Genomic DNA, 57,671 nt, shown 5'->3' with positions numbered 1-57,671 from the left:
TCCTATATCGAGAAAGATATTCCCATTAGATCCGGCTTTTGTGGCTGTAACTACAGAGAGTCATCTTACGAGTCAAATTTTTGATACGTTAGTCGTCTATAACGATGTTACTGAAAAAATGGAGCCTCACATTGCGCATACGTGGGAATTAAGTGAAGATGGACTTACGTGGACCTTTTATTTACGAAAGGATGTATATTTTCATAACGAAACAGTTTTAACTTCTAAAGATGTACAGTTTTCATTTGAAAGACTAAAGCAAGTTCAATCCCCTTTCGAATGGTTAACAGAAGAAATTGTTCAAATTGAAACACCATCACCACTGCAAATTCGATTCCATTTAGCGAAACCAAATTTATTTTTCTTACACTATGTAAGTTCAATGCAGCTCGCAATTTTACCGCGTGATACGAGTATTCAAAATCATCATTATATAGGTACTGGACCTTTCAAACTTGCTCATTACTCTGAAGATAATATCGTACTCGAAGCGTTCACCCATTATTTTAAAGAGCGCGCGTTATTAGACCGTATTGAATTTTGGGGTATTCCTGACCATGTGCAAATAGATGCTGATTATGAACTACCAAACGAAGAGGAAAATGAAAGGCATGATATACAAATAGAAGAAATAGGTTGTATTTATGCTAGCTTCAACTTTACAAAACCTGGTCCTCATCACGACATTTACTTTCGAAAAGCTTGGAGAGAACTATATGATGTTGAAATGATACTTCGTAACATAGAGGGGAGACGAACAATTGCTGCATCAAGCTTTTTCCCTGATAGAAGCCGCCTTGCAACAAGAAGATCCTACTCTTTAGAAAAGGCAAAAGAGTATTTGAAAAAGAGTACATATAATGGAGAAACGATACATATTTACTTCTTCGCATTTAAAGATAGTGCAAATGATGCATATTTCTTAAAAGAACGATGTGAAAGTTTAGGTATACAAGTAGAGCTTCACCCATTTCCCGTTTCAGATTATATGAATCGCTCTATTGATAAACATGCTGATATTATTTTCATGGGAGAAGTATTTGCTGCCAATCATGAAATTGCATTCTTAAATGTATTTAAAAATAAAAGTTGCTTCGTAAATCGGTTCATGGACCCGCACTACGAAAAACAAATTAACTGTTTACTAGATACATTTTTACTAGAAGAAAATAAAGAAAAGCGTTATGAACTCATGTATGAGATTGAAGAGTTTTTACAAGCAGAACACATCATTTTATTTAACTATCACGTTCTAAAAAGAAAAACATACCCTTCTTCTTTAAAAAACGTAACAATTGATTCATTTGGTTGGGCAAATTTTGCGAAGTTATGGATACAGCCATCCATGTCTTAAAATGTGATTCATTATAAAAGGAGAAGGTACTACATCCTTAGTAGTACCTTCTTCACATACTATTATTTAATTACTCCATCTAAGTGATCTTTCAAGTTCAATAAATACTTCTCTATATTCGGATTCTTCACCACATCATAACAAGCAAAACTCTTTAACGGACTCATACCGAGAAACTTCTGCACGCGATGTAAATGACTAAGCGCTGATTCTAAACTTTCTCCTTCAAAGAACTTTGTCTTATCTCCAAATGCTTTTTCAGGTGCATTCCAAGTTGTAGAGAACATATACTCTTTCTCTTTTAATAAACCACCTGTTCCATATTCATCTGCACCTTTAAAGAACAAACCGTATTCATATACTTCATCCATATACGTTTTAAATAAGCCTGGAACACTAAACCAGTAAATTGGTGTTTGATAAATCACAACATCAGCCCATAAAAACTTATCTTGTTCTTCTTTAATATTGTAACCATCTTGAATCGTTGTTGTTTTCACATGATGATTCTCGCCTAATACAGTAACCATATAATCTACTAACGTTTTATTTAATCGTCCTTCCTTTGTACCGTATTTTTCATGTCCATTTATAATAAATATATTTTTCATCGTTTTTCTCTCCCCTATATGATCTACTCTTCAGCTATTAAACCGAGTTGCTGCTGTAGTGTAAGATTATCTTCTAAATGCCAATCGTCTGTTATCTTTCCGTCTTTCACATGTAAAATATCAATTGCAAAAAAATTAATTTTCTTACCATTATGCGTTCCTGTAAAAGAAAGACGGGCCGTTACTTTATCACCAACAACTAATAAGTCTTCAATCTCGCAATGTATATCAGGCACAACTTTACGAAAATTTTGCGCTGCAAACTTTAATCCTTCAATGCCTTGTGGTCGCCCTTTCGGCAATGTATTATCGAAGAAATCTTTAGTAACAGTCTGCGGAATAAGTTCCTCCTTACCTGTATCCCAAAATGCATAAAAACGCTGCGCCGCATGAACCATTTCTGTCGCTTCTTTTTTACTTAGTGAGGGATCAATTGTCATTGCTTTTGGCTTTGGCATTTCTTTTAATAACTGAACTTCAGTTTTTTGTTCCACACCACATGCTACAAGCACAATACAAATAACAAACAAACTAAGAAATCCAAGTAACTTTTTTAACCCCATGGAAATTACCACCTCCTTATATAAATCCTTTTTGTTTCGTATTGCTATTGTATATGCACTAACTTCCTTTATGGAAGTAGTGATATTTTTTTCATATAGTTACCAAAAGTATAGTTTTGTGATACTATAAAGCAAATTCATCTAAAAAAATTTTATGGAGGCTAGTTCCATGAGCAATATAGATCCAGTTGAATTAACGAAAGGTTTACCTGGCATACCTTGTCCCATCGCTAAAACGCTTGATGTAATTAGTACAAAATGGACGTTTTTAATCATTCGTGATCTTCTTATCGAAGGAACATTACGCTTTAGTGATTTACAAAAATCAATGGATGGTATTAGTCCAAAAACATTATCGCTTCGACTAAAAGAATTAGAGTCTCAAGGCATTATAACGAGAAAAGTATATCCAGAAGTTCCGCCTCGTGTAGAGTACACATTAACGGATAAAGGAAAGCAATTAGAGGGGATTTTTATTGAATTAAAACGGTTTGGATTAAGTCTATAAAATGAAACTTTAATTGGGATTTTACAGGATAAAACAAAAACCCCTTACCGTCGTAAGGGGTTTTATTACTTCGCAAAACTCTCAGCCAACTGTTTCTCTCTCCACATAAATGTAATGCCGAGACCAACTATTAAAACAACTCCTGAAAATGCATATGGATAATGAATATTCATATCAAATAATATTCCGCCCATCGCTGGCCCTGCGATATTTCCTAAACTCGTATAAGTCGAGTTCATACCAGCAACGAATCCCTGCTCTTTTCCAGCTGCTTTTGATAAAAACGTCGTTAAAGCTGGACGAAGTAAATCAAATGCTAAGAAAATGAAGCAAGTAACGAGAAGTACAATCCAATAATTAAAGACTACAGTTGAGACGAATGCTAATACTGCACCTACAATTAAACATATTTGGATTAATACTTTCTCACCGAACATGTCTACCAATTTGCCAAACATAAATACTTGTACAACTACCCCAAAGATTGAACTAATTGTAATAATTGCTGCAATATCTTTCGGCGAGAAACCAAATTTATGATCAGAGAATAAGCTAAACACCGTTTCATACGCTGATAATCCAAATGCGAGTACAAATACGATAATAAATGCAATTGCATACATTGGATGTAATGATTTCTTTAAATCCCCAATAAAACTTGATTCTTTCGTATTAGAAGAAATCTCTGCAAGCTCTTCTTTTGTTAACGGTTCTTTTAAAATAAAGATTGAAATCACACATGCTATAAAGGCAATTGCTGCTGCAACGAAAAACGGCACACGTATACCGTATTCTGCAATAAATCCGCCGATTCCAGGACCTATAATGAATCCAGTACTAATAGCCGCAGATAAGTATCCCATCGCCTTTGGACGTTCCTGAATAGATGTAATATCCGCAACATATGCCGTAACACCAGGCATAATAAAAGCAGCACTAATTCCGCCTAACACCCTTGCTACATAAAGCATCCATACATCTTTTCCTAATCCAAAAAGAAGTTCTGAAACACCAAAAATAAATAATCCAATGATGATCATTTTCTTCCTACCGTAAAGGTCAACCCATCGGCCTGTAATAGGTGAAGTAATGAGCTGAGCCATTGCAAACACTGCAACGAGATATCCCATCGTCTTCCCTGTTAAATGCATGTCATTCATAAAGGACGGCATAACCGGAATGATTAATCCAATCCCTAAAAAAGCGATAAATATATTACTCAAAAGAATGACCAATACCATCTTTTGTTCTTTTATCGGTTTCTTCACTTTTAACACCTCTTCCCGTAAGCTCCTCCCCAAAAATAATGCCCAAGAAGCTTTTTCTTTATCCTGCTATTTGTGGGCTAGTAATGAGTGAAGATGCCTCCACTCATTAGAATTTCACTCTATCCTTCCACACATACATAAATATCAGATGAATGACTATCATTCAGTTTTCCTCAAAAATGAACCTACCTTTTCAGACAGGTTCATCTCACTATTTCTTTATATGTAGTGCATGTGTTAAAAAATCTAGTACTTCTGCCTTTTGCAAATCCACTTGCTCATCATCTTTATGATCATATAAATACACTTGTTCCGCTGCTGATTCAACTAGAGCGATAAATAACTTCGCTGTTCGCTCTGCGTGAACCGAATCACGAATTTCACCGGCTTCTTTTGCCTCATTTAAAAATTCACTTAGCCACATATAAAGAGGCTCATACACAGCTTCCCATTCTTTTATATGTTCTGTAGATGCAAGACCAGCATACATTAAAGCTTGTATTTCACGATATTCAGCTATAAAGTGAAACACCGCATCTATTACTTGCGTCACTTTACTTGAGAAAGGCGCATCGTTTTGCACTTTTTCTTTCACTGCAAGTATCATCTTTTCAACCATCACTTCTGCTATTGCAGGCATAACAGATAACTTAGAAGGAAAATATAAATAGAAAGTTCCTTGCGCAATGCCAGCTAATTTCACGATATCAGAAATCTTCGTTTTTTCGACGCCCTTTTCCTGAAACACTTCAATAGCTGCATAGACAATTTTCTCTTTTTTATTCATCATCTAAACCCTTTCACACGCATATTGAATGACTGTCACTCATTTTATAAGATAATCGATTGTACTGTCAATGATAGTGAACTCTAAGAGGAAATCATTTTTTTATAATAAAATCTCCTAATAAACAATTAGGAGATAAAAATACAATATATCTTTAAGAAAGTGCCTTTAATCCTGTCACTCCACATACAATAAGAAACACACTAATGATACGCGCTTTACTTTTCGACTCACCAAACAAGAACATGTTTAACAAAACTGCACCTGCTGTTCCGATACCAATCCAAACCGCATACGCGACACTTACTTGTAAAAATAAGAAGGAAGTATACAAAAATGCGAAGGATGTAGCAAACCCACCTATATAAATCGCACCATTGGCTAATGTCTTATCTTTACTATACATTTTAAGTCCTATCACACCGACTATTTCACTAATTGCAGCACAAAATACGAAAAACCAACCCATTTTTAAGCAACTCCTTCCACAGTTTCTTCTTTATTGTCAGCTAACTTTAAACCGATAACGCCGGCTACTACCATAAGAATGAAGAATAGTTTGCCTGCGCTGAAACTTCCACCGAAAAGAAATACATCCATTAAGAAAGTACCTACCGTACCAGCTCCAGCGAAAATAGCATATACAGTTCCTGTTGCAAGATGTTCACACGCTTTAGAAAGGAAGTGAAAATCAACAGCGATAACTCCTAAAATAATAATCCAATGCCACCAAGTATTAGCCGTATTAAAACCAAACACCCAAAAAATTTCAAAGATACATGTTAATATGACATATAACCAAGCTCTATTTTTCATACCTCTCACCTCTTATGACTGACTATCAGTCATTTTTTGTTTTAAAAAAATATACTCTTTCATCAATATTATATAAAAACAACTATCATCCTCATTTACCATTGTATTTGTTCCATTTCTAAGCTAAATGCATCCTGCCACATAAAAAATGACTGAATGTCATTCATATGTATTGTACATGAACATTTTAAAAATTGTCAATGCCGAAAGTTTATTTAAAATTTCTTTCATCCGATTTGTATATTTCCTAATAATCTGTCAATACTGCTAGTAACATAATATTTTCTCCACTCCCCCTTGGAGAGATCCCTTGAATGGAGCAGTTAGCTTTTGCTAGCTGCTCTTTTTTATTTGCCAACACACTATGAGATCAAATCCATGTTTATCCTATAACTAAGGAGCGGATTTTGTTTTCTATTTATTTTCCAAAGAGGCCTTGTATGCAATAATTTTATTCTCAAGCATCTTCTCTGTAACCTCTAAGTTTTCTCTTTGAATCTGAATAGATTTCCTATGATCTTCTAGGAGCTGTAAACGAGCTTCTGTTGTATGCGCCCCTTCTGTATATAATCTAGCGTATTCTCTTATTTTCGCTATTGGCATTTGCGTTTGTTTTAATTTCATTACAAACTGCAACCACTTTATATGTGACTCTTCGTAAAGTCGATTTCCATTTGTATCACGATTTGCAATTAATATATTTTCCTTTTCATAATAACGTAGTGTATGTGTGCTCACGCCTAATAATTTTGCTACCTCACTAATTGTGTACATACTAAAACTCCCTCCACATGCTTACCCTCATATATTTTATGACCGTATCAAATTTATAAAAAACATTTGACTTAGAGTATACTCTAACAAATACAATCTAACCATAAATGAATTTGAATTTAGGGGGATTTTATATGAAATATACGGTTATTACTGGTGCAAGTTCCGGAATTGGTTATGAAGCAGCTTTAGCATTTGCATCTCGCGGGAAAAATTTAGTACTTGTAGCTCGAAGACAAGAAGAATTAGATGGATTAAAATTGAAAATTAACGAAATGCATCCAGAGTTGGATGTTGTCATTCGACGAACTGATTTATCTGTTACTGAAGATGTTTATAAACTTTATGAAAGCCTACAAGCTTTTCAAATTGAAACGTGGATTAATAACGCAGGTTTTGGTAATTTCGCCTCAATTGCCGAACAAAATTTAAATAAAATCGAGACGATGTTGCATGTCAATATAGAAGCACTAACAATACTCTCTTCTCTTTTCGTTCGAGATTATTCAATGGTTGATGGAACACAGCTTATTAACGTTTCATCGGGCGGCGGATACACGATTGTTGCTGATGCTGTTACGTATTGCGCTACGAAATTCTATGTAAGTGCATTTACAGAAGGGCTGTCTCACGAACTGAAAGAACAAGGCGCAAAACTGCAAACAAAAGTTTTAGCTCCTGCTGCAACTGAAACAGAATTTGCGAAACGTTCATTTGATATTGATGAATTCCAATACGATAATGTTGTACCAAAATTCCACACTGCAAAACAAATGGCACAATTTATGCTCGATCTTTATGATAATGATAAAGTTGTAGGAATTGTCGACGGTTTAACGTATAACTATGAACTTAAAGATCCACTTTATAATTTTGCCGTGAGACAAAAGAATTCAAATTCTTAATAACTTGTCCATTTCTTATGGAAATATATATTCCCACTATATATGTAAATAATAGTGGGAACTTTTTCCCTATAAATTTTTCATCCAACATACCGCACCATCGCCACTTCATCACAATAATCCACCTTTGGACAATGTCTACAATCAATCCATACTTTCTCTGGCAACGCTTCTTTATTTATAAAATCAAATCCACACTTTTGAAAAAATACTGTTTCATATGTTAAGGAAATTACTCTTCTTACATTTATTTTCGTAGCTTCCTCCATTACATGATTTACGAGCATACGCCCTATCCCTTTCCCTGCATATGTATGCGAAACTACTAACGATCGTATTTCTGCAAGATCTTCTCCTAATACATGCAATCCAGCAACTCCAACAATTCTCTCGTCTTCTTTCATAACATATAAACATTGCAAATATTGATAAAGAGACAAAAGAGAACGTGGTAAAACAACTCCCTCTTTTGCATAAACCTCAATAAGACTATAAATTTCTTTCACATCACTCGTCACCGCATTACAGATTTTCATATTACATCCCCTTGCCCTCGATATTAATATTTATAACTTTAAATGAATTTTAATTCATAATTTTATATAATAATACAGCTCTCTTTTCTCCTCGTCAATCACTTTATACAACCAAAAAACCAAGCAATCTAATCGATGCTCGGTTCCTCATCTCGTATCGGCAATACTGTTGAATATTTAATTTCACGAAGTGCCAAACTCGTCTGTATACGTGTAATACCAAGCTTATTCAGCTTTCTAATAAACTGCTCTAGTTCTTTACGATCACGATTTGCAACCTTTAATAAATAATCGTACTCTCCTGTTAAACAGTGACATTCTAACACTTCCGGCATTGATTCTAATTCTTTCTCCAACACTTCCAACTTGTCAAATTGATGAATATTCGTACTCATAAAAATAAAGCATAATAAATCAAACCCAAGCTTTTCTTGATTTAAAATCGCAACTTGCTTATCGATGAAACCTTCCCCATCTAACCTTTTTATTCTTGCATGCATCGCAGCCGGTGATAAATTAACGCGACGTGCCAGCTCTGCATTACTTACTTGTGAATCCTTCTGCAATATATCTAAAATTTGTACATCCAAATCATCCAACACTTTAATAACAGACGACTCCATTACAATTCCTCCTTTTTTCTTACCGATGATTATTCGAAAAAACAACTTATAATTTATATAAAACTGAATATTTTTCTGTAAATATCATTTTAAACTAAATATTTTATCGAGTTTTCACCATTATACAAAAGAATATATTACATAATAAAGAAAAATGCTAAAATTATTTACAATTAGTATTGATTACAAAAAAGGGGATTTTATCATGCCTTATTTTTACGTCTTTTTACTATTACTAACGAGCTTATTATGGGGAGGAAATTTCGTCGTTGGAAAATCACTCGTCGATCATGCATCACCGATGACACTGACAAGTTTAAGGTGGCTGATTGCGATTGTTTGTTTATTACCAATGGTATGGTTTAAAGAAAAGAAAATCCTTCCACCACGTACCGCAATACTTCCGTTAATATTGATGGGAATTTCAGGAGTCGCTCTTTTTAACATCTTTCAATTTTTAGCATTAGAAAAAACATCCGCTACGAATGTAGGTCTTATCTCTACATTGAATGCAATTTCAATCGCATTATTTTCAGTATTATTTCTAAAAGAAAAAGTAAATACACTTCAAATCCTATCCATGATTCTTTCATTCTTCGGGGTCATCCTCGTCCTATTAAAAGGTGATTTCTCGCTTTTATTTTCACTATATTTTAATAGCGGTGATTTATGGATGATTGCAGCAGTTTGTATTTGGGGAATCTATTCTGTTTGTAGTAAATGGGCAACAAAAACAACTACACCACTTATGGCAACGTTGTACTCTGGTATTTTCGGCGTTATTTTATTACTACCGTTTAACATAGGTAGCTTCACTGTTTCAAATATAAATACTTCTTTCATCACATCACTTTTATATACTGGGCTTATTTCGACAGTTCTTTGTATGGTATTTTGGAATATTGGTGTACAAAAATTAGGCGCAACTACATCAGGTATTTTTCTAAACTTCAATCCAATTTTCACAGCCATTTTAGCATTCATATTCCTCGGAGAAGAATTAACGTGGATACAAATTTTAGGGACAATTGTCGTTGTAACAGGATGTTATTTATTTTCTCATTTCAAAACTGTTGCCGTTCAGCCAACTAGACCTTTAATGCGAAAACATTCTTAATGAAAAAACATCGTCATCTGGGTTGGCGATGTTTTTATTTTCTCTTCATTTCTTTTATATACTGCTTTTCCTCTTCTGGCGATAAACGTTCCGTCGCCTTGCCAGTATCTCCACCTTGAAGGCTCCATAAAAAGTTATGCTCCTCAACAGTTTGAGAAAAATCTCCTTTTTCCCATCTATTTATAATAGAAAATAACTTCATTTTATATTGAAAACCTGTACTATTTTCAATATCTCTTTTTACATTAGAAATTTCCTTTTTTGTCATCTCTACAAATCCCCATTTTTCAGAGGATTTTACCTTTTGGTGCACCATTTTATGCATAGTAGAAATAATTTCACCTTCACTAATTTGCGGAGCTTCTTCTGCAGCTTTTTTCTCTTTTTCGTTTGTCGCTCGCTCGGTTTGAATATTTTTATTTTCTTTTTCTACATATGCAAGCAATTTCATTCCGCCAACTATAGACGAGAAAATTACTATAATTGTAATGCATATACCTACGATCCATTTAAAAAGCATTAGCTCTTCATTGCTTCCCTAACAATATAACTATCTACATACTGCTTAAACTTCACGATTTTTCCGTTCTCCAGTTGCCATACATGGACAAATTCTGCTTCAAATGATTTTCCCGTTTCTTTATAAACTCCTGAATACATACCTTCAGCAATAATTACATCTTTTCCGCTTACTTCATGATATGTATTTACACTTGCTTTATAATCATCCCATTCTGATCCTAAACGGCTAAATACATTTTCCATTATAGCTTCTACGCCTTTATATGTTCCGCCGTACGGAAAACCTTCTGCCTCTGTCCATTCCACTTTTTCAGAGAGGGCTTCTGCTAAATGCTTTGCATTTGAAGAAGCTGATCCTTCATACGTGCTTTTAATAATTTCTAAATTTGATTTAGGCATATTACTTCCTCCCGTTTATTTATTTTTACACAAGATGTAACTTTTATAGTTACATCTTGTGTAAAAAAATATTTAAATTGTTTTACTCTTAATCCATTAGTTGTAATCATTATAGTTACAACATCTCTTCAAGTCAACATTTATAAATAAAATTTACTTCGTTTTCATTACTTTCTCTTTTAAGAAACGATCTACATATCCTTCTGCTTTTACTACGAATAAATACGCACCCATTGATAATAATGCAAGATCTAATTCATATCCTGGATTCTTTCCATCTCCTAATAAACCTGCTGCTCCATTTACCTTTACGATAGCCCCAGCTAAAATAAGAGCGAATAACAATCCTACATATCGTACACCTAAACCGATAATTAATAATATACCACCAACTAATTCAACTGTTGCTACGCCGTATGCAAGGCCACCTGGTAAACCGATGCTTGTAAACCATCCTGCTACATTATCGATACCTGATTGAAACTTTGCTAAACCATGTGCAAAGAACGTAACTCCTAACACGATACGAATAATTAAATTCCCAATATATTGATTCATTTTGAACTCTCCTCTTTGTTTTGTTATGGTGAACTTTTATTTACAAGTCAAAACAATACGGTATTTTATTTCATTCGTCAAATACTTTTTTAAAGAAAACAAAAAACATTATCCGTTTTACGGATAATGTTTTCTTACAAAATAGCGCTAATTCAAGCTTTTATTCTATCGCATAAAAAAGTTGAAACATTTTTCCAGCGCCAATATAAGGCAGTAAAGACACGTCCTCTTCCACAACCATTCCAATAACGTTCACTTTCTCATCTACAGGTAAATCATATATGGCAACTTGCATCTCCCCTGCATATCTACCGTACAATTCATTATCAATTGTAATACTCCCTTTCTTTCTTACAATTGTATGCATCGGCTTTATCACCACTCTATTTCCTTCCCTTGATTCTACAGATCGAATAACATCACGAGCCGGATCTAGTCTATTTGTATGCACTTGCTCTACCACTTTTAATACTTCTTTATCAGTTATAAATGATTTGTAACGCAATGGAATAATCCCTCTACTTGCACTAGCTACTTCTTGCATACTTTCTAAACTTGCGCTTATATCTCCAATCAATACTTTATCAACACCACAATCTTGAACAAGTTCTAAGTACGCTTCAAGCGGGCGCATATTGCGATGTTTTTCTAACGTTGGTAACCCTTCATATAACGGACCACGTTTTTCCGCATCTCCTGGAATAAATGCCATTGTCTTTATTCCGCACTTCTGTAAATATTGATTTTGTTTTTGTAAGAAAGACTTTGCTAGTCCTGTCTCTGGGCGCGGGTAAAAATTATGCCATGCTTCTACATTCTCTACTCTTATATGTTCTGCAAGTAATTCTTTCCAAAATGACTTTGTAATCGTACTCGCATTTAAAGCTACTTTCATCTTATGAGATACGCTTGTAATTTCTTTTGGCGCAATGCCGTAATCCATTCTTAAACCGGTAATGCCCCAGTCCAATAGCTCTTCCACATTTTCATATGTTAGCCCTAAATGGTGTAACGATTTTGGAGAAACATCAACCATTAGCTCCATCTCATGTGCAAGAGCTTTTTTCCCTAATATTTGAATTAACTCTTTATACGTATTTGGATCATCTTCTGGAATGTGCAGTGATGTAAAAATAGATGTAAACCCATTTTCCTTCGCTACTTTTAGCCACTCTTCTTGTTTCTCTACTCGTTCTTTTGAAAGATAAATGGAAACTCCGATCATATAAATCTCCCTCTCTATTAATAGAAAAAGAGAAAGGAATCCCTTTCTCTATATGTTTTCTGCCATTTCTTCTTTAAATCCGAAGAAGTACGTAAAGATAAATCCGAAAGCATATGCAATTACTAAACCTAAGAAATATAGTAAATATTTATTGTCAGCAATTAACGGAATTAAAGATAGCCCTGATACGCCAATTCCAAGAGAAGCTGTTTGCATAACTGCTTGGAATGCACCACCGACAGCCGCTCCTAAACAAGCAGTAATAAACGGTTTCCCAAGTGGTAATGTAACCCCGTATAATAACGGCTCACCAATTCCTAAAAAGCCAACTGGCAATCCACCTTTAATTACATTTCGAAGTCGTTTGTTTTTTGTTTTCACATAAATCGCAATTGCTGCGCCCACTTGGCCAGCACCAGCCATTGCGAGTACTGGTAATAAAGGTGTTACGTGTGTTTGATTAATGAATTCCATATGAATTGGTGTTAAACCGTGATGCAATCCGACCATAACGAGAGGTAAAAATGTTCCCGCAAGTACTGCGCCAGCAAATGCTCCGCCAATATTTAAAATAGCATTAATTCCGCTCGTAATACCATCTGATAAGAAACCTGCTAATGGCTGAATGGCTAACATCGTTACGATACTTACAACTAATACAGTAATGAGTGGTGTCACGATAATATCAACTGCATTCGGCACTGCTTTTCGAACTTGTCTTTCCACTACAACCATAAGCCATGCTGCAAAAATAACTGCGAATAATCCGCCCCGTCCGGGCACTAATGCTTCACCAAACAATTTTACGTTTGCCATCGCCGGGTTGAAAATTAAAATGCCAGCAATTGCCCCAAGAACCGGTGTCCCGCCGAACTCTTTCGCTGTATTCCAACCAACTAAAATTCCTAAGAATGTAAAGATACCGCCGCCAATGAGTAGTAACATTTGTAACCACGTTGCATTTGGATCAGCACCAGCGTTTTTCGCAAAGTTAGCAACCCCGTTTATAATTCCTGACGCAACAAGTCCTGGAATTAACGGAATGAAAATACTTCCTATTTTTCGTAAAAAGTTTTTCACCGGTGTATTATTTTTCTTCTTAATCTCTGATTTCATCTCTTGCCCAATATCTTCAAGGTGATGATCTGCTACCTCACCAATTCGTAGTCCTGTTAAGCCTTCCATTTCAGCTGCTACTTTATTTACTGTTCCTGGACCAACGACAACTTGAAGCGTCTCATCTTCTATAACACCCATAACACCTTCAACCTTTTTCAAAAGGTCCGTGTTTACTTTACTTTCATCATGAAGCGTTAATCGTAGTCTCGTCATACAATGAGCAATACTACGAATATTTTTTATTCCTCCAAGTTGCTCCGAAATTTCCTTGGCCATTCTCTCTTCTTTCTTCATAATAGAATCCCCCTCCCTATTATTTTATAGTGCTTTCTTCACAAACCCTTTAGCGTATTTTAGTTTCTCCAGTGCTTCCCCATATTCACACTGCAACAACACCATAACAATGGCAGCTTTTACGTTACGTTCTGCCTTTTCATAATACTCTGCCGCTACTTCATAACTAGCGCCTGTTGCTTCCACAATAATTCGTTTTGACCGTTCTACTAACTTTTCATTTGTGGATTGAACATCTACCATTAAGTTTTTATATACTTTTCCTACACCAATCATCGAAGCTGTTGAAATCATATTCAACACTAATTTTTGTGCTGTACCAGCTTTTAAACGCGTTGATCCTGTTAATATTTCTGCACCTGTCTCTACTTCCACATTTAACTTTGCATATTTACTTATTTCAGCATTTTTATTACAAGAAATACTCGCTGTACTCGCTCCTACACTCTGTGCGTATTTCAAGCCGCCAATTACGTAAGGAGTTCTGCCACTTGCAGCAATTCCAATCACTGTATCTTTCTCATTTAATCCAATACTTTTTAAATCTTCTTCTGCTAACTCTTCGCGATCTTCGGCACCTTCCACCGCTTTAGTAAACGCTTTCAATCCACCTGCTATAAATCCTTGCACCATTTTATCATCCGTGCCAAATGTCGGCGGACATTCCACTGCATCTAGAATACCTAAACGACCACTCGTACCAGCACCAATGTAAATTAAACGTCCCTCTTCTTCAAAAGATTTAATAACAGTCTGTACAACCTTTTCAATTTGTTCTATCTCTTTTTCAACTGCTAACGCAACAGTTCGATCTTCTTCATTCATACTTTGTAACACTTCTTTTATGCTCATCTCATCCAAATTCATTGTTTTCTCATTACGATGTTCTGTCGATAAATTTTCTAACATATTGCCACCCTCTTTGAAATTATATTTCACACTTTTATTATAACTTCAAGAAACTAAAAATCAATTACTCTTTCTTATTTTATGAAATAAAATTTCACGACATGACATATTTTTGTCAAAGATCATAAAGTGAAACTTTAATCAGTGTGGGTTTTGTTCATCCCCACTGATTATTAGCCCGCACCAATCGGGCATTAACGGGCAGTTGATCCCCACCTAACTTTCTTTGCTTCCGCTGAATTTTGAAGTGAGGGTCTTACTGCACGGCAAATAGGGGGATAAAAAAAGATGAGTCTCCTCATCTTTTCTTCTACTTTAACTTCCGTAACCGCAACGCTTCTTCTCGTGTCTCCATAAATTGATTCAATACTTTATTACCAATTCGATTGAAAGTAATCACATATAAAGCATCGATCATATTCAATTGCGTCATTCTCGAAGCAATACTCGCAATACGATGATCTTGTTCTACATCTGGCATACAAAGGCGAATATCCGCTTCTTTATATAACGGTGATGATTGATCTAGTTTCGTAATTCCAATAACAGTTGCACCTTGTCTCTTTGCATACTGCGCCATTTCAAGCACATCTTTCGTTCGACCAGATGTTGAAATCGCAACAAATATATCGCCTTCTTTTAAATTCGTCACAAGCGGCAACATCATATGAAAATCGGATAGCATCATCGCTGTAAATCCGAGCCTTGTAAATTTATAAGCTCCGTCCATCGCCGGAGTAGCTGATCCGCCTACTCCATAAAAGATAATTTTATCGGCATTTACAATACGATCTGCAGCTTTTTCAAGTTCTTTTTTATCTATCGCCGTCACGCTCGCCTCAATTGCAGCTTTATTCACATAAGTAACTTTATTAAATAAATCATACGGTCCATCTTCTGTATTCATCACTGAAAAATCGTTAATATTATAATCAGCAATCGTTAATTCACGAACGAGTGCTATCTTAAATGCTTTAAAACTTCCGATTCCAATCGATTTACAAAAGCGAACGACACTCGCTTCACTTGCGCCTGCATTCGTTGACACTTCTTTCGTCGTTAAATTCGGTACAATCTCTGCATTCTCCATTATGTACATGGCAACCTTCTTCTCAGCTGGTGAAAATTGATCCATATTACTTTCAATTTTAAATAGTAATGTTGAAGCTTTCACTATTTAACCTCCACTTCTTACGGTTGCGTTCACTTATTTTCTCTTGCTTCAAGAAGGTAATAACCATCATCGCCAGGAGGATGAAACACATTTACAATGCGATTCCCTTTTTGATAAACAGTTCTTTCCCCTTCTGTCCACTTCTTTTCCCAACCGTTCATCCAAATCGCAACATCAGGTAAAAAAGCAGTATATTTCAGCTTCTGACCGTACTCACCATCTGCTTCTTCCGAAAAAATAGAAACCGGAAAATCTTTCACTTTTGATTCTTTCCATGCAGTAAATGGTATACATACTGCAATAAGTACGATTACACCGATAACCTTCTCCTTCGTAATCTTCACACTTCCCTCTCCTTGTCATATCACATACATAGATTTTACCATAATTACAAACCCTTCATGCTATATGATCGTTGCTTTTAGGAATAAAAAAAGAGCTTACCTACATCAGATAAGCTCTTCCTCTCTATACAAAATATTTCTTCAAAAGTGGCGGTGTAATAATCGTCGTCAATATAACAACAATAACAATCGCTGTGAAATTTTCTTTCGCTAATAAATTCGCCGTAAGTCCATTTGCAGCGATGATAAGCGCTACTTCACCACGTGATACCATCCCCGCGCCAATACTAATAGAAGATTGGAGGTTAAACCCTGTCAGCCTTGCTCCTAAACCTGATCCGATTAACTTTGTGAAAATCGCAATGAGAGTCATAATAATAATGAACCAAAGCTGGCTTCCAATGCCTTGAAATGTAATTTCCATTCCGATACTTACGAAGAATACTGGAACAAATATTGCATAAGCGATCGGTTCAATTTTATGTTCCACTTCATGCTTATACTCTGTTTGAGAAATAGCAATTCCCGCCGCAAACGCTCCAATAATACCTGCAATTCCCATCATTTCACTGTAATAAGAAAAAGAAAAGCAAATAATAAGAGCCGCGCTAATTAACGCTTCTGTTACACGAAGCGGGACAAGCATTTTCATAATCCAAGGAACGACTTTCCAAGCAATAAAAACAATACTTACAAAGAAAATAATTTTCTTTACAATGACAAGTGTTATATTCACATCTTGTGTTCCTAAAAAACTCATTACAAATGCTAATAAAATAACGACAATGACATCATCAAATACGGCAGCACCTAAAATTGTTGTACTTTCTCTCGTATTCATTTTTCCTAGATCACGTAGCGTCTGCACCGTAATACTAACCGATGTCGCGCAAAGTAATAACCCTAAAAAAATGGCATGGGATTGTATTAATCCAAACAGCAATCCTGTTACATAACCACCGATGAAAGGAAAAATAATTCCACCAGCCGCTACTGCAAATGAAGATTTCAAATTCCGATTTAACTCTTCTAAATCCGTTTCAAGTCCCGCCATAAACATAAGTAACAAAACACCAATCTCACTCAGTTCATCAATCAGTTCAGAACTATTAATAATACCGAGTACAGCCGGACCAATAATAATACCAACAATTAACTTACCAAGTACAGAAGGCTGACCAAGTCTCACACTAATATCACCAGCTAATTTCGTACAAAGTAAAATGACGACAAGTTCAAAATAAAATAACATAGCATCTGCTCCTACTTTAACTTTAATCAGTGGGGCGTTAACCCCGTCCATTTCTGCAAGTAGTTTCCCCTATTGATCCGCATTTTATTTGTCATATTTTTATTTGACAAAATATTCTGAATTATATTAAGATTAATCCAGCAATTTTAAAAAACTACATACCATAACTGCACCTCCACTTACTTACTCTTTTTTAATGGGCTCATACTATAGTCGCAGTTATGGAAATGAAAAAACGGGGGGAGAGAGTCCAAAGTGAAGTCATTATTACGAAAAAAAGCGCTTAGTACTGAGTCACCAAAGCAACTAGATAGAACATTAACTGCACTCGATTTAACGTTTTTAGGAATCGGCGCCGTAATTGGGACAGGGATCTTTGTATTAACAGGTATTGTTGCAGCAAAACATTCTGGTCCTGGTATTATGCTATCATTCCTTATTGCTGCATTTACTTGTGCTTGTGTAGCCTTTTGTTATGCTGAATTTGCTTCTTCTATTCCTGTCTCAGGAAGTGTGTATACTTACGCATACATGACAGTCGGAGAAGTCGTCGCCTTCATCGTCGGATGGTGTTTAATGCTCGAATATTTACTTGCCGTTGCAGCAGTAGCTGTCGGTTGGTCTGGTTATTTACAATCATTACTACAAGGTTTCAATATACACCTGCCCGCCATAATCGCCTCGGCCCCTGGCGTAGGAAAAGGTGGCCTCATCGATTTACCCGCTGTTTGTATTTTACTAATCATTACCGGTCTTTTAAGCTTCGGTATACGCGAAAGCGCTCGCATTAATAATATTATGGTTCTTATCAAGCTAGCAGTTATTATCGCTTTTATCGTAGCAGGCGCAAAATATGTAAAACCTGAAAACTGGACACCGTTCATTCCATTCGGATACGACGGTATTATTACTGGCGCTGCCACTGTGTTTTTTGCCTTTTTAGGTTTTGATGCAATCGCAACCGCTGCGGAAGAAACGAAAAAACCACAGCGTGATTTACCAATTGGTATTATTGGTTCCCTTCTTATTTGTACTATTTTATATATGATTGTATCTTTCGTTTTAACAGGTATGGTTCCTTATACACAATTAGACGTTTCTGATCCAGTTGCATTTGCATTGCACTTCGTTGGTGAAGATGCAATAGCAGGACTACTCGCTGTTGGAGCGATGACTGGAATGACGACCGTCCTCCTAGTCGTGATGTATGGACAAGTTCGCGTTTCGTATGCGATGAGCCGTGACGGTCTACTTCCAAAAGCGTTAGCACGTGTAAATAAAAGAGTAAAAATCCCTTTATTAAATACATGGATTACTGGCGTCGTTGCCGCTTTATTAGCAGGCCTTTTAGACTTACATTTGCTAGCGAATTTAGTAAACATCGGCACATTAACAGCCTTTACATTCGTTTGCTGCGCAGTACTTATTTTACGAAAAACACACCCTGACTTAAAACGTGGATTCCGTACACCTTTCGTACCTGTATTACCAGTTGTCGCGATTCTTTGCTGCTTATATTTAATGATCAATTTGTCTAAAACAACATGGATTAGCTTTGCAGTTTGGCTTATAGTCGGCTTATGCTTCTATTTCTTCTACTCTAGGAAACATAGTCATTTAGCTACCGAAAAAACAGATGATGAACAGAAAAAAGCATAACAAAATAGCTCGCCGATAAAACGGCGAGCTATCTTTCTGTACTATTATATTTTTTCGTTAACGATTGTAAAATGAAAAATATGCCGATGCAAGCTGTAAACCATGCCCAATTTCCTATTGGTGTCGAATATTTGACCATTCCAATACCCACAAGCACTAAGAAAATAGTCACCTGATATATGAGCTTCCACTTTTGCATATATTCCCTCCTTTACTTCGTCCCCTTCTTTTTCTTCTTCCAGGCATTCAAACTATCAAAGAAGAAGTTAATAAATAACGTTCCTAATCCAGCTAATAAAAACGTCATTAAGAATAAAACCCAAATACTTTTATCTTTTAATAAATAATATCCTACAAGGAGCACAACCGCGATCCATACATATTCAAGAATTCTTTTTAGCTTTTTCTGTTCCAAATTATTCGCTCCTTCTTTCTATGCTACTTTTAGTATAACAAAAAAGAAGCCTATCATGATAAGCTTCTTTTCTTCTCTCTTATTTGTTCATACTTTTTTCAACAAGTGAAATCGCATACTCTAATGTACGATTCATCGTTTCTACCTGTGCATCTTTTACTTGCATATCTTGTAATACAGCTTCTGCAACTGTAATTTTTTGTTGCAATGATTTCACTGAACCATCTGTTACATTTACAGCTTGCGCTTTCTTCACTACTGCTTTTGCAGATTCAATATTGATCTGTAATTTTTCTTTCGTTGTTTTTGGTTGTTCTTCTGCCACTTTTGATTGTACGAATGTTACATTAGCTGATTTTAATTCGTTATATGTTTGAATAATTTGTTCCCCAGTACTTCCTACATTTTCAAATGCTTGCTTTGCAATGTTATAGCTTTTCTCTAATTCTTGAAAGGCTTCCTTTGAATATTGACCTGGCTTATCACCAAATTCATACGTACTAACTAACACTTCTTTTACTTTTCCAAGCTCTTCAAATAACGCATTTACTTGCTCTAACTTCGTACGGTTAGAAAACTCATTGTATGATGCTAATACTTCTGAAGAACTTAAAGCTTTACTATATAATTTTGCTAACGCGATTTGTCCATTTAACGGAATACCACCATTTCCGTTACTATCAGGATCCGCTCCAAATGCAAATGGTACGTTCGGGTTATAAACTTTCCCTTGAGCTGACTGACTGTTTACTTTTTTACCATCTACGTAAATTGCCACTTCGCTTCCGTTATATGTTCCTGTTAAATGATACGTTTTGTTCGCTTCTAATTGAACGCCAACACGTTTGTAGCTACCGCCAATGTGAGCCCATAATTCAACATATCCACTTCCTGTAGACTCAAAACCAATTCCGCCGCTCTCTGTATTTTGCAAAATACCTTGTCCGCGAATTTCATTCATTGAAAATACAGTTTCTAACGTAAACGTATTTGCTATTTTCTCTTTTTGTGCTGCTGAAAATGGAAGGTATCCAAATGTATTTGCTTTTCCGTTTAACTTCATAGCATTCTTCTTCAATGCTTTATCATATTCAATAACCACATTGCCCTTCACATCACCTTTTGTACCAAATGGTGAATTGTCTTTAAATGTACCATCTCCAAAGTTTACATCAAAAACATCCGCTTTCGGTACTTTCACATTCGGGTCAATATTATCTTTTTTTGTAGTAATTTCTGCTGTTAACGGCTGAGCGGTTTCATTGCCGAATGAATCAATGGCAACTATTTCAAGTGTATATGTTTTCCCACCATCTAACCCAGCAAGCGTTAACGTAAGATCTTTTGGCACTGGATCACGATAAAATTCTGAGAATGCTAATAACTTGTTTTTAATCTCTCCCGTTTGTTTATCCTTCGCTTGTACGCGATACGAATGAACAAGAAGGTTGTCCAATGCTTGCGGGAATGTTACTGTTGCCGCATTTTCTGTTACATTTGATACAGCAAGCTTTGCATCTTTAGCAAAGTAAGGCTTTTCTTTATCACGATCTTCTACATGTGTAAATGTTTCTTTCTTTGCTGGTAATTTAATTTTCCAAGGCTCGCCTGTCCAAGAATTCGTATGGAAATCACGGCGATTAATCGTCACTTCTTCTTCATCTACTTCTACTAATAAACCTTGGCTTAACATACTAGCTCCTGGCGGGATATTCCCTTGTACTTTACCACCTTCAACTTCCATATAACTTACTGAAGATGTACCAACTGATGTAAAGTCTTTTTGATGTATCGATCTCGGATCATCTAACGGATAATGTGAATGACCTGAAAACGTAATAACTTGTGGATATTCTTTTAACACTGCATTAATTTTTGCGCTATCTTGTGTTCCCCATTCCTGACTACCGTACACTGTATCTTTAATATGTTGATGTAAAAATACAAAAATCGGTTTTTCTGGATCATCTTTTTGTGCTTTTGCCATTTCTTCTTTTAACCAATTAATTTGCTTGTCCGAATAATAACCATGTGTTGTTCCATTCTCTGGAGACATAACAAGGAAGTGATAACCTTTTACCACTTTATGATAATAAATTGATTCCATACCTGTTTTTTCTAAGAAACGCTTCTGTGCACCCTCTACGGATAAACCGTTCCAATAATCATGGTTACCGAGAGAATTCATTCGCACGGCATCTTTATTTGCATTTTCATTATACACTTGCATGAAACGATCATATTGCTGCACTGATCCTGTATCTGTGAAATCGCCTACAATAACAAACGCATCTTGCTTTGGTGCTAATGTATTAAACTGTTCAATCGCTCTTTTCCAGCGAAACGTATCATCCGTTCCACTATTTTTAATATGCACATCACTTACAACTGGAAAAACTATCTTCTTCTCACTTGATGCCTTTTCTTGCTTTTTCTCTTCCGCCTTGACTGATGTACTCCACGGAAATGATACGAATGCTAATACAAAAACCATTAATAATCCAATAAGGCCTTTTACTTTTCTTAAAGCATTTCTGTCCACGTGAATCCTCCTCATAATAATTGATTCATTACAAGGGCTATTTTATCTAATATATGTTAATGTCGTTTAAATAACAAATGAACTTTATTAGATTTTTGTAAATATACAGTTAATTAGAAATTAAGTCCAACATTCCTCGTACTATGGTATACAACCACCTTTTGTCTAAAAGAGTCTAATCATTCTTTTCCTATGACCATTTACATATAATCTTTTCTATAACACTAATGATAAGTTAAGGTTTAAGCCTATTAGACAATCTTAATTTTTAATATTTCCTTCTTTTTTTAACACACCGGCCATGCTTCTACATTTAATAATAGTAAAAGATAACTTAAAAGGAGGGGTTGTATTGAAGAACAAAAAAAATATTGGCTGTTTCGCTCCTTTATCTATCATTTGCCCAAATCCCTGTCCACCGCCCTCTCCTCCAAATCCAAATTACGAACTAGTAACAAATGAATTTGCTGGAAATTTCCTTATAACGAATAACATTATTTCCTCTGCCAAACATAAATCACAGCCAATAATACTGTGGCAAAGTGATGCAATACTACTTATATCAGGTACCGTCTCGGTTTATAATAGTACTAGCAGCACAGAAGCGGTTACAATTCAAATCGTTGGAACAGTAACTAATATTTTCACTGTTTTTCCTGGTAATACAATATCTTACACAGGAAAAGACTTACAATCTGTCAGTATTATTAATATAGAAAGTAGTCCTTCATTATATTTAGAAGGTAAGTACTGTTGCGAATTTACACGTCGCTTCTAAAATACCAATTTCATAAAAAAAGCATACCATTTACGGTATGCTTTTTTTATGAAATCGGATAACGTACAGTAATACAAAACTCTCCTTGATTAACAGTTGTTCCTGTCGTAGTAATTCGAACAGTCGTAAAATATCGTACAGTGAAAGTACCACTACTTTGCGGCTGTACAGTAATTGTATCAATTACTGTAGCACCAACTAAAAAATCAACTGTAATCGGGTTCGCACCTACATCATATTTCACGTAACCTGAACCATATACTTCTTGCGTGATATTATTTGTATATACAATTTGAGTACCAGCACCTGTAATAGACCAGTCTGTACATACTTGGTCTTGCACAAGTGTTTTATTAGAACAACAAGACAAACTGGAACTTCTCATTCCCATTTCGATCCTCTCCTATTCTGCTATGAAAGTGGATAACGTGTTGTAATACAAAATTCTCCCTGATACGTTCCAGCAGGTGTTGCAGGTAACACGACTTGTATAATATCGAAACGACGATACGTAAACCCGATACTCGTTCCTGGATTTAATGTTTGTGTATCTATTACAGTACCAGCTGAATCAAGCACCTCTACAGTAATTGGGCCTGGTCCAACATCATATTTAACAAAACCAGTACCAACTACGTTTTGGTTAATATTATTTGTATAAAGAACATTATCGATTGCTGTCGCAACTACAGTAGCAGACCACGGACTACACACTTTATCTTGTACATAATTTTTATCTGGACAACAAGTTAATGCAGCCCCTGAGCACTCACAAGACATAGTTGTTTTCCCCTCTCTCTTTTTTTATTCCCTATATGTGTATGTCCTTCAGAGTCTTTTGCCTGTACGATTCATCTATTTTCAAAAAATATTCAAATGACTAGATAGATTCCGTTCTGTTTCTTTTTTTCATAAATTTATAGATTAATATACCACCTACAATAATAACTACGACTAGTAATATCGGTAGCATATATTGTCCAACAACATCCGCCGCTTTTGCCCAATGCGGACCTAATTTCATTCCAAAATAGACATATAAAGTCGTTAACGGGAACATTGCTACAAATGTATATATGCTAAACTTCCATATGTTCATTTTTGCCATGCCACATGGAACAGAGATAAGTGTTCGAACTCCTGGTACAAAGCGTCCCACAAATGCTACAACTGGTCCATATTTCTCAAAGAAGTCATCTGCTTTTTGAATTTGTTCTTCTTTAATAAAGAAGTATTTTCCGTATTTTATTAATAGCGGACGACCACCATAATAACCAAGTGCGTATAACGTTAACGGTCCTGTCGTTCCGCCAAGTGTTCCAGCTAATACAGCTAGCCAAAAATTCATATCTCCCTCGTATACCCAATACCCAACCATAGGCAAAACGACTTCTGCCGGAATAAATTCGAAAGTTAAAGCCAATACAACTCCAAAATAAGAAAACTGCTTTAAAAACTCGATTATATCTAAAATCATTTGCTCCATATTTTAACTCCTATCCTACGTTTACGTTATGCTTTTCTTGTAATTGAACTGGCGCCATTTTTACAATTCGGTTCAAAATGAATAACACAATTCCAATATCATCTAAAATACCGATAAACGGTAGGAAGTCTGGAATTAAATCAAGCGGCATCGCAACATAACCAACTAAAAAAGCAACAGATAAAATTTTCTTCTTTATTGAAACCTCTTTTGAAGTAAAAAAGTCAAATAGGAATGGAACAAATCGGCGAACATGAAATACAACTCTTAATCTACTAATAAGTTTTTTCATTTTTATATCTCCTCTCTTTGTATACGAAAAGGACCCTACCAAATATGGTAAGGGTCCTCAAAAAGACAGAAAGGGGCCTTTACCATTGCTGGTAAAGGTCTCACTAACAACGAAACGTTGCCAATAAAGCCGAGGGTTTCTCCCTGTAATGACGACTTTACTGTAATAAGTTACTCCCCTTTATACACAATTTTATACACTCACATTAAAATATTTCAGAGGGCTTGTCAATATATTTTATATCCCAATCCCTTTCGTAAAAAACAAAAAACGTATAGGAAATTTCTTACTATCTCATAATATACATAATCATTTTTGAACGAAAGGAGATGTTTCATTTGCATACTGTATGGAAAGGTGCACTTTCACTTGGACTATTAAATATAGGCATCAAACTATATAGTGCCGTAGAAGAAAACGACATAAAATTTTTAAGTCTCCATAAAGAATGCTTAACACCTATTAAATATAAAAAGTTCGCTCCCGATTGTACGGATGAAGAAATTGATGATAACGATATTGTAAAAGCCTATGAATACGCACCTCATAAATATATTATTATGGATGAAAAAGAATTAGCTGAATTACAACAAGCTCATGAACCACGATCCATTCGTATTATATCTTTTGTCCAAAATAACGAAATTGATTCTGTTCTCTATGATCGCTCTTATTTTATAGGACCTACCCCAGGACATGAAAAATCATATTTATTATTAAAAGAAGCTCTTGAACGTACGAATAAACTTGGTCTTATCCATATTTCCATTAGAAAAAAACAACATTTAGCTATTATCCGCAACTTTGAAGATGGTCTTATGTTGCAAACTATTCACTACCCTAATGAAATTCGCGCTATAACAAATACACCTAACTTACCAAGTAACGAAAATTATCCGATTCAAAAACAAGAACTCACAGCAGCAATCAATTTAATCCACCATCTTACAAATCCTTTTGAACAAGAGATGTATACAGATGAGTATAAAGAAGCCCTTACCGAACTAATCGAAAACAAAATTGAACAACAGGAAAAAACCGAAACAATCTCTCCAGCTCCGAACATCATTAATATTATGGAGACATTACAAGCAAGCATTGAACAAGCAAAAATAAAAAGAGAAAATAAAACAGAAAAAGAGGCCAAATAAAATTGACCTCTTTTTCTTTAAAGCGGATTACATTTCGGCATTTCAAGTCCAGACGATTGAGCTAGTTTTAATAAGTAATAACATTCTTCTCTTGCCATATGATCTGCCATTCTAGCTGATAGTGCACTTAATACTTCATGAGATAACTCGAGCTCTTCCACTTCATGTAAAAAATGCGAAAATAATTTCAATTCAAGTGAAACATCTTTCGTAAACTTCTTTAATGCAGGAAAATGATGCAGCTCTGTCCGTAAATACCCTGTCATTTCAACTGCCTTTAAGTAAAATTGTTCAAAATGCTTCGTAAATTCTTCGCTTTTCTCTTTTAATCTTTTTTCAACAAGATCTAATCCACCAGAAATAGAGCCTGCATGACCAGCCGCATCCGTTAACCAAACGAGATGATAATGTAATTCATGAAAAACAGGCGGAACTTCCCCTTTCTTCAAAAACTCTAAAACTGTTATATACTCTTCCACTTCGTTTACCATATGATTAATAAAAGTTGGCGTAAAATGAATAGTAATTTTCCCTTCCAGCTGTTTCTGTATAATATTTAATTTAAACGCCCGAATCTCCTTAGCGGCTTGTTCTGCCTCTTTTGAAAATGCCATCAGATTCACATTCCGAACTTTATTTAACAAATTCGTAAATGTTTCAACAAAGTAAGTAGCTTTTTTTATATCCTCTTTTTCCTTCGGGGCTAATGCATCCAGTAAAAATTGTGAATGATCAGTAAGTACCTTTAACCAAAATTGATGCTCAAACAACGCACTTTCTTCATAATTTCTCTCCACTAAATCCCCTCCGTCTATTCATCCTTCTCTATCACTTGAAGTTTATATCCATCCGGGTCTTGTACCACAATACTCTTCTCACTTTTGTTTTCTGTATATGCGATTTTATAAAATACTAACCTCTTCTTTACATTCTCTATGTTAGAAATTGAAAACGTTAGAACATCAACTGAGTCCGTAACACTCTTCTCACGCCCGCCCAAACTGCGATTCATCACAAAACTAATTCTCGTTGAATCAGTATCATACCAAACCCCTGCAATATCTAATTGCGGCCTTTCTGAACTAGGTGTTATCCCTAAAATCCCTTCATAAAAATACAGAGTTTCCTTTAAGTTCTTTACTTCCAATACAATGAATTGTTTCACAGTCTCCACATTCATTCCCCCCGTACCTATTACTTTTTTATATGTGTCATAAATGCTCATTATGTCTGAATACAATACGTAGTAATGAACATGTAAGGAGGTTTATTCGTGAATAAATATATGAGATCATTCGTGCCCTATCATAGCCCTCTCGATCCTTGTCCTCCTATCGGAAAAAAATATTATTCTACTCCTCCTAATTTATTTTTAGGCTTTCAACCGCCAAACTTGCCGCAATTCACACCAAAAGAAGCACTACAAAAAGGGACTTTATGGCCTGTTTTTTATGACTATTATGAAAATCCTTATAAAAAAGGGCGGTGACTACTGACGTGAATCAATCGCTACCAGAAGAATACTATCAGCTTTTACTGGAGCTTCAAGAATTAGACTTTGTACTAGTTGAACTCACTCTTTATTTAGATACACATCCAGATGACACCGCTGCGATTAATCAATTTAATGACTTTTCCTATAAACGGAGAGTATTAAAACAAAAGATGGAAGAAAAATACGGACCACTCCAACAGTTTGGAAACAGCTATTCTAATGCCCCTTGGGAATGGAGCAAAGGTCCTTGGCCATGGCAAATATAAAGGAGAGAAACTATGTGGATTTATGAAAAGAAATTACAATACCCAGTTAAAGTGGGAACTTGCAATCCCGCACTTGCAAAATTATTAATCGAGCAATACGGTGGTGCAGATGGAGAATTAGCTGCTGCACTACGTTACTTAAATCAACGTTATACAATTCCAGATAAAGTCATTGGCCTACTTACTGATATTGGTACAGAAGAATTTGCTCACCTTGAAATGATTGCTACGATGGTTTATAAGCTGACGAAAGATGCGACCCCTGAACAAATGAAAGCTGCTGGTCTTGACCCTCATTACGCTGATCATGACAGTGCTCTTCATTACCATAACGCTGCTGGTGTTCCATTTACTGCAACCTATATACAGGCTAAAGGTGATCCAATTGCCGATCTATACGAGGATATTGCAGCTGAAGAAAAAGCACGCGCAACATATCAATGGCTCATTAACTTATCAGATGATCCAGATATAAATGACAGCCTACGCTTCTTACGTGAACGAGAAATTGTCCATTCACAACGTTTCCGAGAAGCAGTTGAAATTTTAAAAGAAGAACGCGATAAAAAAATATTTTTTTAAAACACGTATCCTAGCGATATGTGTTTTTTTATGTTAAAAGTTAAATCCTTCCTATTAAACATATAAATAGTATATTTATTCGATTTAATGCATTATTTTTTAATATTTTCAAAATTCCCTATTGCTTTCTAGTCATCAGACCTTTAAAATAATAACAGTTACTCGACAAATTATTTGAATTTTCGACAAAAACACTCATTAGGAGGATTTTCTTTATATGCATACAACTTTAAAACCAGCGCAAATACTTTCGATTAGTTTATTACTATTCGCAGTTTTCTTCGGTGCTGGTAATATGATTTTCCCGCCCCTTCTCGGTCTTTCTTCCGGAGAAAATATGTGGGTTTCCATTACAGGGTTTATTATTACAGACGTCGGTTTATCTTTACTTGCTATCGTTGCTGTTGCCCTTGCTGGTGGTAGTTTTAACACTTTAGCGAGCCGTGTTCATCCAAAATTCGCAGCAGTATTCGCTATCATTATTTATCTTTCAATCGGCCCACTATTTGTTATTCCACGAACTGGATCTGTATCTTATGAAATCGGGATTGCACCACTTTTCCCAGATCAATGGTATTCTATGTTAGTTTTTAGTGCGATTTTCTTTACAGTCGTTTACTTCTTATCATTAAATCCATCCAAGCTAGTAGATCATATCGGTAAAATATTAACGCCAATTTTACTTGTAATTATTGCAATTATGGCAACAAAAGCGATTCTTTCACCAGGAACGTTTGCAGAGCCTATCGGTGACTATAAAGACATCCCGTTTTTCAAAGGATTTCTTGAAGGATTTTTAACGTTAGATGCAATTGGCGCTCTCGTACTATCAACAATTGTTGTAAATGCAATTCGTCAAAACGGTATACAAGAGAAGAAATCTATCGCGAAATATACAATCATTTGCGGAAGTATCGCTGCTCTATTCTTAACAATTGTTTACTTCTTACTCGGTTATATCGGAGCTTCAAACGGAAACTTAGGGCAATTCGAAAACGGTGGTCAACTATTAGCTACTGTTATGTATCAATTCTTTGGGACAAGCGGTAATATTTTATTAAGTATCGCCATTATCTTCGCTTGTTTAACAACGGCAATTGGCGTTGTAAGTGCATTTGCAAATTACTTCACAACAGTGCTAACAAATGTTTCATACAAAAAGCTTGTGCTATACGTTTGTATCTTTAGTTTCGTTATTTCAAACTTAGGATTAAGCTTATTAATTAAAATCACACTACCTGTATTAATTATTTTGTACCCAATTACAATCATTTTAATTTTCGTATCATTTATCGATAAATATACGAAACGTAAACCTTCTGTCTACATCGGAGCGATGATCGCAGCATTTATTATTAGCTGTATTCACGCACTTGATAATGTGGAAATGATACCAGATTTTATCGCTAATATCGTACACACCATTCCTTTTTATAACTTAGGAATTGGCTGGATCATTCCAGCAATAATCGGTGGTATAATTGGATACTTTATTCCGCAAACAGAAGCTGCAGGTGAAGTTTCTACAAAATAAAGAAAAGAAGCAAGCATGAAATCCATGCTTGCTTCTTCTTTCTCTTCACATCGTATGCTTAAAAGTAAATAACTCTTCTTTTGACTGCAAAGCAGATTGTTCCTCTTCTACATGTTTCCTCTTTCTCTCTCCTCCTAACCTTACTTTCAACATCGCCTCTTCTATACTTTTCACAATCATATTTCCTGAAAAAATAGTTAGGCCGAAAAATGTAATTGGTACGAGAGGAATCCATGGATGCACTGTTAATGACCTAAAGTATACTCCAATTAAACCTGACCATTCATGCGTGTAAGACTCTACTTCTTCTACCGGTCCGAAAAACTTAACAGTTCCGCCAAAGAATACTTCCAGTAACCCTAAGTGCAGTAAAATAGTAAGAGTCTGCGTAAACTGTTGAAGAAATACGAGTATAAAAGTCATATAGAGATGCGGAAAAAGATGTTTTATAACAATACGTCTTCTCGAGCCGCCTAATATGCGCGCGGCATCAACAAATTCTTCTGTTTGTAATTTACGAACTTCCTTCGCAACATACAGTGCAATAACTGGCATTACAAGCATTACAAGTAATACAACTTGAAACGAAGCTCTTTCAAAAAAGCTTGTTGTTTCCTCTCCGCTTCCAAATAGATTTGCAAATTGAAGAAAAAAATACGCAATCATAACTGTCGGAATAACTGTGAAACTATCAAAAAAAGCCTCAATCTTTGAAAAACCTCTTCTTACATATGTTCCAAGTACAACACCAAAGAACACACCTATTACCATTCTAAGTGCCGCAATTAAAATAGATATACCAATCGTCCACTTCGCGCCTTCAATAACTAAATGTAAAAGGTCGTATCCTTTCCGATCTGTCCCGAGTAAAAATTGGAATGAAGGTGAAAACGGTGGCACTTGTGGATTTTCATCCGCATCATATTGCAATGTAACTTGTCTAATGTGTCCATCATTCCATAACGTATTTCCGATGCTCAAAAGAACTAATATGAGAAGAAATCCAATGCTTATCCAAAATCTTTTATCGCGTTTTATATACATCCACATATTATAATCTCTCCTTCATCGCAGCTGGAATGAAATAATGAAACAGCTTGAATAAAATAAATATCGGGATATATATAAGCAGCATACTAACGATGAAAACCTCAACTCTAATACCCTCATACGATTTCAAAAACATAAAAATACCACCCGTATTAAAAATCCATTCTATAATATATAAATTAGATAACATAAAAAAGATATTCGTTTTCGCAAAGAATAGTGTACTAAGCAACACATTTCGTAAAATATGACGATTTAAAATATGAAAACGCCCTAAACCCTTCGCCTTAGCAAATAGTACATAATCTTTTTCTAGTTCATTTTCAAAACGAAGCACTACTATTTTTACAAACATAATCGTAGTCGGGATGCTCAAACACAATATTGGCAACCCTCTAATCGACTCGCCTCCAATTGACGCAATTTGAAAAGGTAAAAAACCTGTTTGTTTAAAAAACCATACAACTAAAATTTGTGATACTAAAATAAGAAGAATATCTGGAATGGATTCTAGGAAGATAAGAAATGATTTAATTCGATGTTGTATACGCGTTGAACTACTCATAATGACATAAACAATGCAAAATGCTATAAATAATGAAATGAAAAAAGCAGCCAAAAAAATAATAATCGTTTCTTTATAATGGACGAACAACTGTGGAAATAAAAATTTACCTTTCACATATTGCAAATTGGAAATATCCATTAAGTTCACAAACACTTCTTTTAAACTCTGTATGTACTTTGATACATCCACCTTAAATCCATAAAATAATTTCGGCAAAGCCCCTAAAATAATAATCCCCAAAATCGAAATAAGAAATTGAATCGTCACTTCCATTCCATTTAGAAAAACTTTTTTGACCACGTTTTCCCTTCTCTCTATATATAATTTATCCTCTAATTTTATTCTTAATTTTCTGAATTGTAAATATTTTAAAGACAAAAAATCACTAGGCTATGATCCTAGTGATTCTTTATGCGCATGCCTTTCTCTTTTCGCAAACGGCATATACAAAATGAAACATCCAATAAGCGCAGCTATTTCTAATGAAATAATATAGTAAGGATGCGGCCCTAACATATCGAGTAATGAAGCTGTTTCTGGCTTATGAGCTAAAAACATATAATTACCACCTGTTTTGTAATTCACAAACGAAACAAGCGGAATCAATATGTTTAAAAATATCATCGTACGCTTAATAGATTGCAAGGTCGGTCTATAGCCTTCCACCCAAGTCATAAAGAGTGGTGCCCAAATGAGCAATACATGCGCGATAAAATATTCAATGAAACGAAAATGCGGAAAAGCATATTGCAAATTTGGTGTTAAAATGGCTTGTGATGCACCAATAATTCCCGTAAAAAATACAATCTCATATATTCGATAACTTTTCGTTACAATCATAATCGACGCTAACAACAAACTAATTGTACATAATTCAAACGGTAATGAAGTAGCTAACTCAAAAATCCCTGCTTTCCATTCCCACATATGAAGCCCAATTTCACTACCTATAAATAAAAATGTAATCGCATATCGAACCGTTATATTCCACTCATTTTGACGTAATACATCTTGGTATTGATACAGAAAAAATATCCCCACCAACATAATAAATAATATAAGGGCGTGTTGCCTTGAGTATGGAATAAATGGTTTTAATGGGTGCGCGCTAAAATAAGCTTCCATCTTCCTTCCTCCTTTCCTCCATACAATATTATTGTAAGAAAGAAACGACGAGTCAATTCATTTGCTTACACTAGGACAACCTCTACCTTACATTTGCATATTCATACCTTACAAAACTGTAAGGTTATTGTAAGCTAAAACGATTTGTCAGATTCTTCACCTCTTCTATACTTAATGTAGATACTAAAACGAACGAAAAGGTGATAAATAGATGAAGAAGAAAAATAAAGTGTTAATTACTAGTGTAGTAGCAATCGGAATTGCAGCTGGATCATACTTTGCATTTGCTGGTGGCGGTTCAGAAGTAGCAATGGCATATAGCGGATATAAAGTAACTGAAAAACAAATCCAAAACGCGCAAAAATTTGGTGGCGAAGTTATTCCAAATGGAATTGAAACTATTTCATTCGATCCAACAAAAGGAACATATGAATTAGCTGTTAAAAAAGGCGATGAAGTGAAAAAGGGTCAGCTTCTATTTAAGTACACTGATCCGACTGCGAAACAAGGTGTAACAGAAGCAGAAATGCAAAAGAAAATCGCACAAAAAGAAGTAACGTTGTTCCAAAAACAAATTGATGCGGCGAAACAAAAATTACAAAAAGATAAAAATGCAGGCCTTCCTGCTGAAGCATTAAAAGCATCAGAAGTTGAAGTTGGGCAATTAGAATCACAACTTGAAATGAAAAAGTTTGAAGTTGAAAAAGCTGATGAAATGATTAAAGCAGCAAAAGAGAAAGTAAACACTCTTTCTGTAACAAGTCCTGCTGATGGCGTAATTGATGATATCGTAAAAACTGCTGACGAAAAAACAGGTATGAGCGGAATTACTCTTCGTCACGCTGGTCAATTTAAAGTAAAAGGTCAACTTTCTGAATATGAGCTTGCTAGTATGAAAGTTGGGCAAGAAGTAACTGTTTCATCAAAAACTGTCGCTGGTAAGACTTGGACAGGAAAAGTAACAGAAATCGGTTCTACACCATTAAAGAGCATGGATGAAAATAAAACTGTTTCTAACTATCAATTCACTGTCACATTAGATAATAGTGACGAATTACAAAACGGCTTCCACGTTTACGTAACAAGTAAATCTGGCGAAGCAACTGGTACAATTGTTCCGAAAAGCAGTATCGTGAAAAAAGGTGATAAAAATGTTGTCTTCGTTGTAAAAGACGGTAAGGCGAAAGAACAAGCAGTTACTGTTGAATTCGAGACTGATAGCGAAGCAAAAGTTTCTGGAGTGAAAAAAGGAGAGGAAATTATCTCTAAACCTGAAAAAGACTTAAAAGATGGTATGGAGGTTGTCGCCCAGTGATTAACTTAAAAGGCATCACGAAATCCTTCCAAAATGGTGCAGAATCCGTTCAAATATTACACGGAATTGACGTAACACTGAACCAAGGAGAATTCACTTCTATTATGGGACCTTCTGGTTCTGGTAAATCAACATTAATGAACATTATCGGTTGCTTAGATAAACCGACGACAGGTACGTACGAACTAGCCGGTCAAAATATTTCAAACATGACTGAAACAGAACTTGCACACGTACGTAATAAAGAGATCGGATTCGTATTCCAAAACTTCATGTTATTACCGAGACTTACAGCGCTTCAAAATGTAGAACTACCTCTTATTTACGCTGGAGTCGATAAAAAAGAAAGACGCGAGCGCTCATTAGCTGCTTTAACAAAAGTCGGTTTAGCTGATCGCGCTACTCACTTACCGAACGAATTATCAGGTGGACAAAAGCAGCGTGTCGCTGTTGCACGTGCAATCGTAAATAACCCAAAGTTCATTTTAGCCGATGAACCGACGGGGGCACTTGATACGAAAACGAGTACACAAATTATGGACCTCTTTTACGAATTAAATAAACAAGGCTCAACAATTATTATGATTACCCATGACCGTGAAATCGGGGAAGCTGCAGCACGTCAAATTGTAATTCGTGACGGAAATATCGTCCAAGATTGGAGAGGTTAATTTTGAATACGAGTGAAAATATACGCATGGCCCTTTCCTCTATCTTTGCTCATAAAATGCGTTCTATTTTAACGATGTTAGGTATTATTATCGGTATTAGTGCCATTATTACTATCATTTCAATGGGTGATGGTACAAACGCAAAGTTTAAAAAAGAATTAGGCCAAGGAAAAGATAACGAAGTAACGATTTACTACAACAATCCTGATTACGGAACAGATAGTGCCAAAATCACACCTGATATGCTAAACCGCCTTCAAACTGTTCCTGGCGTTAAAGATGTGTATCCAGACGTAAGTATGAAAGTAAAAGCATCTGCTGGTTCAAAAGATGTAAATCTTGATTTAAAAGGTGGAACAGGCGCCTTTATGACAGATTCGAAAATAAAATTAGTTCACGGTCGTGAATTAAATGACAGTGAACTAAACCAAGCAATCCCTGCTGTTATATTAAATGAAGAAGCTTTCAACAAATTATTTAGTAGTGGTTGGGAATCAAATCAATACACAGATATAAAAGGAAAGCCGTATAAAATAGTTGGTGTATACGAAACGAAAAACGACTTTGGAATGCCTATGCCTGAAGGTTATACATCACTTGAAAATGCGCCTGTCATTTCAGGAGTAAATGAGTATGACTCTGTAAGATTAACAATGACCTCTCCGACAGAACGTAAAAGTGTAGAAAAACAAGCCGTTTCTGTCTTAAACGAAATGAAAGCTCCTAAATTTGAGCACAAATTCGAAGCACAAGATTTAGGTGAATTTACGAAACAACTAGACGAATCAATTGGTATGATGAAAATGGTATTTGGTGGTATTGCTGCTATCTCCTTACTTGTTGGTGGTATCGGTGTAATGAACATCATGCTCGTATCTGTAACAGAACGTACACGTGAGATTGGTATTCGTAAAGCACTTGGTGCAACACGTGGTAAAGTATTAACACAATTCTTAATCGAATCTTGTATTTTAACAGGACTTGGTGGTTTCATCGGATTCATGCTCGGTATTTTCTTCGCTTGGATCGTCTCAATCTTTGCTGGATGGCCACTCGTTGTCTCAAAAGAACTTGGACTTCTTGCAGTAGGTATCTCAATGTTAATCGGTATTATATTCGGTTTACTACCAGCTAACAAAGCTGCCAAACTGGATCCAATTGAATGTTTACGATATGAATAAACAAAAACGTAGGAGTTTACACTCCTGCGTTTTTTATTTATCTACTAAATTGAGTTTCTTCTATTATATATGTTTCACGTTACAACTATCATTCTCATACTCTTCATTATTTATAGGTAATAAGGCTATTATCTAATTCTATTATTGCAAAAATACTATGTAACAGACGAAAATCAAGGCGTAATTTTTTCCATACTTCGACTGATTTTGTAACAATTATATCGATATTTTATTAAATTTCACCTCATTTATATATTTTCACGCCTAAAAAGATTATCGTTTTATAACTAAATTTCCATTCAAACAGTAAAATATGCTACTTTCGTAACGCTATAGATATCACCTAGAAATATTACTGTAACATTATTAACGTTACAGTAATTGAAATACTACTCATTTTGTGTTTCATATGCCCTGATACGCCAAAAAACAACAAGGAAGCGCTATCAGGATATTTATGGAATTGTTACAGAATATTAATGCCCCGTTACGAAAGCTTTGTAATTTTATGTTTTTCGCAAATAAGAAAATAATGGTTGCTATAATGAGGTCAACGAAAACAAATGCAATGGAGGCTATTATGAAAAAATTTATGGGTATAGCAACAGCAGCGGTTTTTGGTCTTGGGATTTTCACAACATCTGCTAAAGCAGAAACAATCGTAACGACTGACGTACTAAACGTACGAGAAAACCCAACTACTGAATCAAAAGTTGTAGGAAAATTATTAGATGGATATAAAGTAAATGTTTTACATACAGAAAATGGTTGGTCAAAAGTTCAATTGAATAGCGGTAAAGAAGCTTTCATAAGCGCTGACTATACAAAAGACACTTACTACGTAACAGCAAACGTATTAAACGTACGTGCTGGAGCAAACACAGACTCAGAGATTCTTGGTAAGTTGAAAAAAGATGATGTAATTGAAACAACACACCAAGTACAGAATGATTGGATTCAATTTGAATATAACGGAAAAACAGCTTATGTTCATGTTCCTTACTTAACAGGTAAAGCACCAGTTAAAGTTCAACCAGTAGCTAAAGTTGAAAAAACGACTACAGTTCAAGATACAGCTAAAGTTCGTGAAGCGGCTAAAGCTCAGGAAGTAGCTGAAACTCAAGCAAAAGCTAAAGCTCAAGAAGCAACTAAAGCTCGCGAAGCAGCTGAAGCTCAAGCAGAAGTTAAAGCTCAAGAAGCGGCTAAAGCTCGTGAAACTGCTAAGGCTCAAGAAGCAGCTAAAGCTCAGGCAGATGCTGAAGCTCAAGCAGAAGTTAAAGCTCAAGAGGCGGCTAAAGCTCGTGAAGCAGCTAAAGCTCAGGCAGATGCTGAAGCTCAAGCAGCGGCTAAGGCTCAAGAAGCAGCCAAAGCTCGTGAAGCGGCTAAAGCTCAAGAAGCAGCTGAAGCTCGTGAAGCGGCTAAAGCTCAAGAAGCAGCTAAAGCTCGTGAAGCGGCTAAAGCTCAAAAACCAGCTACACAACAACCTGTTGCAAAAGAAACTGAAACAAGTGCACCATCATCTTCTCGTGAGTTACGTGTTGTAGCAACAGCTTACACAGCAGATCCACTTGAAAATGGTTATAAAGCAGGCGACCAAGTAAAATCAGCTTTAGGTCATAACTTAACAGCTAATCCAAACATGAAACTTATTGCAGTTGATCCAAGTGTAATTCCATTAGGTTCAAAAGTATGGGTTGAAGGTTACGGAGTAGCAATCGCTGGTGATACTGGTGGAGCTATTAAAGGTAATAAAATCGACGTTTTAATGCCAGATAAAGGTACATCAAGTAGCTGGGGACGTAAAACAGTTACAGTTAAAGTATTAAACTAGTTAGTAAAAAAGAGTCAGTCTCATCGTTGAGGCTGGCTCTTTTTTTATGATTCTTACATTCTTTCTTTCTCTTGAAAGTAAGTAATATTGTCTCGAAGCCACTTCCTCTCCGACATAAACAAGTTTCCACGTTTTTTATACACTTTATCAAATATCTTTAAAACTTCTTCATGATTAGCAAACTTATGTAAGAAACGAAGAGCAATGATAATCTCTGCTTCATCCGTAGGCTCTGCTTCATTTTTCCGTCTTCTAGCAACAATTTTATTCACACGTTCGCAAATTGGTCTCATTGCCATTTCGTCGCCATACGTATAAATAGCTCGAACAGCTTCATATTTCACCATCACATTTCTATCCTGTAAAGCTTCAATATAAACTATTTGTAAGTCCGATCCCCCTATTTTTGCTAACACCTCAATAACAGTTGAACGAACATAGGCACTATTACTATATAAAAGCTTTGTTAACGGCAGAATCGATTGCTTCGTTCCAATCTCAAACAATGTATAACAAATATGTGTAATCTCATCTTTATTTTCTTGAGTATCCAGCAACTTTAGTAAAGCACTCTCCGCTTCTAATGATTTACATAACTTTAAGGAAGAAATAGCCCAATAACGAACACTATCGTTTTTATGGTAAATATACGGAATAATTTTATTTGTATCACTTACTTCTGGCAATGTATAAATATTACTAAGCAGTTCACTTAACAAAGTCGGGTTTTGTTCACATTCCAAACAATCTATAAGATAATCAGCAATACTGATCTCTTTCGTATTAATAGCAAGTTTCGTCATTACATAATACATATCTTTCTTCATAGATATTTTTTTTGCTTTGGTTACCTTCTGCTGTAAATAAGGAAACGTTAATAGGTCATCTAGCTCTTTTGCTTCATCATAAGCACGATGTCTAACCTCTGTATCCTCATCAGCCATCCGCCTTAATAAACTATCTATATACCCTTCCATCTCCTTCTCTCCCGTCCAAATTAAATCTATCTCTTTGCATTCTATATATGATAGACTTTCATTTCAACAGAAAAAAGAGGATGCCACAGCATCCTCTCCTTCTCTTCTCTATTCCACACAAGTAAACTGCGTCCAAGCTCCTACATAATCTAGTAAGAATAACTCCTCTTCCGCAATTGTACCGACAATATTTTTCCGTTCATCTATCGGCATTTCTTTCAGAATGATTTGCAGTTCACCTTTATACTTTCCGAATGAGTTATTACCAATTACAACTTGCCCTCTTTCCTGTAGCACACTTTCGCGCACTGGGAAGTCATAATCTTTGTACTTTTTACGTACTTCTGTAGAACGTACCATATACTCTGTTATGTCGCCGCGCCTTACGTGTAATTCTTGCAGCGTAGCTCTCTTCTCTACTTCAGTCGCTTCGTCTACAAAGTGCACTTTTAGCTGTAACATGTAGCGATTTAAGTTTCCTAGTTTTTCTAACTCTTCCTCACTCGCATAAGCATTTCCGATAATGACATCATCGATTAGCCCTGTTGCCCATAAATGCTTCGCTTGTACTTCAATTGGTAAATTACGATGCTCTTCTAACGTACATAATCCGTCGTTAATATCCCATGGACCGATGTTTGCAGCATGTGATGTAATAAAAGCTGCACTGCGAATACCATGCTTTTTAAAGCGTTCACTACAGCGAATGAAATAATCGTACGGAAGACCAGTGAATTTTTGCGGATAAAAATTATGACAACCAATTAAAGCTGATTTATTCGCTTGATGCGAAAGAATATTTTCTAAGTACGCAATATCGTTACTTACATTTAACTCAATTTTTAAATCGTACGGATTATTCGTCATTTTCGCTTCAGTTAACCCATCGAAGCCTACATCTAAACGAATACCGTCTGCGCCTAACTCTGCAAAAAATGATAAATCGCTATAACTAATACCAAGCTGATCAAACACAGCCGGAGCTACATCTAAAATAACTTCCATATTGTTATCTTTTGCGTGATTGATAATCTCTTTAAATTCAGCTACAATTTCTTCTTTCGGACGATTCACAGATAACAAACAAGTAAATATTCTTGAAAAACCGTGTCGTGCCGCTGCGGAAATATAAGCCATATCTTTTTCTTTCGTTGAATGTTCTGGATAAAGTGAAATTCCTAATTTACGCTCCATGCTTTTGCATCTCCTTCACACGTTGTATTAATGCCATGCTCGTAAATCTATATTTTGCAGATAAACATGTTGCACATAAAATTGTCGGTACAATAATTACGTACGGTGATTGCACTCTTAACATTACATATGCACCCATTGAACAACCGATAAACAAAACTGATACTAGTAGTAACACTAATAAAGATTTACTTTGTACCCATTTCGAATAATGAGCAATACACTGTCCGACCACGAATGTAATTAAGATGATAATTGCTCCGAGCATTCTGTTTTCTCCTCTCCTGCTAATTGTTGTTTCTCATACATTTTGAAGAATGGATAGTAAATAACGAACGAGATAACAAAGTTAACAAGTACAAGTACACCAGCCATAATTGTCCAGTCCGTACTAATCACCGCTGCAATTGGTGCTAACATCGTAAATGGCAGTTTCGCCATCATAAGTGGAATCATACCTGAAACAACTGCGAAATATGATACCGTCGTTGTCACTAACGGTGTAATAACGAATGGAATAATTAAGATTGGGTTCATTACAATTGGTGCACCGAAAATAATTGGTTCGTTAATATTGAATAAGCCTGGCACGAATGATAATCTACCTAACTCTTTTAAGAACTTAGATTTAGAGAACATAAACATAATAACTAAAGCTAACGTTGATCCTGATCCACCAATCCATACGAACCATTGAATGAACTGCTCTGTAAATAAGTTTGGTAACTGATGTGCATTTCCTGTAGCCGTGAATACTTCCATATTTTCAAGAATTGCTGAATCCCACATCGGACGAATAATTGGTCCTAAAATCGCTGGTCCATGTATACCGAATGACCAGAAAAACACGATTAAGAATACTGTTAATAAACCACCGAATAAATTATTTCCTACTAATACTGATTTTAATGGTGCGATTAAATATGTGATCGTTGTATTCACATCAAATTTCAAACCGTAGCGAATGCCCCAGAATAAAAGAATAACTGCTAATGTTGGAATTAATGCTGCAAACGAATTTGAAACTGCTGGTGGTACACTATCTGGTAATTTAATCGAGATATTATGCTTAATCATAAAATGATAAATTTCTACTGCAATTAATGCTGTAACAATTGCGCCAAATAAAGACGTTGCACTTAATGTTCCTACTGAAATATATCTACCTGCATCAATAACACCTGGTACAGCTTTCGTAATTTGAATTGGTTCAACTGATGCTAGTAAAAAGGCGAGTACAGATAATAACCCTGCACTTAACTGATTGAGCTGATAAAAGTTCGCGAGCGAAGCCCCTACACCAAACGCTGCGTATAATGCCATTAGTCCTACTGTAAATCGAAATGGAATATCTAAAATATGGCGAAACGGTGCAATCCATTCCATATATGCATCAATTGGTAAATTTAAAAAGATAACGAAAAATGATCCGACGATCGTTAACGGTAATGTAGAAATAACCCCATTTCGAATTGCTAATAAATGTCGTTGTCCTGCAATCTTTTGCGTTGTTGGCATAATCTTTTGTTCCATAAAACTCATAAACCCATTCATCAATAGCCCTCCTCTTTCTCTCTACTATAAAAGAATGAAATAAACTTTATAACATTATAATGTTTATATTTAAAAAGATATAATTATGCTAAAACTAATTGTTCTGCTTGTTTCAGTACTTTTAAACCGTCACACATGCCATAATCTCTTTGTTCTATTATTGCAACCGGTATATCGTATGACTTCGCAAGAAACTGTACCGCTGGAAACAAATACTTCACTTGTGGTCCGATTAAAACAACATCAGCATTTTTTATTTCCAGTTTCACAAGTTCTGAATCAACCGCCTTAATTTTATAATTCTTCCCCTGTTTCTTTGCCTCTTCTTGCATTTTTCTTACGACCATACTCGTTGACATACCTGCTGCACAACATAATAAAATGTACATCTTATACTGTCACTTTCTCTTCTACTCGTTTATGAAGAGCAATAAATTCTTCAGCCAGTTCTTTCACTGTAATTGCATTCATTAAATGATCTTGTGCGTGCACTAACAGTAAACTAATTTCTGCATGATTTCCTCTTGCCTCTTCTTGAATTAAATCCGTTTGAATACGGTGCGCTGATGAAATTTCCTCACTAGCAAGTTTCATCTTTTCACCGGCATTCCCGAAATCTCCTTGTCTTGCAAAAGCAATTGCTTCAAGCGCCGCGCTTCTCGCATTACCACCATGTAAAATTAACGCAAATGGAGTTTGCATATCAGCCATTTTAAATTCCCCCAAGCTATATGTTTTCTATATTTTTATCTTATTATGAAAACGCATACAATTAAACATAAAAAACTTCCGTTATGTAACGGAAGTTTTTATATACTTTTTCAAAATGATAATAAAATTTCTTGAAAATCTTCAATTACCTCAGTCTGAGTAAGTTTCTCTATCGTAGTTTGACTAGACATAATATCATATAAAAAATCATAAAGCCTTTGCAAATCTTCATTATTATTGCGCTTTACACTAAATAAAATAATTACTTGTACTTTTTTATCTCCCCAATCAACAGCCTTTTCAAGTGTGCAAAACATCAAAAAAGTTTCCTCACTTAATAACTGCATCGGATGCGGAATCGCAACTGAATTCCCAACCGCTGTCGGAGACGTATTTTCTCTCTCCATAACAGAAGCATAAAAGTTTTTTGGTACATAGCGTTTCTCAGCAGCTTTTTCACATAAAAACTGAATAACATCCTCTTTCGTAGAAGCATTATGATTTAAAAAGATTAAATCTTCCTTAATATAAGGCTGCACACTAGTATTCACATGCGTAAACAATCGCTGACCAATCGATTTAATCTCTTTATCATCAAATATTGAATTCACTTTTATAACTGGAACAGGCAAGCCACTCGGTATATGAATCGTACTAATAATACAATCTATTTTTTCTTTATAAAGATCTTCTACTTTCAATTGATAATAGCCTGTAATACCTACAATCTCTAATTTATCTCGGAACTGTGATAAAATTTTATATTTTAATAGTTGTGCACTTCCTTGACCAGTCGCACAAACTAATAAGCATCTTTTCTTTTGATTTTGCTCCTGCAAACGGCTCATCGCTCCGCCGAAGTGAATTGCAATATAACCAATTTCACTTTCAGGGATCGATTCACCCGTATATTCACCAATGATATCTCCAACGAGAACAGCAATTTCAAAAGCATACGGATAATTCTTTTTCACTTCTGCCAAAAGAGGATTTCTCGTATTTAGCTTATACTTCAAACGATTTAATAACGTTTTTAAATGAATACCAAATCCAAATAATAATTCTTCATCATAATAAAAAATAAGATTCCGTTCTTCCGCTACTTTAAAAAGAATATGTTGCATAAATGCATATATATCTTTCCCTAATAGCTCTTCTACATTTTCATAGCGATCTCTCGTTGTAACAGCAGTACTTAATAAATGCATCGTCACATATAATACTTCTTCTTCTGGAAATGAAAATTTCAACTCTTTCTCTAAATCTCCTAAAATCTGCTTCGCAATTGTATATTCTTTCTTTAGTATAAGTTCTGATTGCTCCGCATGCAGTCCTTTTATATAATGTTGACTTTGACAACGCTTTAATGCGATTGCAATATGAATGACTAAATTATCAATTTCTATATCAGATAAATATATTGTTCCGCCTTCAATATACTTTAATATAATTGAACGAATGAGTGATATATGAGGTAGCGATAAATATGTCTCCGTCTGCTCAAATTGCTCATGAAACGGAGTATGGTCATAACGCGGTAAACCATATTGTGATAAACAAGAACGAATATTAAATTCCTCTCCAACAATACGTATACCATAATACGGTCTCTTCTCAATTTGTAATTCATAGCAACCACATATATCTGTAACATCTTTCATAATTAAATTGACCGTTGATTTGCTCACATACATCTCTTCCGCTAATTCTGAAAGCTTCACATATCCCTCTATCATTAAAACACGCTGCAGAATGTACGCTATTCTTTCTTCATAAGAAGTTGGGATCTTTTCCATCTGTTTTTGAAATAGACTCACACAAAAGTCTTCAAATCTCTTCTTTTGTATAATTTCTAATTCGTACCCATTCCCTCTTTGCGATTCGATTTTCGCTCCGTTTTCTTCCAATATATCATTTAATAATTTTATATCTTTTTGAATCGTCTTCGTTGATACATGTAAACGACCCGCTAAAAAAGCTCGATTTAACATCGATTTCTCTTCTAAAAATTCCTCTAAAATAGAAATTAATCGCTGATGCACCTTTGTCATAGCTCTTCCTCTCGCTCTTTATATATAAAGGGGGAAAAGCTGCTGAAATCAGTAGTTTTTCCCCTTTATATTCTCTCTATTTCTTTAATGTGAATCCGAATTTATCCCATGCTTGTAAATAGTCTAGTAAGAAAATCTCTTCTTCTACAATTCGACCAACTACATTTGTTTTTCCTGTATTCACCATATCTTTTAATGCAATTTGTAATTCACCTTTATACTGGCCATATTGTTCATTATCAATTAATAAATCTCCACGCTTAATTTCGCGCGTATTATGAGGTTTAAATTCTTCTTTTTTATATTTCACACGACTTTGTGTAGAACGAATCATATATTCAGATACATCTCCGCGATAAAAATGTGGTTCGTCTAATACGATAATTCTTTCTAGTTTTGTCGTTGTATCATATAGTTCTATATCAAATGTTTGCTTCTCTTTATTTAATGCACCTAGTGCTTGTAATTCTTCTTCTGACGCATATGCGTTTGCAATAATAACATCATCAATTAATTCAGTCGCAAATAAATGCTTCGCCTGTGTTGTCATCGGTAATTCACGATGCTGCTCTAATGTACATAACCCTTCTGTTACTGGCCAAGGTCCGTATGTTGCATCAAATGATGAAATAAAAGCTGCCGTTCTCATACCGTAATCTTTAAATTGTTTCGAGCATTTAATGAAATGATCGTATGATAACCCTGAATAACGATGCGGATAAAAATTATGACAACCAATTAAATTTTCACGATTTGGTCTATGACTCATAATGTTATCTACATACTTCGTACCATTGCTCATATTAATCTCAATTTTCAAACCATACGGATTATAAGTCATAATTGATTCTTCTAATCCTGAGAAACCGACATCTAAACGAATACCGTACGCACCTAATTCATGGAAGAATGATAAATCATTATACGAAATACCTAATTGTTCAAAAACAGATGGGCTAATATCAACTAATACTTGGAACCCTAATGCATTCGCATGAGAGATCGTTTCTTTAAATTCTTCTATAATTTTCTCTTTTTCTCCATCCACAGATAATAAACATGTGAACACACGTGTAAATCCATATTTACTTGCTAATGTTAAATACTCCTTATCTTTCTCTACTGTTGAATGTTCTGGATAAATAGAAATACCTAATCGTCTCATATGTACACGCCTCTTTCTTCATCATATTGTAAACCCTTTCAAATATATGTAGTGAAAAAGTATATATCCCCTTCTTGTTCACTACTCTTTTAAATCCGCTTTCTTTAAAGAAAAAACAATTTCTATCATTCTTAACACCTACAAGTCTATACATCTATACTTTACATCTTTTTTTCATAGTTGTGTAGCTTTTACACAAATTTGTCAGTTTTTCATCTTAAAAATTGTTATCCGTTTTCAAGACACCTTCCTTGACTGTTGCATTGGCCAATACATATACTCGAAAGAAAAGAGAAAACTTTATATAGGGGATGAATATATGGGAGAAGCAATACTCGTAAAACGAGAACCGTTATGGACAAAAGAGTTTGTTGCTTTAATTTTTGCAAACTTATGTATGTTTTTAGGGTTTCAAATGTTAATTCCAACCTTACCTGTTTATGTGAAAGAAATTGGTGGCACAAGTTCCAATATCGGATTTGTTGTCGGCATGTTTACCGTTGCGGCACTTTTTGTTAGACCGCTAACTGGGAACGCCTTGCAAAAATTCAATAAAAAAATCATTTTAATGATCGGTACTGCTATCTGTTTACTCGCTATGGGCAGTTACCTTTTCGCCTCAACTATCTTTCTCTTGCTTGCTGTTCGTATTTTACACGGAGCTGGTTTCGGTATTACAACGACTACATATGGAACTGTCGTTTCTGATTTAATTCCCTCAGCTCGCCGCGGAGAAGGCATGGGATATTTTGGCCTTTCTGGAACAATTGCAATGGCCCTCGGACCACTTATCGGACTATGGCTTATGCAAACATATAACTTCACAATTCTTTTTTTATGTGCATTATCGTGCACAATTGTTTCATTAATATTAACGAAACTACTTCAAATCCAAAAATCGAAACAGCCTCCACAACAATCATCTAGTACTTTTCTCGATGGATTTATTGAGCGTAAAGCTTTACTTCCTTCATTATTAATATTATGTATTACATTAATGTACGGAGGAATCGGAAGTTTTATCACACTATTTGCTACAGAAGTCGGCATAGCTGATATTAGTCTCTTCTTTTTATGTAACGCACTAGCAATCGCTGTGACTCGTCCATTCTCCGGAAAGCTATATGATGCGAAAGGCCATACATTCGTCATCATTCCGGGAGTTATTATAACGTTTACAGGCATTATTTTATTGTCGTATACGACGACAATCCCGAGCTTAATCATTGCTGCAGCATGTTACGGAAGTGGTTTTGGAGCGATCCAACCTGCACTACAAGCATGGATGATTGACCGCGTAGCACCGCATCGACGCGGTGTAGCAACGGCTACATTCTTCTCCGCATTTGACCTTGGAATCGGCGCTGGAGCGATTATTTTTGGATTTATTGCTCACTTTACAAACTATGCAACTGTATATCGTTACTCCTCTCTATTACTTATTGCTTTTCTCTTCATTTACATTACAAGCATAAGAAAACAAAAGCATGGCGGTAAAAACAAGGAAAAAGCTGCTGGATAATTCAGTGGCTTTTTTATCGTGTTAAAAGAATTGTTTCCCCTCATGTTACTGTTATAAAACTACATGCATTTTCCTACATATTTTTTTAACTTTCATCAAAAAATATACGATGAACTCGCAGACGCTTTCCTTGATATTCAAATGAAAAACACTATTCTAAAGAGTGTGATTTTTTACAAAATTAAGATTTACACATGATGAAAACCAATAAAATACAGCTGTTTCTTTAAGGTATTGTAAACTTTTCTACCCTTTGTAAATTTAGTGTAAATTTTACTAGCAAATCGTTTACAGTGACTCAAGGTTCAGTTAATAATTACATCGTACATGAAATTTAAGGAGTGGAATGCGTGGAATATAATGTTCAAGATATGATCTTCCAGTTCATTGGTGGATTAGGTATTTTCTTATTCGGGATTAAATACATGGGCGATGGACTGCAACAAGCAGCTGGAGATCGTCTTCGTGATATTCTAGATCGTTTTACAACAAACCCACTCATGGGTGTACTAGCAGGTATGTTAGTTACGGTATTAATCCAATCCAGTTCAGGAACAACCGCTTTAACAGTCGGACTTGTAAGTGCAGGATTTATGACATTAAGACAAGCAATCGGTGTTATTATGGGTGCAAACATCGGTACGACAGTTACTGCATTTATTATCGGAATTAAAATCGGAGAATACGCTCTCCCAATTATGGCGGTTGGAGCTATCTTATTATTCTTCTTTAAAAATAAAAAAGTACATTCTTTAGGTCAAGTTATATTCGGCTTTGGTATGTTATTCTTCGGTTTGGAATTAATGAGCACAGGTATGAAACCTCTTCGCTCTTTAGAATCATTCCAAGAATTAACGGTTAGTATGAGTGATAACCCAATTTTAGGAGTTGTTGTCGGTACAGTCTTTACTTTAATTGTACAAAGTTCAAGTGCAACTATCGGTATTTTACAAGAACTATTCGGTCAAGGTGCAATCGATTTACAAGCTGCCCTTCCTGTATTATTTGGTGATAACATCGGTACAACAATTACAGCTGTATTAGCAGCAATCGGTACTTCTGTTGCCGCAAGACGTGCAGCATTAGTTCACGTTATCTTTAATATCGTCGGTACAATTATATTTACGATTTTATTAGTACCATTTACAAGCTTAATTCAATATTTCCAAACATCATTAAACTTAAATCCAGAAATGACAATTGCATTTGCACACGGAACATTTAACATAACAAATGCAGTTATTCAATTCCCATTCATCGCTGTATTAGCATGGATTGTAACAAAACTTATTCGCGGCGAAGATTCTGCTATTGATTTCAAACCGCAGCATTTAAACCCAATTTTTATTGAGCAATCTCCAGCTATCGCTTTAACAGAAGCTCAAAAAGAAATTATCCGTATGGCTGAGTTTTCATTACATGGATTAAAAGAAGCAAACCAATTTTTAAATACACAAGACAAAAAACACGCTGACATGGCTACTCAATTAGAAGGAGCTATTAACAATTTAGATAAAAAAATTACCGAGTATTTAGTTTTACTATCAGAAAAGCCGCTTTCGCCTACAGATTCTGAAAAACATTCCGTTTTAGCAGGTGTTGTTGGAGATATTGAACGTGTCGGTGATCATGTAGAAAACCTTGTAGAACTTGTAGATTTCCAAATTTCAAACCGTGTTTCACTATCAGACGAAGCATTAGCTGAATTAAATGAAATGCTGGAATTAACAATTTCAACACTACAAGACTCAGTTGAAGCTTTAACAAACTTCGATACTGAACTAGCTCAAACTGTTATTGCTAAAGAACGCAAAATCGACCAAATGGAACGTGTTCTTCGTAAACGTCACGTATTACGTCTAAACGAACGCAGCTGTTCAGGTGATGCAAGTATCATCTTCGTCGATATGGTAAGTAACTTAGAGCGCATTGGCGATCACGCTGTAAATATCGCTGACGGTGTTTTAGGCGAACAAGGAAAAATCAATTTAAAACAATCATTATAATAAGAAAGAGACGCTACATTAAGCGTCTCTTTTTTTCATTTCATTTTATTTTAACAATTGTTCTTCCTTTTAATTTCCCTTGCAATATAAGTGTAAACTTCTCCTCTAATTCTTCTAATGTACATTCTCCTGTATAAGATCTTAACTCTTTATTACTCCATTCATTTGCTAAGAGCGTCCACACATCACTTCTCACATCTGCTGGACATTGTACAGAATCTATCCCTAAAAGGCTTATGCCTCGTAAAATAAACGGATATACCGTTGTTTGTAATTCCTGGCCTGCCACATTACCGCATGTCGTTACACAACCACCATACTTTACTGTTTTTAAAGCTGTTTCTAACATACGTCCACCTACAGTATCAATAACTCCGGCGTATATCCCTTTTAACATCGGTCTTCCTGATTCATCATTCAATTCCGCGCGATGAATCACTTTTTTCGCTCCTAGACGTAGTAGCATATCTTCCTCTTCCATTTTTCCTGTCGCTCCTACTACGTTAAACCCCAACTTACTTAATATACTAACAGCTACACTCCCTACGCCGCCTGTAGCACCCGTTACTAAAACATCTCCCATATTAGGCTTGATTCCTGCTCCAATAAGCTTATATACCGACAAAGCCGCAGTAAAACCTGCTGTCCCATACATCATACTTTCCTTTAATGACATTCCTTCTGGTAAAGGCACGACCCAAGATGATGGCACGCGAATATATTCTCCGAAACCACCAGAGGTATTCATACCTAAGTCATATCCCGTTACAATAACTTGATCTCCTGCCTTAAAAGAGTTATCTTCACTACTCACAACTTCTCCTGCAGCATCAATTCCCGGCGTATGAGGATATGTTCTCGTAACACCTTTATTACCAGTAGCTGAAAGAGCATCTTTATAATTTAATGAAGAATAATGAACTTGTATAAATACGTCTCCCTCAGGTAAACTACTTACTTCTCTCTCAACAACTTTTCTTACAAACTGATGATTTTCCTTTTCGTTCACAACGATTGCTCGGAATGATGTATGATTCATTATGCTCTCTCCTTTATCCGTCAAATTCTTCTTTATTATATAGAAGAAATAAGTAAGCTTACTCATTTCTTCTTGGCTATATTTCAACAAATCTTACTTCCCTATCACTTTCTCATAATATATATTTTCATTTCTACTAAAAGCCCTTATACTTATTCTACATCTGACAAATAATATATAGAAAATCTGACTTTTTATAAATATATTGAATTTTTACGAAATGTAAATGTTTTGTAATGTTTTTTTTCGCTAAATTTCATTATAATAAGTGGATATGAGTGTCGTATTTCAATCCAAATGAAGGAGTACAGGAAATGGAGCAAAACCCATCTTTGCAAGAAAATACACGCAATAAACCGAAAAAAAATAAGAAAAAAATAAAAATTATTATAAGCGCTATACTATTCGTTTTATTAATAGGCGGCGGTTATACTTGGTTTTTAGTAAATAAAGCATCTTCTGCTGTTCGCAATGCCGCACACGATTTAGCACGCGGTGATAAATCTGATTTACGAGATAAAGCTGTAAAACCTATTACAAATAACGTCTCTGTTTTAATAATGGGTGTTGATGAAAGCGATGTCCGAGGAAAAGAATATGGTGAAGCTATAAGAACAGACGCGCTTTTGCTTGCAACATTTAATAAAGATAGCAAAACTGTTAAACTATTAAGTATCCCACGTGACACATATACTTATATTCCAATAGAAAAGAAAAAAGATAAAATTACACACGCTCATGCATTCGGTTCTGCTAAAAACGGAAAAAATGGTGGACCACAAGCAAGCATTGATGCAGTTGAAAAATTAATGAATGTTCCTGTCGATTATTTTGTAAAATTCAACTTTAAATCATTTATAAAAATCGTCGATGACTTGGGCGGTGTTGAAGTTGATGTACCAGTTGAATTTACTGAGCAAGATAGCAATGATAATGCTGAGGCTATTCACCTAGAAAAAGGTGTTCAAAAGCTAAATGGCGAAGAAGCTCTTGCTCTTGCTAGAACAAGACACATCGATAGTGATGCCATGCGTGGACAACGTCAACAACTCGTTATCGAGGCTATTTTAAAGAAACTAACAAGTGTTGGTTCTGTAACAAAAGTTGGTAACATCATTGATGATATTAACGGACAATTCGTTACAAACTTAACATTTGATGATATGCTTTCATTCTATAAATATGGATCGGATTCGGAAATTGAGAAATTACAAATCCAAGGTGATGATTGCTATATGGCAAAAGGTGACGATACTTGTAGCAAATCTGCTGGTGGTGGTCGAACTTACTACTACAATCCAGATAAAAAAGAATTAGCTAATGTTACAAATGAACTTCGTACTCATCTTGGGCTACCTGCATATACAAAGTCTGGCTCAGACTCTGATTCGAAAAAGACAAAAGAATCTAAGTCTGAAAATTCAAGTGAGCGCGAATCAAGTAACAATGAAGTGAAAAATAAGAACAAAAATAGCAGTGAAGATACAGAAACATCGTCTAACGACAATGAATAGTAAAGAAGCAGTACTCTATGGAGGTAGAGTACTGCTTCTTTTTATTTCGTCAGAATCAAAAATCAGAACTTTCTAACTATCTTTTTCAATATTTTTAAATTATAATAAATAGTAGCAATCTATTCCAATTATCAGGGGGCTCATACATATGAAAGCTGCAGTAAAACATAACATCTCAGATTTTAAAGACTACTTAAAATCCAACGATATATACATGGAAGAAAATATAGATGAAAATGATGGCTCTGTTCATTTTTCAGTAGGATTAGAGACAGAAGCTGGCGCAAAAATTCAACTTATCGCTGCTTTCCAAAACGAACATCCTACGGTGGATATATACTGCTTCAATGTTGCTCACGTGCCTGATGCAACATCAACAAATGATATTTTACATCTCATTAATGAATTAAATACATCTTATCGCTTTGCAAAATTCACATTAAATAAGCAAAATGCAATTGATATTTCAACATCTCTTGCATTCTCAGAACCAAACTTTAATCCAGCACTTGTCTTTGAACATACGAGAATGCTATATAAATTAGCAAATGACGAATATAAAAACTTAATGAAAGTTATTTGGGCATAAATTAAAACTATAATCCATGAGGTTTACAGGTAATAAATAAAAGGATGGGCTGTAAGCAGCACCATCCTTTTATTTTGATAGCATATCGATCCACATTTTAACAGCAGTGCCGACAATTAAAATCGATAACATATACTGTAGTACTTTTTGATTTATCTTCTTCCCGACTCGTGCTCCAAGTGGCGCAGCAAATATACTTGCAACCGCAATAATTAGAGCTGGAATCACAACTACTTGTCCAGTAATCACTTTTCCAGTCGTAATCCCTACTGAGGAAATAAACGTAATAGCGATAGATGTTGCTATCGTCATGCGCAATGGTAATTTTAAAATAACTAGCATAATAGGAACTAAAAGAAATGCACCGCCAGCCCCAATAATACCGGAAACACCTCCTACAATAAATGCTAACAAACTTGCTAACCATTTATTATAATGAACTGCTCCGCTATTATTTTTCTTCGGTACAAACATCATAATAGCAGCAATTGTGGCTAAAGCTGCATAAACAACATTGACCGTATGTTCCGCTAATACGTTAGCACCAAAACTCCCTATGAAACTTCCTATTAATATACTAGCTCCCATATATACAACTAGCGTTTTATCCATATCATTACTTTTCCGATAGGCCCATGCCCCTGCAAAAGTTGCAAAGAATACTTGCACCGCTGTAATACCGCTCACTTCATGTGATGTATAGCCAGAAAATCCTAGCAATACCGGAATGTATAAGATCATCGGATAATTAATAATCGCACCGCCAATTCCAACCATTCCTGATATAAACGATCCTATAAATCCAATTATAAAAAGTAATACGACTAAGCTCATCTTACATCCCCTCCCTTCTAGAAAGAAGATGAATTAAATGAATAAGTTTACATTTCCATCCGAAGCATCTGCTAAATAAGCTCCTACTCCTGCAAACTCTACCCCTTCCATAATCTCTTCCTCTTTTAACCCTAATAAATCTACTGTCATTTGACAAGCGACAAGTTTAATCCCCTGTTCTTTCGCCAAATCGATTAAATCTGGTAAAGGCATCGCATTATGTTTTTTCATAATACCTTTAATCATCTTTGGTCCCATACCTGCAAAATTCATTTTTGATAATCCCATCTTATCCGCACCGCGTGGCATCATTTTTCCAAACACTTTTTCTATAAAAGTTTTCTTTACCTTCACATGCTCATCTTTCCTTAAAGCATTTAATCCCCAAAAAGTATGAAAAATAGTTACCTCTTGATCATACGCCGCTGCACCATTTGCAATAATATAAGCAGCCATTGCTTTATCATAATCTCCGCTAAATAAAACGATTGTTGTTTTCTTCTGTTGTTCCATGTTGTTCTCCCTCCGATTACCTATAGGGGTATTTCATCATTTATAAAAAGGTTCAAATCATGTATCTCTGTACTATACGACTTTACCTTCCCATGCTAACATACCACCTACCATATTAATTGCTTGAAAACCGTAGCTCTCTAAAAACTGAACTGCTCGTGCACTTCTTCCGCCAGAACGACAAACGATAATATACTCTTTCTTTTTATCCAACTCATGCATACGAAACTCTAATAGTCCTAGTGGAATATTACACGCTTCTGGAATTTTCCCTTCGGCTACTTCTTCTACTTCACGTACGTCCACGATATTTACTGCTTCTTTACGTAACAATTTTTCTTCCAATTCTTTTACTGTCATTTCTTTCATTTTAAATTCCCTCCTCACAAACCATTCGTACCGCCTGAAACATTGATAACGTGCTGAAATCCTAATTTCTTTAATACCTTTGCTGCTTGCTTACTTCTCATCCCGCTCTGACAAATAACAATTACTTCCTTATTTTTATCTAACTGATTTGCCTTACTCGCTAACTCATTTAGTGGGATATTTTGAAACCCTTTCATATGATTCCCTCTATACTCACCTACTGTACGTACATCGATAAATTGTTTATTCTTTTGCCCCATCATACGTTTTAAATCTTTTCCTGAAATATTTTTTACTCCTCTAACTGGTAAGAAGCGAGAAATAATAAACCACGATACAAGTACAATTAAGATTACATTCAATATTGTCTTTACATCCATAAAACTATTTAAACTCCTTCTATGCCTTTTTCCCGTCCAAATATATACTATAGCTTTGAATATGGAACCCTTTCTTTCTTAAAAAACGAACACTTAAATTCCGATCCACTTTATTATGAACAATAAGATGCAAAGGCTTATTTGGTATTTCATGATAATACCGTTTTAAATACGCATACGGTATACACATAATTCTAGAAGTGTTATCACTGTGACTCTCTGTATAATTGCGTACATCTACAACAACACTTTCCATTTTCCTTACTTGTTCTAACGAAATATATGCAACATTTAAAACCGGAATGTAACGTTTTACTAAACTTCCTAGCATCGATACTATTAGAGATATAACTATATAAGACATATATGATTATCCTCTTTACTTTCAATAATAAGCAGAGGATGTAATCTTCCACTTATTATTGAACCGCTATGCTTTCTTGATCCAGAACTTTAATTCACCAGATTCTTCCGTGTGTTTTAACACTTCATGACCGCCTTTTTGTGACCATGCTGGAATATCTTTAATCGCACCTTTATCTGTTACGTGTACTTCTAACACTTCCCCCGATTGTAATGCTTCCATTGCTTTCTTTGTTTTTACAATTGGCATTGGACATGCTAATCCTTTTACATCTAATACTTCTTTCACTTTCATCTTGTTTGCCTCCTATTTTTATAATTAAGCTTTCTTAATCCAGAACTTTAATTCGCCTTCTTCTTCTGTATGCTTTAACACCTCATGACCGCCTTTTTGTGACCATGCTGGAATATCTTTAATCGCACCTTTATCTGTTAAGTGTACTTCTAACACTTCCCCCGATTGTAATGCTTCCATTGCCTTCTTCGTTCTTACAATTGGCATTGGACATGCTAATCCTTTTACATCTAATACTTTTTTCACTTTCATCTTATATACCTCCTATTTTTATTACATTTAAAATCGAATTAATTATGAACAGCACAACGGTTTGGACCAATCTCCATTTCACGCTCTTCGTCTTGACTTGGATTTAATCGCCCCATATTTGTTTGACGAATTTCTTGATATGCATTCGGTTGAGGTGGTAAATTCTCCGTTACAACTTTACGAAACTCTCCCTCATCCTCAATATTTAATCCTGCATTATACGCAAATAAATCTTTTAATTTAGCACTAACAATACCACTCTCGTCCATTTCACTTATTTTTGAATAATGAGCCGGTAACACAACTAAGTTTTGAGATAGTTCTTTATATCTGCTATACAAAGTAGTACGTAAATCACTTACCCAATCTTCAGCTTTCCCAGCAAGGTCTGGACGTCCAATTGAATCTACAAATAAAATATCACCTGATAATAAATAGGAATCATCTACAATAAATGACGTACTTCCAATCGTATGCCCCGGTGAGTATAATGCATCAATTTCAATTTTAGTACCCCCCACCGTAATAACAGATCCTTCAACAAGTGGTTTATATGAGAACACAACTTCCTCTGCATCTTTTGGCGGTAACCAATACGTACCACCTACTTTTTCCGCTAACTTACGTCCGCCAGAAATATGGTCTGCATGTAAATGTGTATCCATTACATTCGTAATCGTAACGCCATGCTCTTTCGCAAACTCTTCGTACGCTTCAACTGTTCTTACTGCATCAATAACTGCTGCTTCACCGTTTGAAATAACCATATATGATAAGCAACCTTTTCCAAGACGGTTAAACTGATACATACTTCCGCCATCTTTTAAATCTCCCACTTTTATAGGCTTTACATATTCACTCCAAGCCTTCATACCACCAGATAAATAGTAAATATTTTCTAATCCAGCCTCTGTTAATTGCTCTGCTACAAATATAGAAGACCCTTCTTTTGCACATACTACTAAAACATCTTTATCTTTAGGTAGTTCACTGACAATACGATCTACACCCTCTAATAAATCAAAGTACGGCACATTCATTGAAGTAACTTCTTTTCCTTCAATTTTCCAACCTTCATAATCCGCCTCATTACGAACATCTAAAATAAACAACTCTCCGAATAAAACTTTCTCTGCAACATCTTTTGCTTGTAATGCTTTAACATTCATCTCATTACCCCCGTAGGTATATTTTTATTTAAAAAATTTTATTTTTCCACATTCCCTTTCCACTCTAACATGCCTGGGATGACATTTTTCACATTTGCATAACCTTTCTCTTTCAACATGTGACAAGCTACATCACTACGGTTACCAGTTCGACAAACGACGTAAATTTGCTTCGTCTGATCTAATTCCGCACTACCAAGTTCGCCTAATGGAACTGAAATAGCCGATGGAATATGACCAAAAGCGAATTCCGCCGCTTCACGAACATCTACTATAATACACTCTTCACCACTTAATACTATCTCTTCCAATTCAGCATTCGTAATTGTATGAGGATATTTCACAATTTCATTCACTTCATGCTCGTTTGCTTTCCTAACATAATGCACCAATACATTATCCTCGTGTTTCGTCCCGATATATTGATGTCCTACTTTACCCGCCCAACTTTTTATATCTACCATAGATCCTTTATCTGTTGCCTGAACTTCAATCACTTGCCCTGGTGCTAATCCTTCTATCGCCTTCTTCGTTTTCACAATCGGCATCGGACAAGCCAACCCTTTACAATCTAAACTCATATCCACTTTTATATTCATAGTCGATTCCTCCATAATTTATATACATATACCTGTATGGGTATATAAAAATGTTTTTGAAAATCTGTCAACAATTATGTCTGACAGATTATCGGCTTTTTACAAGTAATTGAACAGCTTCTTTAATTAACTCTTCATTTGAAGCATTACCGCTTTCAAACTGCTCACGCAAACATTGCTCTAAATTTGTCCCAACAACAAGTCCAATTGTACGATCAAGTGCAGAACGAGATGCCGTTAACTGTGTAATAACCTCTCGGCAATCTTTTCCTTCTTCCATCATACGAAGTACACCACGAACTTGACCTTCAATACGTTTCAATCTATTTTTCATATCTTGATTATATTCCATCCTATAATCACCTCATTACCATTATGTCACTATTTATAACCTATGACAATATATTATACCCTATAGGGTATTTTGTAAACCCCTATTTTTAATATTTATCTTATATGTTCACAAAACAAGAAGTGAAACCTTACTATATAGGCTTTCATCTTCCACCAAATTTTGAAGTGGAAGATGAAAAAATATTAATATACAACACGTTCTGGTACTACTGTTCCGTATAATTTAAAGCCACCATCTAAGTTCTTTACCTTATATCCTTTTTCCATTAACATGCGCGCTGCAACATACCCTCTCATACCAAGTTGGCAAGTGATATATATTTCTTTGTCCATTGGCACTTCATCCAATCGATCACGTAATTCATCTAACGGAATATTAATAGAACCTTTCATCATTCCTTGTTTGAGTTCATTCGGCTCTCGAACATCAATAAGATACCCACCATTTTCAACAATACGATCTATTTCATGCCATTGTACTGTGTCCACGAAACCATCTACTATATTACTTGCTGCATACCCCACCATGTTTACTGGGTCTTTTGCAGAAGAATAGGGCGGGGCATATGATAATTCTAAATCCGGCAAATCGATTACAGTTAAGTTTGCCTTCATTGCCGTT

General features: G+C 35.4%; 69 protein-coding genes (2 of these 69 cut by a window edge). 19 read left to right on the top strand and 50 right to left on the bottom strand.

What is annotated here, in order from left to right; all coding sequences use genetic code 11:
* On the top strand, positions 1–1,354 hold the 3' portion of the coding sequence (locus tag MHB52_RS04460; protein WP_000569523.1) for an SgrR family transcriptional regulator. Its footprint begins 407 nt before the window's first position; only the last 1,354 of its 1,761 coding nucleotides appear in the window; the start codon falls outside the window, past its left edge; the stop codon is at positions 1,352–1,354.
* Between the two features lie 62 nt (positions 1,355–1,416).
* Here the strand turns inward: MHB52_RS04460 and MHB52_RS04455 are convergent, their stop codons facing one another.
* Together MHB52_RS04455 and MHB52_RS04450 are read right to left on the bottom strand one after the other, a co-directional pair.
* Positions 1,417–1,965, bottom strand: a complete 549-nt coding sequence (locus MHB52_RS04455; RefSeq protein ID WP_000789182.1) for an NAD(P)H-dependent oxidoreductase — start codon at positions 1,963–1,965, stop codon at positions 1,417–1,419.
* 23 nt (positions 1,966–1,988) lie between these two features.
* Complete coding sequence (locus MHB52_RS04450; RefSeq protein ID WP_000523324.1) at positions 1,989–2,528, bottom strand: ester cyclase; 540 nt, start codon at positions 2,526–2,528, stop codon at positions 1,989–1,991.
* Positions 2,529–2,697: 169 nt separating this feature from the next.
* Between MHB52_RS04450 and MHB52_RS04445 the strand changes: the two genes are divergently transcribed.
* The gene (locus MHB52_RS04445) at positions 2,698–3,036 is read left to right on the top strand and encodes a winged helix-turn-helix transcriptional regulator (protein ID WP_000065115.1); all 339 of its coding nucleotides are present in this window, start codon (positions 2,698–2,700) and stop codon (positions 3,034–3,036) included.
* Between the two features lie 65 nt (positions 3,037–3,101).
* Here MHB52_RS04445 and MHB52_RS04440 read toward each other — a convergent pair whose 3' ends face one another.
* From MHB52_RS04440 to MHB52_RS04420, 5 genes are all read right to left on the bottom strand, one after another.
* The gene (locus tag MHB52_RS04440; RefSeq protein ID WP_000742953.1) at positions 3,102–4,304 is read right to left on the bottom strand and encodes an MFS transporter; all 1,203 of its coding nucleotides are present in this window, start codon (positions 4,302–4,304) and stop codon (positions 3,102–3,104) included.
* A 211-nt stretch (positions 4,305–4,515) separates the two neighbouring features.
* On the bottom strand, positions 4,516–5,094 hold the full coding sequence (locus MHB52_RS04435; protein WP_001999151.1) for a TetR family transcriptional regulator: 579 nt from the start codon (positions 5,092–5,094) through the stop codon (positions 4,516–4,518).
* Between the two features lie 151 nt (positions 5,095–5,245).
* A complete protein-coding gene (locus tag MHB52_RS04430) occupies positions 5,246–5,560 on the bottom strand; it encodes a DMT family transporter (protein ID WP_000539671.1) in 315 nt (104 codons plus the stop codon).
* 2 nt (positions 5,561–5,562) lie between these two features.
* Positions 5,563–5,907 (bottom strand): DMT family transporter, encoded by a 345-nt coding sequence (locus tag MHB52_RS04425; RefSeq protein ID WP_000796019.1) that lies wholly within the window; start codon positions 5,905–5,907, stop codon positions 5,563–5,565.
* A gap of 414 nt (positions 5,908–6,321) precedes the next feature.
* Positions 6,322–6,681 carry a MerR family transcriptional regulator gene (locus tag MHB52_RS04420; RefSeq protein ID WP_000288064.1) on the bottom strand — a complete coding sequence of 120 codons (360 nt, stop codon included), beginning with the start codon at positions 6,679–6,681 and terminating at the stop codon, positions 6,322–6,324.
* Positions 6,682–6,815: 134 nt separating this feature from the next.
* On the opposite strand from MHB52_RS04420, the gene MHB52_RS04415 reads away from it, so the two are divergent.
* Complete coding sequence (locus tag MHB52_RS04415; RefSeq protein WP_000878074.1) at positions 6,816–7,586, top strand: SDR family NAD(P)-dependent oxidoreductase; 771 nt, start codon at positions 6,816–6,818, stop codon at positions 7,584–7,586.
* Between the two features lie 80 nt (positions 7,587–7,666).
* Here the strand turns inward: MHB52_RS04415 and MHB52_RS04410 are convergent, their stop codons facing one another.
* Entirely contained in the window at positions 7,667–8,122 is a 456-nt protein-coding gene (locus MHB52_RS04410; RefSeq protein WP_000686663.1) for an N-acetyltransferase, read from the bottom strand.
* A gap of 128 nt (positions 8,123–8,250) precedes the next feature.
* Complete coding sequence (locus MHB52_RS04405) at positions 8,251–8,745, bottom strand: Lrp/AsnC family transcriptional regulator (RefSeq protein WP_000446088.1); 495 nt, start codon at positions 8,743–8,745, stop codon at positions 8,251–8,253.
* A gap of 205 nt (positions 8,746–8,950) precedes the next feature.
* On the opposite strand from MHB52_RS04405, the gene MHB52_RS04400 reads away from it, so the two are divergent.
* Entirely contained in the window at positions 8,951–9,862 is a 912-nt protein-coding gene (locus MHB52_RS04400) for a DMT family transporter (protein ID WP_001146266.1), read from the top strand.
* 34 nt (positions 9,863–9,896) lie between these two features.
* Here MHB52_RS04400 and MHB52_RS04395 read toward each other — a convergent pair whose 3' ends face one another.
* From MHB52_RS04395 to MHB52_RS04355, 9 genes are all read right to left on the bottom strand, one after another.
* The gene (locus MHB52_RS04395; RefSeq protein WP_061664780.1) at positions 9,897–10,382 is read right to left on the bottom strand and encodes a PRK06770 family protein; all 486 of its coding nucleotides are present in this window, start codon (positions 10,380–10,382) and stop codon (positions 9,897–9,899) included.
* On the bottom strand, positions 10,382–10,783 hold the full coding sequence (locus MHB52_RS04390; protein WP_001126690.1) for a nuclear transport factor 2 family protein: 402 nt from the start codon (positions 10,781–10,783) through the stop codon (positions 10,382–10,384). Before MHB52_RS04390 ends, MHB52_RS04395 begins: the two co-directional genes overlap by 1 nt.
* Before the next feature lie 153 nt (positions 10,784–10,936).
* A complete protein-coding gene (locus tag MHB52_RS04385; protein ID WP_001077751.1) occupies positions 10,937–11,341 on the bottom strand; it encodes a DoxX family protein in 405 nt (134 codons plus the stop codon).
* 160 nt (positions 11,342–11,501) lie between these two features.
* Entirely contained in the window at positions 11,502–12,566 is a 1,065-nt protein-coding gene (locus MHB52_RS04380; protein WP_061664781.1) for a DUF871 domain-containing protein, read from the bottom strand.
* A gap of 48 nt (positions 12,567–12,614) precedes the next feature.
* Complete coding sequence (locus tag MHB52_RS04375) at positions 12,615–13,979, bottom strand: PTS transporter subunit EIIC (protein WP_061664782.1); 1,365 nt, start codon at positions 13,977–13,979, stop codon at positions 12,615–12,617.
* A gap of 24 nt (positions 13,980–14,003) precedes the next feature.
* The gene (gene murQ / locus MHB52_RS04370; protein WP_000892345.1) at positions 14,004–14,888 is read right to left on the bottom strand and encodes an N-acetylmuramic acid 6-phosphate etherase; all 885 of its coding nucleotides are present in this window, start codon (positions 14,886–14,888) and stop codon (positions 14,004–14,006) included.
* 310 nt (positions 14,889–15,198) lie between these two features.
* Positions 15,199–16,062, bottom strand: coding sequence for a MurR/RpiR family transcriptional regulator (locus MHB52_RS04365; RefSeq protein ID WP_000648164.1), 864 nt, complete (start codon positions 16,060–16,062; stop codon positions 15,199–15,201).
* Positions 16,063–16,091: 29 nt separating this feature from the next.
* The gene (locus tag MHB52_RS04360; RefSeq protein ID WP_000704958.1) at positions 16,092–16,406 is read right to left on the bottom strand and encodes a hypothetical protein; all 315 of its coding nucleotides are present in this window, start codon (positions 16,404–16,406) and stop codon (positions 16,092–16,094) included.
* Between the two features lie 124 nt (positions 16,407–16,530).
* Positions 16,531–17,709 (bottom strand): cation:proton antiporter, encoded by a 1,179-nt coding sequence (locus MHB52_RS04355; RefSeq protein ID WP_000349228.1) that lies wholly within the window; start codon positions 17,707–17,709, stop codon positions 16,531–16,533.
* Between the two features lie 204 nt (positions 17,710–17,913).
* On the opposite strand from MHB52_RS04355, the gene MHB52_RS04350 reads away from it, so the two are divergent.
* Positions 17,914–19,317, top strand: coding sequence for an amino acid permease (locus tag MHB52_RS04350; RefSeq protein ID WP_000838710.1), 1,404 nt, complete (start codon positions 17,914–17,916; stop codon positions 19,315–19,317).
* A gap of 28 nt (positions 19,318–19,345) precedes the next feature.
* On the opposite strand, the gene MHB52_RS04345 is transcribed toward MHB52_RS04350, so the two are convergent.
* The 3 genes from MHB52_RS04345 to MHB52_RS04335 form a co-directional block, all read right to left on the bottom strand.
* A complete protein-coding gene (locus MHB52_RS04345; protein ID WP_016117211.1) occupies positions 19,346–19,516 on the bottom strand; it encodes a hypothetical protein in 171 nt (56 codons plus the stop codon).
* 12 nt (positions 19,517–19,528) lie between these two features.
* Entirely contained in the window at positions 19,529–19,732 is a 204-nt protein-coding gene (locus MHB52_RS04340; protein ID WP_000435800.1) for a hypothetical protein, read from the bottom strand.
* Positions 19,733–19,811: 79 nt separating this feature from the next.
* Positions 19,812–22,274 carry a LamG-like jellyroll fold domain-containing protein gene (locus MHB52_RS04335; protein WP_061664783.1) on the bottom strand — a complete coding sequence of 821 codons (2,463 nt, stop codon included), beginning with the start codon at positions 22,272–22,274 and terminating at the stop codon, positions 19,812–19,814.
* 352 nt (positions 22,275–22,626) lie between these two features.
* On the opposite strand from MHB52_RS04335, the gene MHB52_RS04330 reads away from it, so the two are divergent.
* On the top strand, positions 22,627–23,052 hold the full coding sequence (locus MHB52_RS04330; RefSeq protein WP_000791329.1) for an S-Ena type endospore appendage: 426 nt from the start codon (positions 22,627–22,629) through the stop codon (positions 23,050–23,052).
* A gap of 46 nt (positions 23,053–23,098) precedes the next feature.
* Here MHB52_RS04330 and MHB52_RS04325 read toward each other — a convergent pair whose 3' ends face one another.
* From MHB52_RS04325 to MHB52_RS04310, 4 genes are all read right to left on the bottom strand, one after another.
* On the bottom strand, positions 23,099–23,443 hold the full coding sequence (locus MHB52_RS04325) for a DUF3992 domain-containing protein (RefSeq protein WP_000525814.1): 345 nt from the start codon (positions 23,441–23,443) through the stop codon (positions 23,099–23,101).
* Positions 23,444–23,463: 20 nt separating this feature from the next.
* A complete protein-coding gene (locus MHB52_RS04320; protein WP_016117208.1) occupies positions 23,464–23,832 on the bottom strand; it encodes a DUF3992 domain-containing protein in 369 nt (122 codons plus the stop codon).
* 100 nt (positions 23,833–23,932) lie between these two features.
* Positions 23,933–24,538 carry a DedA family protein gene (locus MHB52_RS04315; RefSeq protein WP_016117207.1) on the bottom strand — a complete coding sequence of 202 codons (606 nt, stop codon included), beginning with the start codon at positions 24,536–24,538 and terminating at the stop codon, positions 23,933–23,935.
* Between the two features lie 10 nt (positions 24,539–24,548).
* Entirely contained in the window at positions 24,549–24,830 is a 282-nt protein-coding gene (locus tag MHB52_RS04310; protein WP_000733852.1) for a YkvA family protein, read from the bottom strand.
* A gap of 338 nt (positions 24,831–25,168) precedes the next feature.
* Here MHB52_RS04310 and ku point away from each other — a divergent pair, with 338 nt between their 5' ends.
* Positions 25,169–25,981, top strand: a complete 813-nt coding sequence (ku, locus tag MHB52_RS04305; RefSeq protein WP_016117205.1) for a non-homologous end joining protein Ku — start codon at positions 25,169–25,171, stop codon at positions 25,979–25,981.
* Between the two features lie 17 nt (positions 25,982–25,998).
* Here ku and MHB52_RS04300 read toward each other — a convergent pair whose 3' ends face one another.
* Both MHB52_RS04300 and MHB52_RS04295 read right to left on the bottom strand, forming a co-directional pair.
* Positions 25,999–26,778, bottom strand: coding sequence for a DUF2935 domain-containing protein (locus MHB52_RS04300; RefSeq protein WP_061664784.1), 780 nt, complete (start codon positions 26,776–26,778; stop codon positions 25,999–26,001).
* Between the two features lie 14 nt (positions 26,779–26,792).
* The gene (locus MHB52_RS04295; protein WP_001999135.1) at positions 26,793–27,206 is read right to left on the bottom strand and encodes a VOC family protein; all 414 of its coding nucleotides are present in this window, start codon (positions 27,204–27,206) and stop codon (positions 26,793–26,795) included.
* Between the two features lie 48 nt (positions 27,207–27,254).
* On the opposite strand from MHB52_RS04295, the gene MHB52_RS04290 reads away from it, so the two are divergent.
* The 4 genes from MHB52_RS04290 to brnQ2 all read left to right on the top strand — a co-directional run bounded on the left by MHB52_RS04290 (position 27,255) and on the right by brnQ2 (position 29,858).
* Positions 27,255–27,470, top strand: a complete 216-nt coding sequence (locus tag MHB52_RS04290) for a spore coat associated protein CotJA (protein WP_001046257.1) — start codon at positions 27,255–27,257, stop codon at positions 27,468–27,470.
* A gap of 8 nt (positions 27,471–27,478) precedes the next feature.
* Positions 27,479–27,742 carry a spore coat protein CotJB gene (locus MHB52_RS04285; protein WP_001076510.1) on the top strand — a complete coding sequence of 88 codons (264 nt, stop codon included), beginning with the start codon at positions 27,479–27,481 and terminating at the stop codon, positions 27,740–27,742.
* Between the two features lie 12 nt (positions 27,743–27,754).
* Positions 27,755–28,324 carry a spore coat protein CotJC gene (gene cotJC / locus MHB52_RS04280; RefSeq protein ID WP_000265273.1) on the top strand — a complete coding sequence of 190 codons (570 nt, stop codon included), beginning with the start codon at positions 27,755–27,757 and terminating at the stop codon, positions 28,322–28,324.
* A 217-nt stretch (positions 28,325–28,541) separates the two neighbouring features.
* On the top strand, positions 28,542–29,858 hold the full coding sequence (gene brnQ2, locus MHB52_RS04275; protein WP_000557552.1) for a branched-chain amino acid transport system II carrier protein BrnQ2: 1,317 nt from the start codon (positions 28,542–28,544) through the stop codon (positions 29,856–29,858).
* 45 nt (positions 29,859–29,903) lie between these two features.
* Here brnQ2 and MHB52_RS04270 read toward each other — a convergent pair whose 3' ends face one another.
* From MHB52_RS04270 to MHB52_RS04260, 3 genes are all read right to left on the bottom strand, one after another.
* Positions 29,904–30,908 carry an ABC transporter permease gene (locus MHB52_RS04270; protein ID WP_061664785.1) on the bottom strand — a complete coding sequence of 335 codons (1,005 nt, stop codon included), beginning with the start codon at positions 30,906–30,908 and terminating at the stop codon, positions 29,904–29,906.
* 1 nt (position 30,909) lies between these two features.
* Positions 30,910–31,776, bottom strand: a complete 867-nt coding sequence (locus MHB52_RS04265; RefSeq protein ID WP_000239684.1) for an ABC transporter permease subunit — start codon at positions 31,774–31,776, stop codon at positions 30,910–30,912.
* Positions 31,777–31,866: 90 nt separating this feature from the next.
* Positions 31,867–32,601: a YwaF family protein gene (locus tag MHB52_RS04260; RefSeq protein WP_061664786.1), complete on the bottom strand. Its 735-nt coding sequence runs from the start codon at positions 32,599–32,601 to the stop codon at positions 31,867–31,869.
* Between the two features lie 211 nt (positions 32,602–32,812).
* On the opposite strand from MHB52_RS04260, the gene MHB52_RS04255 reads away from it, so the two are divergent.
* From MHB52_RS04255 to entC, 4 genes are all read left to right on the top strand, one after another.
* The gene (locus MHB52_RS04255; protein ID WP_061664787.1) at positions 32,813–33,916 is read left to right on the top strand and encodes an efflux RND transporter periplasmic adaptor subunit; all 1,104 of its coding nucleotides are present in this window, start codon (positions 32,813–32,815) and stop codon (positions 33,914–33,916) included.
* Positions 33,913–34,587, top strand: a complete 675-nt coding sequence (locus MHB52_RS04250) for an ABC transporter ATP-binding protein (protein WP_000609104.1) — start codon at positions 33,913–33,915, stop codon at positions 34,585–34,587. The genes MHB52_RS04255 and MHB52_RS04250 overlap by 4 nt, the downstream gene beginning before the upstream one ends.
* 26 nt (positions 34,588–34,613) lie before the next feature.
* On the top strand, positions 34,614–35,768 hold the full coding sequence (locus MHB52_RS04245; RefSeq protein WP_001986269.1) for an ABC transporter permease: 1,155 nt from the start codon (positions 34,614–34,616) through the stop codon (positions 35,766–35,768).
* A 457-nt stretch (positions 35,769–36,225) separates the two neighbouring features.
* Positions 36,226–37,599, top strand: a complete 1,374-nt coding sequence (gene entC / locus MHB52_RS04240) for a cell wall-binding protein EntC (protein WP_061664788.1) — start codon at positions 36,226–36,228, stop codon at positions 37,597–37,599.
* Positions 37,600–37,652: 53 nt separating this feature from the next.
* Here entC and MHB52_RS04235 read toward each other — a convergent pair whose 3' ends face one another.
* The 8 genes from MHB52_RS04235 to MHB52_RS04200 all read right to left on the bottom strand — a co-directional run bounded on the left by MHB52_RS04235 (position 37,653) and on the right by MHB52_RS04200 (position 45,251).
* On the bottom strand, positions 37,653–38,576 hold the full coding sequence (locus MHB52_RS04235) for a HEAT repeat domain-containing protein (protein ID WP_061664789.1): 924 nt from the start codon (positions 38,574–38,576) through the stop codon (positions 37,653–37,655).
* A 108-nt stretch (positions 38,577–38,684) separates the two neighbouring features.
* Positions 38,685–39,770: a DUF871 domain-containing protein gene (locus tag MHB52_RS04230; RefSeq protein WP_044796330.1), complete on the bottom strand. Its 1,086-nt coding sequence runs from the start codon at positions 39,768–39,770 to the stop codon at positions 38,685–38,687.
* Positions 39,760–40,038 (bottom strand): hypothetical protein, encoded by a 279-nt coding sequence (locus MHB52_RS04225; RefSeq protein WP_061664790.1) that lies wholly within the window; start codon positions 40,036–40,038, stop codon positions 39,760–39,762. Before MHB52_RS04225 ends, MHB52_RS04230 begins: the two co-directional genes overlap by 11 nt.
* Complete coding sequence (locus MHB52_RS04220; protein ID WP_001013053.1) at positions 40,014–41,324, bottom strand: PTS sugar transporter subunit IIC; 1,311 nt, start codon at positions 41,322–41,324, stop codon at positions 40,014–40,016. The genes MHB52_RS04225 and MHB52_RS04220 overlap by 25 nt, the downstream gene beginning before the upstream one ends.
* Before the next feature lie 83 nt (positions 41,325–41,407).
* The gene (locus MHB52_RS04215) at positions 41,408–41,713 is read right to left on the bottom strand and encodes a PTS sugar transporter subunit IIB (RefSeq protein ID WP_061664791.1); all 306 of its coding nucleotides are present in this window, start codon (positions 41,711–41,713) and stop codon (positions 41,408–41,410) included.
* Between the two features lies 1 nt (position 41,714).
* Complete coding sequence (locus MHB52_RS04210; RefSeq protein ID WP_044796328.1) at positions 41,715–42,035, bottom strand: PTS lactose/cellobiose transporter subunit IIA; 321 nt, start codon at positions 42,033–42,035, stop codon at positions 41,715–41,717.
* 110 nt (positions 42,036–42,145) lie between these two features.
* Positions 42,146–44,086 (bottom strand): BglG family transcription antiterminator, encoded by a 1,941-nt coding sequence (locus tag MHB52_RS04205; protein WP_061664792.1) that lies wholly within the window; start codon positions 44,084–44,086, stop codon positions 42,146–42,148.
* Positions 44,087–44,162: 76 nt separating this feature from the next.
* The gene (locus MHB52_RS04200) at positions 44,163–45,251 is read right to left on the bottom strand and encodes a DUF871 domain-containing protein (protein WP_016117200.1); all 1,089 of its coding nucleotides are present in this window, start codon (positions 45,249–45,251) and stop codon (positions 44,163–44,165) included.
* A gap of 319 nt (positions 45,252–45,570) precedes the next feature.
* Between MHB52_RS04200 and MHB52_RS04195 the strand changes: the two genes are divergently transcribed.
* Positions 45,571–46,773, top strand: a complete 1,203-nt coding sequence (locus MHB52_RS04195; RefSeq protein WP_000503238.1) for an MFS transporter — start codon at positions 45,571–45,573, stop codon at positions 46,771–46,773.
* A 350-nt stretch (positions 46,774–47,123) separates the two neighbouring features.
* Positions 47,124–48,779 (top strand): Na/Pi cotransporter family protein, encoded by a 1,656-nt coding sequence (locus MHB52_RS04190; RefSeq protein WP_061664793.1) that lies wholly within the window; start codon positions 47,124–47,126, stop codon positions 48,777–48,779.
* A gap of 40 nt (positions 48,780–48,819) precedes the next feature.
* Here MHB52_RS04190 and MHB52_RS04185 read toward each other — a convergent pair whose 3' ends face one another.
* Positions 48,820–49,905, bottom strand: coding sequence for a YhdH/YhfP family quinone oxidoreductase (locus MHB52_RS04185; protein WP_137025993.1), 1,086 nt, complete (start codon positions 49,903–49,905; stop codon positions 48,820–48,822).
* Between the two features lie 227 nt (positions 49,906–50,132).
* Between MHB52_RS04185 and MHB52_RS04180 the strand changes: the two genes are divergently transcribed.
* Both MHB52_RS04180 and MHB52_RS04175 read left to right on the top strand, forming a co-directional pair.
* Entirely contained in the window at positions 50,133–51,332 is a 1,200-nt protein-coding gene (locus MHB52_RS04180) for an LCP family protein (protein ID WP_000437393.1), read from the top strand.
* A gap of 148 nt (positions 51,333–51,480) precedes the next feature.
* Positions 51,481–51,921: a YbjN domain-containing protein gene (locus tag MHB52_RS04175; protein WP_000642360.1), complete on the top strand. Its 441-nt coding sequence runs from the start codon at positions 51,481–51,483 to the stop codon at positions 51,919–51,921.
* 69 nt (positions 51,922–51,990) lie between these two features.
* On the opposite strand, the gene MHB52_RS04170 is transcribed toward MHB52_RS04175, so the two are convergent.
* The 11 genes from MHB52_RS04170 to cdr all read right to left on the bottom strand — a co-directional run.
* Complete coding sequence (locus tag MHB52_RS04170) at positions 51,991–52,755, bottom strand: sulfite exporter TauE/SafE family protein (RefSeq protein WP_016117198.1); 765 nt, start codon at positions 52,753–52,755, stop codon at positions 51,991–51,993.
* Positions 52,756–52,788: 33 nt separating this feature from the next.
* Positions 52,789–53,268 carry a DsrE/DsrF/DrsH-like family protein gene (locus tag MHB52_RS04165; RefSeq protein ID WP_000437728.1) on the bottom strand — a complete coding sequence of 160 codons (480 nt, stop codon included), beginning with the start codon at positions 53,266–53,268 and terminating at the stop codon, positions 52,789–52,791.
* A 72-nt stretch (positions 53,269–53,340) separates the two neighbouring features.
* On the bottom strand, positions 53,341–53,637 hold the full coding sequence (locus tag MHB52_RS04160; RefSeq protein ID WP_000661816.1) for a rhodanese-like domain-containing protein: 297 nt from the start codon (positions 53,635–53,637) through the stop codon (positions 53,341–53,343).
* Between the two features lie 14 nt (positions 53,638–53,651).
* Positions 53,652–54,017, bottom strand: coding sequence for a rhodanese-like domain-containing protein (locus tag MHB52_RS04155; RefSeq protein WP_061664794.1), 366 nt, complete (start codon positions 54,015–54,017; stop codon positions 53,652–53,654).
* Between the two features lie 19 nt (positions 54,018–54,036).
* Positions 54,037–54,381 (bottom strand): hypothetical protein, encoded by a 345-nt coding sequence (locus MHB52_RS04150; protein ID WP_000120509.1) that lies wholly within the window; start codon positions 54,379–54,381, stop codon positions 54,037–54,039.
* Positions 54,382–54,447: 66 nt separating this feature from the next.
* Positions 54,448–54,675 (bottom strand): sulfurtransferase TusA family protein, encoded by a 228-nt coding sequence (locus MHB52_RS04145; protein WP_061664795.1) that lies wholly within the window; start codon positions 54,673–54,675, stop codon positions 54,448–54,450.
* 24 nt (positions 54,676–54,699) lie between these two features.
* A complete protein-coding gene (locus tag MHB52_RS04140; protein ID WP_061664796.1) occupies positions 54,700–54,927 on the bottom strand; it encodes a sulfurtransferase TusA family protein in 228 nt (75 codons plus the stop codon).
* Positions 54,928–54,965: 38 nt separating this feature from the next.
* Positions 54,966–56,096, bottom strand: coding sequence for an MBL fold metallo-hydrolase (locus MHB52_RS04135; protein WP_001101019.1), 1,131 nt, complete (start codon positions 56,094–56,096; stop codon positions 54,966–54,968).
* Positions 56,097–56,134: 38 nt separating this feature from the next.
* Positions 56,135–56,695, bottom strand: a complete 561-nt coding sequence (locus MHB52_RS04130; RefSeq protein WP_061664797.1) for a sulfurtransferase TusA family protein — start codon at positions 56,693–56,695, stop codon at positions 56,135–56,137.
* A gap of 88 nt (positions 56,696–56,783) precedes the next feature.
* Positions 56,784–57,047 carry a metal-sensitive transcriptional regulator gene (locus MHB52_RS04125; RefSeq protein ID WP_000456205.1) on the bottom strand — a complete coding sequence of 88 codons (264 nt, stop codon included), beginning with the start codon at positions 57,045–57,047 and terminating at the stop codon, positions 56,784–56,786.
* A 185-nt stretch (positions 57,048–57,232) separates the two neighbouring features.
* Positions 57,233–57,671, bottom strand: partial view of a CoA-disulfide reductase gene (cdr, locus tag MHB52_RS04120; RefSeq protein WP_061664798.1) — the end only. It continues 1,226 nt past the right edge of the window; 439 of the gene's 1,665 nt are visible here — the last part of the coding sequence; the start codon falls outside the window, past its right edge — the gene reads right to left on this strand; its stop codon occupies positions 57,233–57,235.

Source organism: Bacillus sp. FSL K6-0073, from assembly GCF_038006085.1.
GTDB lineage: Bacteria > Bacillota > Bacilli > Bacillales > Bacillaceae_G > Bacillus_A > Bacillus_A cereus.
Note: the sequence above shows the minus strand (reverse complement) of the source record. Positions and strands in the feature narration are given on the sequence as shown.

Coding starts and splice junctions, on each gene's coding strand:
- MHB52_RS04455 (WP_000789182.1), bottom strand. CDS start 1,965: ATGAAAAATATATTTATTATAAATGGACATGAAAAATACGGTACAAAG.
- MHB52_RS04450 (WP_000523324.1), bottom strand. CDS start 2,528: ATGGGGTTAAAAAAGTTACTTGGATTTCTTAGTTTGTTTGTTATTTGT.
- MHB52_RS04445 (WP_000065115.1), top strand. CDS start 2,698: ATGAGCAATATAGATCCAGTTGAATTAACGAAAGGTTTACCTGGCATA.
- MHB52_RS04435 (WP_001999151.1), bottom strand. CDS start 5,094: ATGATGAATAAAAAAGAGAAAATTGTCTATGCAGCTATTGAAGTGTTT.
- MHB52_RS04430 (WP_000539671.1), bottom strand. CDS start 5,560: ATGGGTTGGTTTTTCGTATTTTGTGCTGCAATTAGTGAAATAGTCGGT.
- MHB52_RS04425 (WP_000796019.1), bottom strand. CDS start 5,907: ATGAAAAATAGAGCTTGGTTATATGTCATATTAACATGTATCTTTGAA.
- MHB52_RS04420 (WP_000288064.1), bottom strand. CDS start 6,681: ATGTACACAATTAGTGAGGTAGCAAAATTATTAGGCGTGAGCACACAT.
- MHB52_RS04415 (WP_000878074.1), top strand. CDS start 6,816: ATGAAATATACGGTTATTACTGGTGCAAGTTCCGGAATTGGTTATGAA.
- MHB52_RS04410 (WP_000686663.1), bottom strand. CDS start 8,122: ATGAAAATCTGTAATGCGGTGACGAGTGATGTGAAAGAAATTTATAGT.
- MHB52_RS04405 (WP_000446088.1), bottom strand. CDS start 8,745: ATGGAGTCGTCTGTTATTAAAGTGTTGGATGATTTGGATGTACAAATT.
- MHB52_RS04400 (WP_001146266.1), top strand. CDS start 8,951: ATGCCTTATTTTTACGTCTTTTTACTATTACTAACGAGCTTATTATGG.
- MHB52_RS04395 (WP_061664780.1), bottom strand. CDS start 10,382: ATGCTTTTTAAATGGATCGTAGGTATATGCATTACAATTATAGTAATT.
- MHB52_RS04390 (WP_001126690.1), bottom strand. CDS start 10,783: ATGCCTAAATCAAATTTAGAAATTATTAAAAGCACGTATGAAGGATCA.
- MHB52_RS04385 (WP_001077751.1), bottom strand. CDS start 11,341: ATGAATCAATATATTGGGAATTTAATTATTCGTATCGTGTTAGGAGTT.
- MHB52_RS04380 (WP_061664781.1), bottom strand. CDS start 12,566: ATGATCGGAGTTTCCATTTATCTTTCAAAAGAACGAGTAGAGAAACAA.
- MHB52_RS04375 (WP_061664782.1), bottom strand. CDS start 13,979: ATGAAGAAAGAAGAGAGAATGGCCAAGGAAATTTCGGAGCAACTTGGA.
- murQ (WP_000892345.1), bottom strand. CDS start 14,888: ATGTTAGAAAATTTATCGACAGAACATCGTAATGAGAAAACAATGAAT.
- MHB52_RS04355 (WP_000349228.1), bottom strand. CDS start 17,709: ATGGACGGGGTTAACGCCCCACTGATTAAAGTTAAAGTAGGAGCAGAT.
- MHB52_RS04345 (WP_016117211.1), bottom strand. CDS start 19,516: ATGCAAAAGTGGAAGCTCATATATCAGGTGACTATTTTCTTAGTGCTT.
- MHB52_RS04325 (WP_000525814.1), bottom strand. CDS start 23,443: ATGGGAATGAGAAGTTCCAGTTTGTCTTGTTGTTCTAATAAAACACTT.
- MHB52_RS04320 (WP_016117208.1), bottom strand. CDS start 23,832: ATGTCTTGTGAGTGCTCAGGGGCTGCATTAACTTGTTGTCCAGATAAA.
- MHB52_RS04315 (WP_016117207.1), bottom strand. CDS start 24,538: ATGGAGCAAATGATTTTAGATATAATCGAGTTTTTAAAGCAGTTTTCT.
- MHB52_RS04310 (WP_000733852.1), bottom strand. CDS start 24,830: ATGAAAAAACTTATTAGTAGATTAAGAGTTGTATTTCATGTTCGCCGA.
- MHB52_RS04295 (WP_001999135.1), bottom strand. CDS start 27,206: ATGAGCATTTATGACACATATAAAAAAGTAATAGGTACGGGGGGAATG.
- cotJC (WP_000265273.1), top strand. CDS start 27,755: ATGTGGATTTATGAAAAGAAATTACAATACCCAGTTAAAGTGGGAACT.
- brnQ2 (WP_000557552.1), top strand. CDS start 28,542: ATGCATACAACTTTAAAACCAGCGCAAATACTTTCGATTAGTTTATTA.
- MHB52_RS04270 (WP_061664785.1), bottom strand. CDS start 30,908: ATGTGGATGTATATAAAACGCGATAAAAGATTTTGGATAAGCATTGGA.
- MHB52_RS04260 (WP_061664786.1), bottom strand. CDS start 32,601: ATGGAAGCTTATTTTAGCGCGCACCCATTAAAACCATTTATTCCATAC.
- MHB52_RS04255 (WP_061664787.1), top strand. CDS start 32,813: ATGAAGAAGAAAAATAAAGTGTTAATTACTAGTGTAGTAGCAATCGGA.
- MHB52_RS04245 (WP_001986269.1), top strand. CDS start 34,614: ATGGCCCTTTCCTCTATCTTTGCTCATAAAATGCGTTCTATTTTAACG.
- entC (WP_061664788.1), top strand. CDS start 36,226: ATGGAATTGTTACAGAATATTAATGCCCCGTTACGAAAGCTTTGTAAT.
- MHB52_RS04235 (WP_061664789.1), bottom strand. CDS start 38,576: ATGGAAGGGTATATAGATAGTTTATTAAGGCGGATGGCTGATGAGGAT.
- MHB52_RS04230 (WP_044796330.1), bottom strand. CDS start 39,770: ATGGAGCGTAAATTAGGAATTTCACTTTATCCAGAACATTCAACGAAA.
- MHB52_RS04225 (WP_061664790.1), bottom strand. CDS start 40,038: ATGCTCGGAGCAATTATCATCTTAATTACATTCGTGGTCGGACAGTGT.
- MHB52_RS04220 (WP_001013053.1), bottom strand. CDS start 41,324: ATGAATGGGTTTATGAGTTTTATGGAACAAAAGATTATGCCAACAACG.
- MHB52_RS04215 (WP_061664791.1), bottom strand. CDS start 41,713: ATGTACATTTTATTATGTTGTGCAGCAGGTATGTCAACGAGTATGGTC.
- MHB52_RS04210 (WP_044796328.1), bottom strand. CDS start 42,035: ATGGCTGATATGCAAACTCCATTTGCGTTAATTTTACATGGTGGTAAT.
- MHB52_RS04205 (WP_061664792.1), bottom strand. CDS start 44,086: ATGACAAAGGTGCATCAGCGATTAATTTCTATTTTAGAGGAATTTTTA.
- MHB52_RS04200 (WP_016117200.1), bottom strand. CDS start 45,251: ATGAGACGATTAGGTATTTCTATTTATCCAGAACATTCAACAGTAGAG.
- MHB52_RS04195 (WP_000503238.1), top strand. CDS start 45,571: ATGGGAGAAGCAATACTCGTAAAACGAGAACCGTTATGGACAAAAGAG.
- MHB52_RS04180 (WP_000437393.1), top strand. CDS start 50,133: ATGGAGCAAAACCCATCTTTGCAAGAAAATACACGCAATAAACCGAAA.
- MHB52_RS04175 (WP_000642360.1), top strand. CDS start 51,481: ATGAAAGCTGCAGTAAAACATAACATCTCAGATTTTAAAGACTACTTA.
- MHB52_RS04170 (WP_016117198.1), bottom strand. CDS start 52,755: ATGAGCTTAGTCGTATTACTTTTTATAATTGGATTTATAGGATCGTTT.
- MHB52_RS04165 (WP_000437728.1), bottom strand. CDS start 53,268: ATGGAACAACAGAAGAAAACAACAATCGTTTTATTTAGCGGAGATTAT.
- MHB52_RS04160 (WP_000661816.1), bottom strand. CDS start 53,637: ATGAAAGAAATGACAGTAAAAGAATTGGAAGAAAAATTGTTACGTAAA.
- MHB52_RS04155 (WP_061664794.1), bottom strand. CDS start 54,017: ATGGATGTAAAGACAATATTGAATGTAATCTTAATTGTACTTGTATCG.
- MHB52_RS04150 (WP_000120509.1), bottom strand. CDS start 54,381: ATGTCTTATATAGTTATATCTCTAATAGTATCGATGCTAGGAAGTTTA.
- MHB52_RS04145 (WP_061664795.1), bottom strand. CDS start 54,675: ATGAAAGTGAAAGAAGTATTAGATGTAAAAGGATTAGCATGTCCAATG.
- MHB52_RS04140 (WP_061664796.1), bottom strand. CDS start 54,927: ATGAAAGTGAAAAAAGTATTAGATGTAAAAGGATTAGCATGTCCAATG.
- MHB52_RS04135 (WP_001101019.1), bottom strand. CDS start 56,096: ATGAATGTTAAAGCATTACAAGCAAAAGATGTTGCAGAGAAAGTTTTA.
- MHB52_RS04130 (WP_061664797.1), bottom strand. CDS start 56,695: ATGAATATAAAAGTGGATATGAGTTTAGATTGTAAAGGGTTGGCTTGT.
- MHB52_RS04125 (WP_000456205.1), bottom strand. CDS start 57,047: ATGGAATATAATCAAGATATGAAAAATAGATTGAAACGTATTGAAGGT.